The sequence below is a fragment of the Salipiger sp. PrR003 genome (genome assembly GCF_010500785.1).
Taxonomy (GTDB): Bacteria; Pseudomonadota; Alphaproteobacteria; order Rhodobacterales; family Rhodobacteraceae; genus Salipiger; species Salipiger pacificus_A.
In genome coordinates, this window is sequence record NZ_JAAGOV010000098.1 from 168134 (window position 1) to 223948 (window position 55815).

55 protein-coding genes (2 of these 55 only partly in view) are annotated in these 55815 nt (G+C 67.2%); 28 read left to right on the plus strand and 27 right to left on the minus strand.

Going from position 1 to position 55815, the window contains the following annotated elements; genetic code table 11:
* From G0D83_RS29000 to G0D83_RS29015, 4 genes are all read right to left on the minus strand, one after another.
* On the minus strand, nt 1-1152 hold the 5' portion of the coding sequence (locus G0D83_RS29000; RefSeq protein ID WP_164197956.1) for an SLC13 family permease. It extends 144 nt beyond the left edge of the window; the window shows 1152 of its 1296 coding nt (coding positions 1-1152); the start codon lies at nt 1150-1152; its stop codon lies off the left edge, out of view.
* A gap of 27 nt (nt 1153-1179) precedes the next feature.
* Complete coding sequence (locus G0D83_RS29005) at nt 1180-2001, minus strand: amidohydrolase (protein ID WP_164197958.1); 822 nt, start codon at nt 1999-2001, stop codon at nt 1180-1182.
* Between the two features lie 160 nt (nt 2002-2161).
* The gene (locus G0D83_RS29010; protein WP_164197959.1) at nt 2162-2893 is read right to left on the minus strand and encodes a GntR family transcriptional regulator; all 732 of its coding nucleotides are present in this window, start codon (nt 2891-2893) and stop codon (nt 2162-2164) included.
* Between the two features lie 267 nt (nt 2894-3160).
* Nucleotides 3161-4648 (minus strand): amidohydrolase family protein, encoded by a 1488-nt coding sequence (locus G0D83_RS29015; RefSeq protein ID WP_164197961.1) that lies wholly within the window; start codon nt 4646-4648, stop codon nt 3161-3163.
* An 83-nt stretch (nt 4649-4731) separates the two neighbouring features.
* Here G0D83_RS29015 and G0D83_RS29020 point away from each other — a divergent pair, with 83 nt between their 5' ends.
* Nucleotides 4732-5124, plus strand: a complete 393-nt coding sequence (locus G0D83_RS29020) for a helix-turn-helix domain-containing protein (RefSeq protein WP_164197963.1) — start codon at nt 4732-4734, stop codon at nt 5122-5124.
* Nucleotides 5125-5502: 378 nt separating this feature from the next.
* Here the strand turns inward: G0D83_RS29020 and G0D83_RS29025 are convergent, their stop codons facing one another.
* Nucleotides 5503-6141 carry a MarR family winged helix-turn-helix transcriptional regulator gene (locus tag G0D83_RS29025; protein ID WP_235940342.1) on the minus strand — a complete coding sequence of 213 codons (639 nt, stop codon included), beginning with the start codon at nt 6139-6141 and terminating at the stop codon, nt 5503-5505.
* A gap of 24 nt (nt 6142-6165) precedes the next feature.
* Between G0D83_RS29025 and G0D83_RS29030 the strand changes: the two genes are divergently transcribed.
* Both G0D83_RS29030 and G0D83_RS29035 read left to right on the plus strand, forming a co-directional pair.
* Complete coding sequence (locus G0D83_RS29030) at nt 6166-7356, plus strand: hypothetical protein (RefSeq protein WP_164197965.1); 1191 nt, start codon at nt 6166-6168, stop codon at nt 7354-7356.
* Nucleotides 7356-8591, plus strand: coding sequence for a Zn-dependent hydrolase (locus G0D83_RS29035; RefSeq protein ID WP_164197967.1), 1236 nt, complete (start codon nt 7356-7358; stop codon nt 8589-8591). The genes G0D83_RS29030 and G0D83_RS29035 overlap by 1 nt, the downstream gene beginning before the upstream one ends.
* A 109-nt stretch (nt 8592-8700) precedes the next feature.
* Here G0D83_RS29035 and G0D83_RS29040 read toward each other — a convergent pair whose 3' ends face one another.
* The 9 genes from G0D83_RS29040 to G0D83_RS29080 form a co-directional block, all read right to left on the minus strand.
* The gene (locus tag G0D83_RS29040; protein WP_164197969.1) at nt 8701-9708 is read right to left on the minus strand and encodes a zinc-binding dehydrogenase; all 1008 of its coding nucleotides are present in this window, start codon (nt 9706-9708) and stop codon (nt 8701-8703) included.
* A gap of 32 nt (nt 9709-9740) precedes the next feature.
* On the minus strand, nt 9741-10520 hold the full coding sequence (locus G0D83_RS29045; protein ID WP_164197971.1) for an SDR family NAD(P)-dependent oxidoreductase: 780 nt from the start codon (nt 10518-10520) through the stop codon (nt 9741-9743).
* 5 nt (nt 10521-10525) lie between these two features.
* On the minus strand, nt 10526-11023 hold the full coding sequence (locus tag G0D83_RS29050) for a 2,4'-dihydroxyacetophenone dioxygenase family protein (protein WP_235940341.1): 498 nt from the start codon (nt 11021-11023) through the stop codon (nt 10526-10528).
* Nucleotides 11023-12552 (minus strand): tripartite tricarboxylate transporter permease, encoded by a 1530-nt coding sequence (locus G0D83_RS29055; protein WP_164197973.1) that lies wholly within the window; start codon nt 12550-12552, stop codon nt 11023-11025. The genes G0D83_RS29050 and G0D83_RS29055 overlap by 1 nt, the downstream gene beginning before the upstream one ends.
* 10 nt (nt 12553-12562) lie before the next feature.
* A complete protein-coding gene (locus G0D83_RS29060) occupies nt 12563-13045 on the minus strand; it encodes a tripartite tricarboxylate transporter TctB family protein (RefSeq protein ID WP_164197975.1) in 483 nt (160 codons plus the stop codon).
* Nucleotides 13046-13056: 11 nt separating this feature from the next.
* Complete coding sequence (locus tag G0D83_RS29065) at nt 13057-14028, minus strand: tripartite tricarboxylate transporter substrate binding protein (RefSeq protein ID WP_164197977.1); 972 nt, start codon at nt 14026-14028, stop codon at nt 13057-13059.
* 14 nt (nt 14029-14042) lie between these two features.
* Entirely contained in the window at nt 14043-14798 is a 756-nt protein-coding gene (locus G0D83_RS29070; protein WP_159099691.1) for a FadR/GntR family transcriptional regulator, read from the minus strand.
* A gap of 290 nt (nt 14799-15088) precedes the next feature.
* On the minus strand, nt 15089-15247 hold the full coding sequence (locus G0D83_RS29075; RefSeq protein WP_164197979.1) for a hypothetical protein: 159 nt from the start codon (nt 15245-15247) through the stop codon (nt 15089-15091).
* A 13-nt stretch (nt 15248-15260) separates the two neighbouring features.
* Nucleotides 15261-16439: an MFS transporter gene (locus G0D83_RS29080; protein WP_164197981.1), complete on the minus strand. Its 1179-nt coding sequence runs from the start codon at nt 16437-16439 to the stop codon at nt 15261-15263.
* Nucleotides 16440-16528: 89 nt separating this feature from the next.
* Here G0D83_RS29080 and G0D83_RS29085 point away from each other — a divergent pair, with 89 nt between their 5' ends.
* The 4 genes from G0D83_RS29085 (at nt 16529) to G0D83_RS29100 (ending at nt 19828) form a co-directional block, all read left to right on the plus strand.
* Nucleotides 16529-17425 (plus strand): LysR family transcriptional regulator, encoded by an 897-nt coding sequence (locus G0D83_RS29085; protein ID WP_164197983.1) that lies wholly within the window; start codon nt 16529-16531, stop codon nt 17423-17425.
* Between the two features lie 234 nt (nt 17426-17659).
* Nucleotides 17660-18418 carry an amino acid ABC transporter substrate-binding protein gene (locus tag G0D83_RS29090; protein WP_164197985.1) on the plus strand — a complete coding sequence of 253 codons (759 nt, stop codon included), beginning with the start codon at nt 17660-17662 and terminating at the stop codon, nt 18416-18418.
* Nucleotides 18419-18422: 4 nt separating this feature from the next.
* A complete protein-coding gene (locus G0D83_RS29095) occupies nt 18423-19097 on the plus strand; it encodes an amino acid ABC transporter permease (RefSeq protein ID WP_108970183.1) in 675 nt (224 codons plus the stop codon).
* Entirely contained in the window at nt 19094-19828 is a 735-nt protein-coding gene (locus G0D83_RS29100; protein WP_164197987.1) for an amino acid ABC transporter ATP-binding protein, read from the plus strand. The genes G0D83_RS29095 and G0D83_RS29100 overlap by 4 nt, the downstream gene beginning before the upstream one ends.
* Before the next feature lie 132 nt (nt 19829-19960).
* Here the strand turns inward: G0D83_RS29100 and G0D83_RS29105 are convergent, their stop codons facing one another.
* The 3 genes from G0D83_RS29105 to G0D83_RS29115 are packed head-to-tail and all read right to left on the minus strand — an operon-like array spanning nt 19961 to nt 22772.
* Nucleotides 19961-20269 carry an antibiotic biosynthesis monooxygenase gene (locus tag G0D83_RS29105; protein WP_108970181.1) on the minus strand — a complete coding sequence of 103 codons (309 nt, stop codon included), beginning with the start codon at nt 20267-20269 and terminating at the stop codon, nt 19961-19963.
* A gap of 32 nt (nt 20270-20301) precedes the next feature.
* A complete protein-coding gene (gene lsrK / locus G0D83_RS29110; RefSeq protein ID WP_164197989.1) occupies nt 20302-21831 on the minus strand; it encodes an autoinducer-2 kinase in 1530 nt (509 codons plus the stop codon).
* A 2-nt stretch (nt 21832-21833) separates the two neighbouring features.
* Nucleotides 21834-22772, minus strand: coding sequence for a sugar-binding transcriptional regulator (locus G0D83_RS29115; protein WP_164197991.1), 939 nt, complete (start codon nt 22770-22772; stop codon nt 21834-21836).
* A gap of 215 nt (nt 22773-22987) precedes the next feature.
* Here G0D83_RS29115 and lsrA point away from each other — a divergent pair, with 215 nt between their 5' ends.
* From lsrA to G0D83_RS29195, 16 genes are all read left to right on the plus strand, one after another.
* Nucleotides 22988-24463 carry an autoinducer 2 ABC transporter ATP-binding protein LsrA gene (gene lsrA, locus G0D83_RS29120; protein WP_164197993.1) on the plus strand — a complete coding sequence of 492 codons (1476 nt, stop codon included), beginning with the start codon at nt 22988-22990 and terminating at the stop codon, nt 24461-24463.
* A complete protein-coding gene (locus G0D83_RS29125) occupies nt 24456-25466 on the plus strand; it encodes an autoinducer 2 ABC transporter permease LsrC (RefSeq protein WP_164197995.1) in 1011 nt (336 codons plus the stop codon). The genes lsrA and G0D83_RS29125 overlap by 8 nt, the downstream gene beginning before the upstream one ends.
* Complete coding sequence (locus G0D83_RS29130) at nt 25463-26446, plus strand: autoinducer 2 import system permease LsrD (protein ID WP_108970176.1); 984 nt, start codon at nt 25463-25465, stop codon at nt 26444-26446. The genes G0D83_RS29125 and G0D83_RS29130 overlap by 4 nt, the downstream gene beginning before the upstream one ends.
* 35 nt (nt 26447-26481) lie before the next feature.
* On the plus strand, nt 26482-27498 hold the full coding sequence (gene lsrB / locus G0D83_RS29135) for an autoinducer 2 ABC transporter substrate-binding protein LsrB (protein WP_164197996.1): 1017 nt from the start codon (nt 26482-26484) through the stop codon (nt 27496-27498).
* Nucleotides 27499-27566: 68 nt separating this feature from the next.
* On the plus strand, nt 27567-28808 hold the full coding sequence (locus tag G0D83_RS29140; RefSeq protein ID WP_164197998.1) for a class II aldolase/adducin family protein: 1242 nt from the start codon (nt 27567-27569) through the stop codon (nt 28806-28808).
* A gap of 703 nt (nt 28809-29511) precedes the next feature.
* On the plus strand, nt 29512-29940 hold the full coding sequence (locus tag G0D83_RS32905) for a hypothetical protein (RefSeq protein ID WP_370457343.1): 429 nt from the start codon (nt 29512-29514) through the stop codon (nt 29938-29940).
* A gap of 36 nt (nt 29941-29976) precedes the next feature.
* The gene (locus G0D83_RS29150) at nt 29977-30924 is read left to right on the plus strand and encodes a LysR substrate-binding domain-containing protein (protein ID WP_164198000.1); all 948 of its coding nucleotides are present in this window, start codon (nt 29977-29979) and stop codon (nt 30922-30924) included.
* A gap of 191 nt (nt 30925-31115) precedes the next feature.
* Nucleotides 31116-31721 carry an ABC transporter permease gene (locus G0D83_RS29155; RefSeq protein WP_235940335.1) on the plus strand — a complete coding sequence of 202 codons (606 nt, stop codon included), beginning with the start codon at nt 31116-31118 and terminating at the stop codon, nt 31719-31721.
* Nucleotides 31722-31801: 80 nt separating this feature from the next.
* On the plus strand, nt 31802-32962 hold the full coding sequence (locus G0D83_RS29160; protein WP_164198002.1) for an acyl-CoA dehydrogenase family protein: 1161 nt from the start codon (nt 31802-31804) through the stop codon (nt 32960-32962).
* A 3-nt stretch (nt 32963-32965) separates the two neighbouring features.
* Nucleotides 32966-35020, plus strand: coding sequence for an acetate--CoA ligase family protein (locus G0D83_RS29165; RefSeq protein ID WP_164198004.1), 2055 nt, complete (start codon nt 32966-32968; stop codon nt 35018-35020).
* Nucleotides 35017-35802, plus strand: coding sequence for a carnitinyl-CoA dehydratase (locus G0D83_RS29170; RefSeq protein ID WP_164198006.1), 786 nt, complete (start codon nt 35017-35019; stop codon nt 35800-35802). Before G0D83_RS29165 ends, G0D83_RS29170 begins: the two co-directional genes overlap by 4 nt.
* 19 nt (nt 35803-35821) lie before the next feature.
* The gene (locus G0D83_RS29175; protein WP_164198008.1) at nt 35822-36745 is read left to right on the plus strand and encodes a 3-keto-5-aminohexanoate cleavage protein; all 924 of its coding nucleotides are present in this window, start codon (nt 35822-35824) and stop codon (nt 36743-36745) included.
* The gene (locus G0D83_RS29180; RefSeq protein WP_164198010.1) at nt 36742-38163 is read left to right on the plus strand and encodes a carnitine 3-dehydrogenase; all 1422 of its coding nucleotides are present in this window, start codon (nt 36742-36744) and stop codon (nt 38161-38163) included. Before G0D83_RS29175 ends, G0D83_RS29180 begins: the two co-directional genes overlap by 4 nt.
* A 21-nt stretch (nt 38164-38184) precedes the next feature.
* Nucleotides 38185-38919: a class II aldolase/adducin family protein gene (locus G0D83_RS29185; protein ID WP_164198075.1), complete on the plus strand. Its 735-nt coding sequence runs from the start codon at nt 38185-38187 to the stop codon at nt 38917-38919.
* 119 nt (nt 38920-39038) lie between these two features.
* Nucleotides 39039-40046: an NAD(P)-dependent alcohol dehydrogenase gene (locus G0D83_RS29190; RefSeq protein WP_164198012.1), complete on the plus strand. Its 1008-nt coding sequence runs from the start codon at nt 39039-39041 to the stop codon at nt 40044-40046.
* Nucleotides 40047-40183: 137 nt separating this feature from the next.
* Nucleotides 40184-41140 (plus strand): NAD(P)-dependent oxidoreductase, encoded by a 957-nt coding sequence (locus G0D83_RS29195; protein WP_164198014.1) that lies wholly within the window; start codon nt 40184-40186, stop codon nt 41138-41140.
* Nucleotides 41141-41156: 16 nt separating this feature from the next.
* Here G0D83_RS29195 and G0D83_RS29200 read toward each other — a convergent pair whose 3' ends face one another.
* The 4 genes from G0D83_RS29200 to G0D83_RS29215 form a co-directional block, all read right to left on the minus strand.
* Nucleotides 41157-41987 (minus strand): ABC transporter permease, encoded by an 831-nt coding sequence (locus G0D83_RS29200; protein ID WP_164198016.1) that lies wholly within the window; start codon nt 41985-41987, stop codon nt 41157-41159.
* A 10-nt stretch (nt 41988-41997) separates the two neighbouring features.
* A complete protein-coding gene (locus G0D83_RS29205; RefSeq protein WP_164198018.1) occupies nt 41998-42717 on the minus strand; it encodes an ABC transporter permease in 720 nt (239 codons plus the stop codon).
* Nucleotides 42718-42787: 70 nt separating this feature from the next.
* On the minus strand, nt 42788-43564 hold the full coding sequence (locus G0D83_RS29210; RefSeq protein WP_164198020.1) for a transporter substrate-binding domain-containing protein: 777 nt from the start codon (nt 43562-43564) through the stop codon (nt 42788-42790).
* A gap of 38 nt (nt 43565-43602) precedes the next feature.
* Entirely contained in the window at nt 43603-44376 is a 774-nt protein-coding gene (locus G0D83_RS29215) for an ABC transporter ATP-binding protein (RefSeq protein WP_164198022.1), read from the minus strand.
* Between the two features lie 155 nt (nt 44377-44531).
* On the opposite strand from G0D83_RS29215, the gene G0D83_RS29220 reads away from it, so the two are divergent.
* Together G0D83_RS29220 and G0D83_RS29225 are read left to right on the plus strand one after the other, a co-directional pair.
* On the plus strand, nt 44532-45194 hold the full coding sequence (locus G0D83_RS29220; RefSeq protein WP_108970162.1) for a TetR family transcriptional regulator C-terminal domain-containing protein: 663 nt from the start codon (nt 44532-44534) through the stop codon (nt 45192-45194).
* A 1-nt stretch (nt 45195) separates the two neighbouring features.
* On the plus strand, nt 45196-46380 hold the full coding sequence (locus tag G0D83_RS29225) for a pyridoxal phosphate-dependent aminotransferase (protein WP_164198024.1): 1185 nt from the start codon (nt 45196-45198) through the stop codon (nt 46378-46380).
* Between the two features lie 266 nt (nt 46381-46646).
* On the opposite strand, the gene G0D83_RS29230 is transcribed toward G0D83_RS29225, so the two are convergent.
* The 6 genes from G0D83_RS29230 to G0D83_RS29255 form a co-directional block, all read right to left on the minus strand.
* Nucleotides 46647-48128, minus strand: coding sequence for a carboxypeptidase M32 (locus G0D83_RS29230; protein WP_164198025.1), 1482 nt, complete (start codon nt 48126-48128; stop codon nt 46647-46649).
* A complete protein-coding gene (locus G0D83_RS29235) occupies nt 48125-49147 on the minus strand; it encodes an ABC transporter ATP-binding protein (protein ID WP_164198027.1) in 1023 nt (340 codons plus the stop codon). The genes G0D83_RS29230 and G0D83_RS29235 overlap by 4 nt, the downstream gene beginning before the upstream one ends.
* Nucleotides 49144-50109, minus strand: coding sequence for an ABC transporter ATP-binding protein (locus G0D83_RS29240; RefSeq protein ID WP_164198029.1), 966 nt, complete (start codon nt 50107-50109; stop codon nt 49144-49146). The genes G0D83_RS29235 and G0D83_RS29240 overlap by 4 nt, the downstream gene beginning before the upstream one ends.
* On the minus strand, nt 50106-51044 hold the full coding sequence (locus G0D83_RS29245) for an ABC transporter permease (RefSeq protein WP_203595136.1): 939 nt from the start codon (nt 51042-51044) through the stop codon (nt 50106-50108). Before G0D83_RS29245 ends, G0D83_RS29240 begins: the two co-directional genes overlap by 4 nt.
* A complete protein-coding gene (locus tag G0D83_RS29250) occupies nt 51044-52018 on the minus strand; it encodes an ABC transporter permease (protein ID WP_108970156.1) in 975 nt (324 codons plus the stop codon). The genes G0D83_RS29245 and G0D83_RS29250 overlap by 1 nt, the downstream gene beginning before the upstream one ends.
* Before the next feature lie 102 nt (nt 52019-52120).
* Entirely contained in the window at nt 52121-53692 is a 1572-nt protein-coding gene (locus tag G0D83_RS29255; RefSeq protein ID WP_164198030.1) for an ABC transporter substrate-binding protein, read from the minus strand.
* 168 nt (nt 53693-53860) lie between these two features.
* Between G0D83_RS29255 and G0D83_RS29260 the strand changes: the two genes are divergently transcribed.
* The 3 genes in view from G0D83_RS29260 to G0D83_RS29270 are tightly spaced (at most 1 nt apart) and all read left to right on the plus strand, a layout consistent with a single transcriptional unit that may run on beyond the window.
* The gene (locus tag G0D83_RS29260; protein WP_164198032.1) at nt 53861-54856 is read left to right on the plus strand and encodes a GntR family transcriptional regulator; all 996 of its coding nucleotides are present in this window, start codon (nt 53861-53863) and stop codon (nt 54854-54856) included.
* Between the two features lies 1 nt (nt 54857).
* Nucleotides 54858-55559: a creatininase family protein gene (locus tag G0D83_RS29265; protein ID WP_164198034.1), complete on the plus strand. Its 702-nt coding sequence runs from the start codon at nt 54858-54860 to the stop codon at nt 55557-55559.
* Nucleotides 55556-55815, plus strand: the beginning of a protein-coding gene (locus G0D83_RS29270; protein WP_164198036.1) for a ketopantoate reductase family protein. 760 nt of this gene lie beyond the right edge of the window; the window shows 260 of its 1020 coding nt (coding positions 1-260); the start codon lies at nt 55556-55558; the stop codon falls past the right edge of the window. Before G0D83_RS29265 ends, G0D83_RS29270 begins: the two co-directional genes overlap by 4 nt.

Here is a 55815-nt window from a genome sequence, read left to right on the forward strand (position 1 = left end):
GAAGGGCGAAATCGATGTCGCCTGCGCGCCGACCACGATGGCGGTGAACATCAGCATCGGGCTCAGGCCCAGCTGCGCCGCGAGTGCCGGCACCATGGGAAAGAGCGCCGGCGTCACCACCCCCAGCGTCGAGGCGAAGAGCGACATGATCGCGGCCACCACGCCGAAGCTCAGCGGCACCAGCACGGGCGGGATCGTGCCGCCGATCCAGGCCGCGAGCTGGTCGATGGTGCCGGCCTTGATGGCCACGGCGATCAGCATGCCCATGCCGCAGATCATGATCAGCGTCGGCCAGGGAAGCGACGCGATGGCCTTGCGCTCGTCGCCGAGCTTCAGCATCAGCGCGATGACCGAGAACACGCTGGCGATAAGGCCGATGTCGATCTTCGAGTTGATGAAGGCGGCGGTCTCGTTTCCGGGCAGGGCCAGATGCGCGAGCGGCGCGGCCAGCACGATCGCCATCATCGCCAGCGTCAGCCAGAGCGTCTGGCGCTGCTTGGGTTCGAGCGGCGCGGGCTTGTCGATCTGCATCTCGCCCTGCAGCCCGCGGTGTTTGCCCGTCACGAGGAGCATCAGCGTGATCACCACCACCGGCAGCAGGAAGGTCGCGGCGAAGATCGCGACGCTGTTGACGAAGGCGGTGTTGGCATCGATCCCGGCGTTGGTCATCAGCCCGCGGAAGATGATGCCGGACTGGCTCGACATGAAGTTGGCGCCGCCGAGCGCGCCGTAGTTCACCGCCATGCCGCCGAGAATGAGGTCCATGCCGGTGCGCCGGCAGAGCAGCAGGGTGATCGGCGCCATGAAGGCCAACACGGTGTAATAGCCCGCGCCCATCGCCGCGATCACCGTCGCCGTCATGAAGACCGCGTAAGGCAGCAGCCAGGGGGCGCCGCGGCAGGCATAGAGGAGGTGGCCCGCCAGCTTCTCGAGCGTGCCGTTGACCATGGCGAAGCTGTAGAAGAGACACACCGAGAAGATCACGAAGAAGATCTTCAGCGGCCACATGGCGATGATCTCGGAGGGCTTCAGACCCATCAGGAAGGCACCGATGAGATAGGCGAAGGCAATGGCGAAAAGCCCGATGTTGATACGGGTCTTGTAGCCGAGGATGATGGCCAGAACGATGGCCAGCACGGTGATGAGACTCATGGTGTCCTCCCTTGTCTCGGGGCGGTGTCAGGTGAAGCGGAAGAGCGCCGCCGGATTTTCGACCAGCACGCGGCGCCGATCGTCCGGATCGGGGAGCAACTGCTCGAGGCGCGCGACCTGCTGGGCATAGCTGGCGGCCGTCTCATGCTGGGTGTGCGGCCAGTCGCTGCCCCAGACGAAGCGGCTCAAGCCGTCGCAGGCGGCGCGCAGATGTGCGAGCGAGGCAGAAGCCCGCGCCGCGTCCTGACCGCTGCGATAGGGGGCCGAGAGCTTGACCCAGGCATTGGGCGTCTGCCGCAGCATGTCGAGTGTGGCGGCATGGGCGGGGTTCGCGGCGTCGATTCCGCCCTGCGGCAGGCCGAAGTGGTCGATCATCACGGCGCAGCCGGCGCGTGAGATGGCGGGAAGAAGCTGCGCGAAGTCCTCGAAGGCGCGCTGGATCTCCACCTGCCAGCCGATTTCGGCAAGGCGGTGGAAAAAGCGCTGCCATTCTCGGCTGGTGTAGTCCTCGAGGTACTTGCCGACGAGGTTGAGCCGCGCCCCGACGAAGCCCTGCGCATTCATCTCGGCCAGCCTGCGTTCCGCGACCGCCGGGTCGAGCACGGCGATGCCGCGCAGCCGCTGCGGATACGCCGCGAGGGCCTCGGCGAGCAGATGGTTGTCGGTGCCGTAGAAGCTTGGCTGGACCAGCACTCCGTGACTGACACCCGCGCGCTCCATGTGCCCCAGCCAGGCCTCGACGGTCGCCGTGTAGCTCGGTGCATAGCGGCGTCCGGGCGCCATCAGCGCGCGCGGGTCAAAGATATGCGCATGGGTGTCGATGCCGGAGAGCGGGGGGCTGGAGGTCATGCCGGGTCCTTCTGTTCGTGGGGCAAGACGTCCCGGCCCCGCTCCTGCAAGGGAGGGGAGGGCTCCGTGGAGGGGGCCGGGAAATCGGGCGAGCGCGGAGTGGTCGCGCTCGAGCCCTATGGGGAGGTCCGGCGCGTGGCGTGCCGGGCCAGGATCGGGATCAGCCGATGCGACTTCGGTAGCGGAAGCTGCGCGCCGGCCCCATGGCGCGGCGCCACTCGATCGCGCTGCCGTCAAGGGCGAAGGCCGTGCGCTCGATCACCGCGACGAACTCGCCGGCGGCAAGGCGCAGGCGCTTGGAAATGGCGGCGGGGGGCTTGGCAAAGCTCACCTCGTCCTCGGCATGGGCGACAAAGACGCCGAAACGCTCAAGGTAATAGGGGTAGAGCAGCGGCCCGATCTCGGCCTCGGCAACCATCTCGATGCCGTCGAAGCGCGCGCGGGGCAGCCAGATCTCCTCGGTCAGGATCGGCGTGTCCTGCAGCAGGCGCAGGCGGTCGATGCGGATGCAGTCGCCCGAGCCCAGCACGGCGGCAATCTCGGCGGGCGCGTTCTGCACGCTGCGGGCAATCAGCCGACTCACCGGGATGCTCTGGGCGCGGTCTTCGCCCTGCAGCGCGAAGAAACGGAACAGCGTCGGCTCAAACGCGGGTTTGCGCAGGAAGGTGCCGGCGCCCTGGCGGCGCTCGAGCAGCCCCTCGGAGACCAGCTGCTGCAGCGCCTTGCGCACGGTGCCGACCGAAAAGCCAGAATCGCGGGCAAGCGCGTTTTCAGAGGGCAGGGCGTCTTCGGTCGACCATTCGCCGGCGGCGATGCGCGCGGCGATCCGGTCGCGCAGGCGCAGGTAGGCCGGCAGGCGGCTGTCTTCTTCCAGTCGGTCCAGTGATGACATTGCGGTCTCCTTCCCTCGGCACTGAGTAGTCGTGTGCAGAGGGTGAGTCAACCACTTCTATATAGAAGTGGAGGACGTGTCTGTCTTCAATTTGTCCGGGAGCCTGCACCCGCGCGCCAGACCCCGGGCCAAAGGTCTCGGGCGCATCCATGGTCCCCGGCTCAACTGCCCCATAGAACGCTTTCCGGAAGTCGGCCCAACCTTCCGATCCGCGGTGAACGGCGGCGATGATTCAATCGCCGCCGCCGTGCCTTGCGCGTCAGACGCTCAGTCGAAAAGCGCGTGTTCGACGCCAGCGGCCTCGAACAGGTAATCCCGGGAGCGGGTGATCTGATCGCGCAGGGCAGGAACGTCGAAACCGACCATCTCGCCCTTCCACTTCTTGATCTGCCCAGCGACAAGCACGGTCTCGACGTTCGATCGCTCCATCAGGGTCACCACCGCCCCCGGTGCATTGTTCAGCGGCGCGACGTTCAGGGCCTCGGCATCCAGCAAGAGGATGTCGGCTTCCTTGCCCGGGGTCAGACTGCCCACCTTGTGATCAAGCCAGAGGTCCTTGGCGCCATTGATCGTGGCGAATTCCAGCACGTCCCGCGCGGTCAGCAGAGTCGGGGCCGTCTCGTCTCCGTCCAGCGCGGCCTGATTTGCGAAGGCGCGCTGAAGCGTCATGGCGCTGCGCATCTGGGTGAAGAAGTCGGCGGTCATGGTGCATTCGACGTCCACCGACAGGGACGGCGCGATGCCCATGTCGAGCGCCTTCTGGATCGGCGGCATGCCGTGGCGCATCTGCATCTCGATCGGCACCGAAAGCGACACATGTGCGCCGACCTCGCGGGTGCGCTCCCAGGCGGCGTCGCTCATCCCGGTCATGTGGATGAACAGATGTCGGTCGGTGAAATGCGGGATGAGCCGGTCCATCGTCTCGCGCATGCCGAGGCTGCCGACCACATGCAGCGCGATAGGCAGATCGAGCTCCTGCCCCAGCGTCCACAGATCCAGCGGATCGACATGCGGCAGATAGGCCTCGCCCCCCATGACCATCGTCAGCAGCTGATCGTCCGAGCTGAAATACGCGTCGCGGATGCGCCGCGCGTCCTGCGGATACTGCGCATCGGCGCCCTGACCTTCGAAGTAGCCGAAGACGCCCCGGCGCCCCGCCTCGCGCAGCCCCCTGATCGCCGCGTCGGAATGGGCGGGAGAATGGTGGATTTGCGAGACATCGTGGACCGTGGTGACCCCGGCGTCGAGCTGACTGATGCCACCAAAAAGCTCGGAAATGTAGACATCTTCCGGGCGATAGGCCGGGGCAAACTTCCCGAGAATGTCGTCGAGGTAGTTCGGGGCGCCGTCGCGGTCCGGCGTGGCATACATAATCCCGTTCGGCAGGAAAGACCGCAGCGCCGTCTCGAACTGGTGGTGATGCGTGTCGATGAAGCCGGGCATGACGATCCTGCCTTCAGCCTCGATCACCGCGGCATCGGGCGCCTCGATGCGCGGCGCGATCTCGACGATCCGGCTGCCTTCGAGCAGTACGTCTCCCCGCTCGAAGTCCCCCACCTGCGGGTCCATGCTCATGACGTGGCCGCCGCGGATCAGCGTGCGGCGCCCTTGCGCGCCGACACCCTCGGGAAGCGTCTGTGCGGCGGCGGGGCTGGACAGGAAGGCCGGCAATACGGCGGCCGACGCTGCGCTGGCAGTGGCAAGCTTGAGGAAGGAGCGCCGGTTCGGGCGGGCAGAGCGGCAAAGGTCACACATCTATTATTCTCCTGGTGTGCGGTTACTCTTTGTACGTTAGAATGGATAGGGATGCGAAAATAACGGCACAAGGAGGCACGTTCGTGAAGCTAGGGCACATGTCTGTACCCGGGGATTGCAACCGGATCTCGCCGATCCTCTCGCAGGTTGGCAACAAGTGGGCGGCGCTGACGGTGCTGGTCCTGTCGGAGAAACCCAAGCGCTACAATCAGTTGCGCCGTGAAATCGAGACGATTTCGCAACGCATGCTGACCGTCACGCTGCGCGCATTGGAACGCGACGGGCTCGTCCAGCGAGAGGTCTTCGCCGACAAGACGCCCCCGCAGGTCGAGTACAGGCTGACACCCCTGGGCGAGACCCTGGTCGGGCCGCTCTTTGCGCTCTGCGAATGGTCGGCGCTGAACTGCGACGACATTGAACGGAACCAAGCCGCTTATAACATGGCGCAGACGCCCAAGGCCAAGGTGGCAGGATGAAACCTATGAGGGGGGGCGTCAGCGGAGGTCAGGCAAAAAGCCCTCCTGCAGGTCTCGCGCGCTGTGCCATTCGTATCGGTGCCGTCCGGCATGCCGCCGTTTTCACCCATCGCTGGCAAGCGCCGGAAGCGTCTCGACCCTATAGTCGATCCAGGTCCGGGCGCGCGCGATGCGGCGGCGCGCGGGATGGGGTACCGTGTGGCTGACGCCAAACCCGGTCGGGGGATGGTCGAGCGTCACCTCCACCACCTGTCCCGCCACGCGTGCGGATCGATCCCAACCGCGACCCGTCGGACCAGCAGCCGGACGCAGGGGATCAGCTCCTGTGCGTCGAGAGGGCCCGGCGCCATATCGGCCCAGCTTCGCGGGCCCCCACCTTCAGGCATCGTCGGGTGACAGCGCCTCGGAGATTGAAAGACCACCACCGAGGATCAGCTTGCGGCACAGTTCCAGGAACTGATCGCGCTCTTCCTGTGACAGCACGCTGAAGATCTCTTCCTGGCGCTTCAGGACCTGCGTCTCGATCCCTTCAAGCACGCGCCGCCCTTCATCGGTCGGGTAGAGCAGTCGGGCCCGCGTGTCCTCGTCGCTGGTCTCGACGGTGATCCAGCCACGTTCGCGCAACATCGAGACCGCGCGGCTGACCGAATTCTGCGGTCGCGGGAACAGCAGCGGGATGTCCTTCGCGAGCAGGCCGGGAAATCGCACCACCGCGTAAAGCGCCGACCAAGCATGCACCGGCATGCGGTAGGTCTTCTCGAAGAACCGGTTGGACACCTGGTTGTTCGCAAGGACGATGTGGCTCACCGCCATCAGATAGCGCAGATCGGACGTGAAGGTCTCGCGCAGGATGTCGTGGGTTTCGTATCGCAAGCTGTCCTCGCCGTGGCGGTGTCGAAAGGTCTCCGTGGTACCCAGCGCCCCACGAGGTTGCAATATTTCGCGGCGGCATACCGAAACATAGCACAGCTTGCAAATTACATCCACTTGGATGTAACGATCCGTCAACCGTTGCATTTCAAGATTCCAAGCGAGACCCGAATGCCCCAACTTGCCGCCTTTGCCGTGCTGACGTTGATCCTCTTCGTCGGCGACGTCGCTGCCACGAGAACCCGCTCGCGGCTGCCGTCGATCTTCGTCTGCGCCGTCCTGTTCCTTGTCGGCTACTGGACGTTCTTCCCCGCCGATATCGTGCAGGTCGCCGGGTTCGGAACGCCGGTCGTCTACCTGTCGATGTTCCTGCTGATCACCAATATGGGCACGCTGCTCTCGCTCAAGGAACTGAGGCGGCAGTGGCGCACGGTGGTCATCGCGCTCCTCGGGATCGCCGGGATCGCCGCCATGCTGTTCACCGTCGGGCGGCTCTTCCTCGATTTCGAAACCCTCGTCGTCGTGACACCGCCGCTGACCGGTGGGGTGGTCTCGTCGCTGATCATGTCCGAGGCCGCGTCCAAGGCGGGCTTCGAGAGCCTCGCGGTGCTCGCCATCCTGATCTATGTCATGCAGGGCTTCATCGGCTACCCGCTGACGTCGTGGATGCTCCAGCGTGAGGGACGCCGCGTGCTGGGCCTCTACCGCAGCGGCAAATGGGCCGGCGCGGCCAAGGTGACACAGGTCGAGAGCGCGCAGGGCGCCGCGGTGCCCGCGCTGTTCCGCAACCTGCCGGCAGAATACAACACCGTCTACTTCAAGCTGTTCCGGCTGGGCCTCGTCGCCTTCCTTGCTTGGGGCGTGTCCGAGCTGGTGAAGCCCTATTTCGAGATCAGCCCCTTCGTGCTGTGCCTCGTGGCGGGGGTCATCGCCGCCTCGGTCGGCTTCCTCGAGCGCCAGCCGCTGCAGCTCGCGAACTCCTTCGGCTTCGTGATCATGGTGCTGATGCTGTTCATCCTCGGCGGGCTGAACCGCGCGACGCCCGAGATGCTGCTCGATCTCGCGGGCCCGATGTTCGGCGCGATCCTCATCGGCATCGCCGGCATGTACGTTTTCTCCTTCATCGCCGGAAAGCTGCTGGGCAGCACGCCAGCGATGGCCTTCGCCTGCTCGCTGACCGCGCTTTACGGCTTCCCCGCCGACTACGTGATCACCAACGAGGTGGTGAACGCGCTGTCCGACCAGGAAGACGAACGCGAGGTGCTCTCCGCCCACATGCTGCCGCCGATGCTGGTCGCCGGTTTCGTCACGGTGACCATCGTCTCGGTGCTGTTGGCCGGTATCTTCGCGGGGCTGCTGTGATGGCGCTGCACGTCAGCGAGGGGCGCATCCGCGAGATGATCGAGGCGGTGGCCGCCTTCACCGCCACCCCGGGCCGCGGTACCACCCGGCTGACCTACAGCGCGCAGCACCGCGCGGCGCTGGATTACCTCGCGGGCCGGATGCAGGAGGCGGGACTGAGTACGCGGATTGACAGCGTCGGCAATCTCGTCGGGCGGCTCGAGGGGGGCGATCCGTCGCTTGCCCCGGTGCTGGTCGGCTCGCATATCGACAGCGTGCCCAACGGCGGCGCCTTCGACGGGCCCGCCGGGGTCGTCGCGGCGATCGAAACGGCGTTCTGCATGCAGCAGCTTGGCGTGACGCCGCGCCGCCCGCTCGAAGTGATCGCGATGATCGAGGAGGAGGGCGGCCGCTTCGGCGGCGGCCTGCTCGGCTCGCGCATCCTGACCGGCCAGCTCGGCCCGGAGGCGCTCGCGCCCATGTGCGACAGCGAAGGTGTCTCCCTTGGCGAGGCGATGTCGGGGTTCGGTCTCGCGCTGCAGGAGGCGGGGGCCGCTGCGATCCCCGAGGGAGGCATCCACGCCTTTCTCGAGCTGCACATCGAGCAGGGACCGGTGCTTGAACAGACCGGTGACGCCGTGGGCATCGTGACCTCGATCGTGGCGCTGTCGCAGCTCGAGGTGCGGATTGCCGGTGCCGCGGGACATGCCGGCACCACTCCGATGGCCGGCCGCCGCGACGCGCTCGTGGCCGCGGCCGGGGTCATCGCCGAGCTGCCGGGCCTCTGCGCGGCCATCGACCCCCGCGCGGTTGTCACGGTCGGCCAGATCGACGTGCATCCCGGCGGCGCCAACGTCATTCCCGAGACCGCCATCTTCAGCGTCGACGTGCGGGCCGACAGGGTCGGGACGGTCGACGAGATCAAGTCGGCGCTTCGCACAAGGCTCGCCTCGCTGGAGGCGGTCGGCTACGCGGTCGGGACCGAAGAGCTTCTCGCGGTGCCGGAAACCCCGATGTCGGAGGAGATCCGCGGCGCGCTGATCGCCGCAGCCGAGGACTGCGGTTTCGCCTGGCGCCCGATGCCGAGCGGCGCCGGGCATGACGCCATGGTCCTGTCGAAGATCGCTCCGGTCGGGCTGATTTTCGTGCCAAGCCGGGACGGCGTGTCACACACGCCCGAGGAATGGACCGACTACGACCAGCTGGCGCGCGGCGTCGAGGTGGTCTTCCGGGCCACGCGGGCGCTGACGGCCTGAGGCCGCGCCGGGCGTCGCGCTGGACAGGGTTGGCGAGGAACGCGGGACGTTGCCCGGAGGCATCTTCCCGCAGGCGCCTGTCTTGCAGGGGGATCTCGGACCCTCGGGGTCAGCCCCGGCAATCGACCAGCACCTTCACCATGCCGGCCTCTGGATCCGTGGCCAGCTCGAAGACATCGCCCGCGTCGCTGAGCGGCACGATCAGGGTGATCAGTTTCGCCAGCGGCGTCTCGAGCTGCGCAACAAGCGCCGTGGCGCGGCGGAATTCCTCACGCGTGTAGACCCGTGACCCGACGAGCCTCAGCTCCTTGAAGCTCATGTCGAGCAGCGCGACCGGGGTCGGGGCCTTGAACAGCGAAGCGAGGCAGATCGTGCCGCCGGTGCGCACGAGCCGCGTCATCTCGAGCGCCGCAGGCGCCGCGCCGGAGCATTCCACCAGCACGTCGGCGCCGTCGCCGTCGGTGGCCGCGGCCACCGCCGCGGCAAGTGTCTCCGCACGGGCATTCACGGGCTCGAACCCCAGTTCCTCGGCAAGTCGCAGCCGTCCCGGCGCGATGTCCGAGATGAGGATGCGCCCGGCGCCGGCGTGGCGCAACATCAACGCGGTGATGAGCCCGATCGGCCCCGCGCCGGTGACGACGCAGGTGTCGCCCATGGTGACCCCGGCTCGGTCCGCGACCCGCAGGCAGACCGCGACCGGCTCGATCAGCGCCGCGAGCTCGTCCGGGACATGGTCGGGAACCGGGACCAGTAGCTCGGGCGCGACGGTCATTTCCTCGGCCATGCCGCCGTCACAGTCGATGCCAAGAAGGCGCAGGTTGGCGCAGACATGCGGGCTGCCGGTCCGGCAGGGATGGCAGGCGCCGCAGGAGATCAGGGGGAAAGCGGTGACCCGCTGGCCCTTGGTGAATCCGGCGTGATCCTCGATCACCTCGCCGATGAACTCGTGACCAAGGATCAGCGGTGCCTGCGCACGCGGGTGGCTGCCCGCGTAGATGCCGATGTCCGTCCCGCAGACGCCGCAGTAGTGCAGCCGCAGACGGACCCCTTTGGTTTTGGGGCGAGGGACATCGCGCACGGCGACTGTCCGCGGCCCTTCATAGACCAGCGCCTTCATGTCTTCCTCCTGCTCAGCTTTCCAGGTCGCGATCAGGCGATCGCATAGCCGCCGTCGATGGGGATGACCGTGCCGGTCATGAACCCCGCCAGCGGGGTGGCGAGGAACATGGCGGGGCCCGCCAGATCGCCCGGCTCGCCCCAGCGGCCCATCGGCGTGCGTCCGAGAATGGTACGTGCGCGCGCCTCGTCGTCCTGAAGATCGGCGGTCAGCGGTGTGCGGATCCAGCCCGGAGCGATGGCATTCACCCGGACTCCGTCCTTGGCCCAGGCGATGGCGAGCGATTTGGTGAGCTGCGCAATGCCGCCCTTCGACGCCGAGTAGCCTGGCACCAGCCCGCCGCCGAAGAACGACAGCATCGAGGCGGTGTTGATCACACTGCCGCCCGTGCGCGCCAGCGCGTCATGCGCGGCATGGGCGCAACGCATCGAGCCGTTGAGGTTGACGTCGATGACCTGCTCGAAGACCGCGGGCTCGAGTTCAGCGCCGCGGCGGATCAGCCCGGCGCAGTTGACCAGCGTGTAAAGATCGGCCTGCGCGCCGATGACCTCGGTCACCGCTGCGCCGTCGCGCACGTCGAGCAGCTCAAAGCTCAGGGTCCCGCCGAGCCCGAGCTCTTTCGCCTTGGCGGTCGCCGCCGCGGCCTCTCTGTCGGTGAGCCCCGTCGCGGTGACCCGCGCCCCGGCCCGGGCGAATCCGAGCGCGATGCCGAAACCTATCCCCGAGGTGCCGCCGGTCACGAGGACCGAGCGGCCTTCGAGGAAAGGCGCCGCCCATTCGCCACCGAGGGTGGGGATGTCGCTTCTTTCCATCTTGGTCATCTGATGAACTGGTCGAGGTAGCTCGCGCCGAGCCCGACGTCTTCGTAGTGCTTGCGGCACATGTCGATCTTGGTGAACACGTCCTCGAAGCCGACGTGCTTGTTGTCCTCGTCGACGTAGTACATGCACCCTTGGATGTTGAAGAAGGTGATCATTTCTTCGCAATCCTCGGGCACGGTCAGGGTGTGGATCTCGCCCGGTGGTTCGAAGACGAAGGAGCCGGTCTCGGCCACCCAGTCATGCTCGAGGTAGTGCCAGCGGCCCTTGATCACGTAGCCGGTGACCGGGGCGGGGTGCAGGTGCTTGCTGAGCACGCCGGACTTGCGCACCCGCAGCAGGTTGCACCACTGCCCGGCCATCGTGTTGAGCAGGAGCGGGCGGAACCACACGTCCGGCGCCTGCGGCACCCAGACCCGTTCGTCCTCGGGGATTGCCATTTCGGCAATCTCGGGAACGGCGAGCGGATGGGTCGAGCCTTTCATTGAGGCATACATCAGGATTTCCCTTGTTTGGCGAGAGAGCTTCGGTCGGATCTGCCGCGCCCGGAGAGGCGGCGCAGCAGGGACACCGCCGGCGGTGCGAGCCAGACCAGCAGCGTGATCACGCCCAGTACCCCGGCGATGGGGCGTTCGAAGAAGGCGAGCAGGTTGCCATCCGCCTTGATCATGCTGGACATGAAATTCTCCTCCACGACCCGGCCGAGCACGAGGCCCAGCACCAGCGGCGCGGCGGGATAGTCATTCGCCTCCATGATCCAGACCAGCACGCCAACGGCGGCGAGCGTCCACAGATCGAAGAGCGAATTGTTCGTGGCAAAGGTGCCGAGGATGCAGAGCAGCAGGATCGAGGGATAGAGCTTGCCCATGCGCACGCCGAGCAGTTGCCGCCCGCCGATGATGGCCAAGAGGCCAAGCGGGATGATCAGTAGGTTCGCCAGCACGAAGACGATGTAGATCGCGTTGACGAGCTCGGGCGAGGTGATGAAGACCATCGGCCCCGGCTGGATGCCCTTGAGCACCAGCACGCCGACAACGATCGCGGTGATCGAGTCGCCGGGGATGCCGAAGACCAGCGCCGGCACGTAGCTTCCCGAGAGCGCCGCGTTGTTGGCCGAGGCGGCCCCGGCGATGGCCTCGGGCTCGCCCTTGCCGTAATTGTCGGCCTTCTTCGAGACCTTCTGGCTGATCGCGTAGGCGATCCAGGCGGCGATGTCGGCACCTGCACCGGGCAGCGCGCCGATCAGCGTGCCGATCAGGCTGCCGCGGGCCACCGCGCCCTTGTGGGTCCAGAGATTGCGGGGCTGTCCGCGCAAGATCGACAGCCCGGCCTTTGCGGGTTTCTGCGGGGTGACGAGCGGGTGCTGCGCCGAGCGCAGGATCTCGGCCACCGCGAAGGCGCCGATCATCACCGCGATCAGCGAAACCCCGGCCTGCAGGTCGATCAGCCCGAAGGTGTAGCGCGGCAGGCCGGTCGTCACGTCGAGGCCGATCATCGTCAGGAACAGGCCCAGCAGCAGCGACACCGTGCCCTTGAGACGGTCGCGCCCGGCGACCAGCGTGGCGCAGGACAGGCCGAGCAGCGCCAGCCAGAAATATTCGTAGGTCGAGAAAAGCAGCGCCACCTCGGCCAGTTGCGGTGCGGCGAGCACGAGAACCGCTGTGCCGATTAGCCCGCCGATCACCGCCACCATCATCGACGTGCCGAGCGCGAGATCCAGCCGACCCATGCGGTTCAGCGCATCGAGTTCGCGCATGTAGGCGGCCGAGGCCGGGGTGCCGGGGATGCGCAGCAGCGCCCCGGGAATGTCGCCGGCGAAGATCGACATGGCCGAACAGGAGACGATGGCGCCGATCGCCGCCACCGGCGAGAGGAAAAAGGTCACCGGCACCAGCAGCGCCACCGCCATGGTCGCGCTGAGGCCCGGGGTCGCGCCGACGAAAAGGCCGAAGGCCGAGCCGAGCACGATCACTCCCAGCACGTCGAGGCTAAAGACCATGTGAAAGGCGGAAATCAGGACATCCATGCGGGTCGCTTCAGAACAGGGAGCCGGGGAAGGGCCCGGTGGGCAGGGGCACACGCATCACCTCGATGAAGAAGAGCGTGACCACGAGACAGACGGCGATAGAAACGACGGCGGCCGCAATCGGTCGCTCGTCCCAGAGCAGGGCGCTGACAAGGACCAGCACCACCGAGACCGGCAGCGAGCCGAGCACGGGCGCAAGCAGGCCATAGAGCACGATTGCCAGCGGGATGAAGAGGATCCGCGCCAGCCGCTTGGGGCTGCGCATCCAATCCTCGACCTCGGGGAGGAGCCGCACCTCGGCGCCCTGCATCCGTGCCGCGAGACTGCGCCCCGCGATCAGCAGGCCGAAGAGCACGAAGCCCGAGCCGACGATGCGCGGGAAGAGCCGCGGGGATGCGGCCCCCGCAGGTTCGGGAAAGCCCTGCGCCTGCAGGACCACGAAGATCCCGAGTATCGCGAAGCCAAGCCCGGTCCAGATATCCGGAAGCCGCATCCCTACTCTCCTCAGCTGCCGCGTTGCGCGAGGCCGATGGCGTTCATGACCTCGCCGACGCTCTGCTGCGTCTCGTCGAGGAAGTCAGTGAACTCCGCGGCGTCGAGGTAGCGAGCGCCAAAGCCCTGCTGCGCCATGAAGGACTGGAACTCTTCGCTGTCGAAGATGGTCTTCACGGCGGCTTCGAGCTTGGCCGCGGCCTCGGGATCCATGTCCTTGGGGCCGACGACGCCGCGCCAGGTGCCGCCCGAGTAGGGGGTGCCGGTCTGTTCGGCGGCGGTGGGCACGTCCGGGAAGGCCGTGTTGCGCTCGTCGGCGAAGACGGCCAGTGCCTTGGAGCGTCCCGCATCCATCATGGTCTTGCCCTCGGGCAGCGACGACGGGATGATCTGCACGCCTCCGGCAGCCAGTTCCTGAAAGCCGGGGGCAGCGCCCTGCGAGGGCACCATCGTGACCTTCAGCGGGTCGACGCCCTGCTGTTGCAGGAAGCCGGCGAAGGCAAGGTGATAGGCCGCGCCGACGGCGGTGCCGGACATCTTGAAGGTGCCGGCGGGCGCATTCTTGATTGCCTCGACGGCGTCGCCGACGGTTTCCCAGTCGCTGCCTGCGGCCACGTGGAAGGCACCACTGTCGAAATTCACCAAGCTGATCGGCGTGAAGTCCTCGTCGGTGAACTCGGCGTTGCCGGTCCAGTAGTAGGTCACCATCTCGGCGGTCGCGAAGCCGATGGTGTAGCCGTCGGTCGGCGCGGTCACCATGGCGTTGTGGCCGACGACACCGGCGCCGCCCGAGCGGTTCACGACCGCGACATTGGTTCCAAGCTCGGCTTCCAGCCCCTTGGCCAGCATCCGCGCGACGGCATCGGTGCCTCCGCCGGCGTTCCACGGCACGATCATGGTAATCGGCTTTTCGGGGTATTCGGCCATGGCGGTGCCGGCCGCCGCGAGCAGGGCAATGCTCGCGAACGTCATTTTCTTCAGCATGAGGTCTCCTCCGTTTAGCTGAATGTCTTGGTAAGCTTGTGCCTTTCCAAGTGGCGACGCGTGAACCAGATGGTGTCGAGCATCGCCTGTCGGGCGGTCGCCGCGTCCTTGCGCTCGATGGCGTCAAGAACGTTGCGGTGATTGACCAGGTTGTTGCGGAAATTCTCCATATGCATCTCGATGGCGACCCGGAACAGTTGCCCGAGCACGGCGTCGATGGCGGTGTCGAAGGCCTCGATGATCGGGTTGCCGGTCGAGGCGAGGATCGCCAGATGGAACTCGCGGTCGGCGCGGATCGCGGCCACGGCATCACCGCTGTCGGCGGCGGCCTCCATCTTGTCGTAGGCGACGCGGATCGCGGTGATCGCGCTGCGGCTGGCGCGCTCGGCGGCCATCGCCGCGGCGGCGGGTTCGAACACCTCGCGCGCCTCGTCGATCGAGCCCATCAGCTCGACGTTGAAGCCTTCGCTCGGCATCATCCAGCGCAGCACATCGCGATTGAGCAGGTTCCAGTGCTTGCGCGGCAGCACCCGGGTGCCGATCCGCGGCCGCACCTCGACCAGCCCGAGCGCGACCAACGTGCGGATTGCCTCGCGCAGGGTGGTGCGGCTGATCCCCAGATCGTCCATCAGACTGGCCTCGACCGGCAGCGTGCCCTCGACCTCGTACGTGCCGGCGACGATGCGCCGGCCCAGCGTGTCAAGAGCCTCGGACGCCTTCAGAGGGCGCGCATCGGCTCCCAGGGTCTCAGGCAGTGCGAATTCGCTCACGGCTGTCTCCTCCATGTCAACCTCGGCGGCTGACCGACCGTAGCGCCTCCACCCCACGGTCCAAGATGAATCAGTCATAGACAATTTGGTACGATGAATCAAATTCAATAATCGTATCAAACTACATATCAATTATATGTATATAAATGAACGCTCTAGATGGAACATGCTCGCGTCCCGCGAGCGGGAGCACCTGCAGAGGTCGCTTGTCGCGCTCCACGTCCCGGACCCAGATGACATCGCGCGCACGCCCGCCCCGAACGCGCCGGGGCGGGTCGGACCTTGCAGATTTAGCGCGTCAGTCCCAATCGGGTGCCAGCCCCTCGGGCGAGACGATGCGGCCCTGCGGCTCCGCCGCCAAGGAAGTCGCGCGCTTCGCCGGGCGCCATGCGGACGGTGCCGAGGCCAAGCGCGGGGAATCCGGCGCGCCCAATGTGTCCAATGGTCATGGGACAAGTCCTCCTATTCTGCTGGAAGAGGGGAGGCCGTCCGGTCGAGACGCCCGGAGAGCCGGGTCAGAAGCACGCCGACGAAGACGACCGCAGCGCCGAGCAGGGGTGCCGCGGCAAGGCCGCTGCCCGCGACGACGAGCCCGCCCGTCCATGCGCCAAGCGCGATGCCAAGGTTGAAGGCGCCGATATTGAGACCCGAGGCCACGTCGACCGCATCGGGCGCAACCTCGCGGGCGATCTGCACGGTATAGACCTGCAGCGGAGGCACGTTGGCGAAGGCGAAGCCGCCCCAGACTGCGATCACCGCGATGGCCGCCGCAGGCGACGAGAGCGTCAGGCCGAGCGCCAGCAAGACCGCCGACAGCCCGATGAAGATCAGCGTCAGCGCGCGCACCGCGCCCATGCGGTCCGCCAACTTGCCGCCGATGATGTTGCCGACCGCGACCGAAGCGCCGTAGAGCAGGATGACGAGGCTCACCGCGCCCGCGCCGAGCCCGGTCACCTCGCTCAGCATCGGGGCAAGGTAGGTGAAGGCGATGAAATTTCCGCCGTAGCCGACCGCGGTGATCAGGTAGACGAGCAGCAGCCGTGGCGAGGTCAGCACCTTTGCCTGAGCGCTCAGGCGCGGCACCGGGCGCCGGCGCAGCGTGCCGGGCACAAGCAGCGCCGAGGCGATCAGCCCGATCACGCCCAGAACGACCACGCCGAGGAAGCTCGCCTGCCACCCGAAGTTCTGACCAATCCAGGTGCCGAGCGGCACACCGGTGACCAGCGCGACGGTCAGGCCCAGAAAGACCAGCGCGATCGCGGAGCTTTCCTTCTCGCGATCAACGAGGTCCGTAGCGATGGTCGAGGCGATGGCGAAGAAGACACCATGCGCGAGACCCGTCAGAAAGCGCGCGGCGATCAGGCTGTCGTACCCGGGCGCAAAGGCGGCGAAGGCATTGCCGGCGATGAACAGAACCAGCAGCGACAGCAGCAGCGTCTTGCGCGGCAGGCGCCCGGCAAGCGCGGTCAGCACCGGCGCGCCGATGGTCACGCCAAGCGCATAGAGGCTGACCAGAAGGCCGGCCGAGGGCAGGGATACGCCGAGGTCCGCCGCGATGGTCGGGATGAGGCCAACGATCACGAACTCGGTCGTGCCGACGGCGAAGGCGCTGATCGTCAGCGCCCAGAGAGCTAAGGGCATGGGAGGCTCCTGTTACCACTTTCGCCGCGAAGATGGCCGCGCTAGGCTTTTGCGTGAACAGACAGGTTGGCAAAGGCCCGTTGCGCTTGATGCACGAATTACCGCAGACCCGAGACCTTGCGACCTTTGTTAAGGTGATCGAGGCCGGGGGCTTCGCCGAGGCCGGCAGGCATCTTGGCGTGGCTCCCTCGACGCTGAGCCGGGCGGTGACCCGCCTCGAGCTGCAACTCGGCGCCACCTTGCTGCGCCGGAGTACCCGCGCGATCGAACTGACCGCTGAGGGGCGCGACCTGCTCGTGGCGGCACAGGACATCGTCACCCGGACCGAGTCGCTGGCCGATCTCGCGGCGCAGGGGCGTGCACCGCGAGGTCCGCTGCGGGTGAATGCCCCGGCGGGCTTCGTTCTGCACGTGATCGCGCCGCAGCTGGCCGAGTTCCACGCGCGGTTTCCCGAGGTGGAGGTCACTCTCGACATGACCGATCGCCTCGTCGACCTGATCGACAGTCATGCGGATGTGGCGATCCGCTTCGGGCGATTGGCTGACAGCGAGGTGCTGCAGCGGCCGCTCGGACGCACGCCATGGCGTCTGGTCGCGGCTCCGTCCTATCTTGACCGCGCAGGCTGGCCCGACAGGCCCGAGGCGCTTGGGCAGCTCCGGCAGGTGCGCTTCACCGCGCCGTCGCACATCAACGGCCTGCACTTCGAGGGGCTTTCCGGGCCAGTTGACGTCCCCGCCTCGGTTTACGCCGAGAATGGCGAGGCGGTGCGCAGCCTCATCCTTGGCGGCATGGGGATTGCGCGCCTTTCGGAGTTCATGGTGGCCGAGGATATCGCGGCGGGGCGGCTGGTGTCGCTCTTTCCCGATCGCCTGCTGGCAGACCCGCTGGAGATCACCGCGCTTTATCTTACCCGCACGTCGGGGTTGCGACGGCTCGCGGTCTTTCTCGAATGGCTGTCGGAGAAACTCTCCCGGACCGGCGCCTGACCGTCATCGCGTCTCCCCCCGGAAATCTCTTGCCGCAGGGGCGGGAAAGCGACAGCTGCACCAACCCCATCGACGGACCCGGGGCAAACGGGCATTCTTTCCGGGGCGGATAAGACGGAACGACGTTCCGCAAGACGAGCGTCACCTCGAGACAGGGACCTTTTCTTTGTGGACCCATTGATCCTCGCGACCCGGGAAGACACCTAGTGCCCCTAATTCAAAGGAGTTGCCAAGATGCTCAAGTCTATCGCCACCGCCACAATTCTCGCCGCCGGGCTCGCAGGCAGCGCCATGGCGCAAGAGGCCCAGACCCTGCGGGTGGGCATGTCGGGCGGCTATTTCCCCTTCACCTTCGTCAAGCAGGACGTGCTGCAGGGCTTCGAGGTTGATGTCATGAACGCCGTCGGCGCGCAGACCGGCCTCGACGTGGAATTCGAGACCATGTCCTTCTCGGGTCTCGTCGGCGCGCTCGACGCGGGCCGCATCGACACGATTGCCAACCAGATCACCATCACCCCCGAGCGCGAGGCCAAGTTCGCCTTCACCCAGCCCTATGTCTACGACGGGGCGCAGGTGGTGGTGCGCGAGGGCAATGACGAGATCACCAGCGTCGAAGACCTGCGCGGGCGTACCGTCGCTGTGAACCTCGGCTCGAACTTCGAGCAGCTGCTGCGCGAGTTGCCCTTCGCCGACGAAGTGGAGATCAAGACCTACGAATCCAACATCGCGCAGGACACCGCGCTGGGTCGGGTCGATGCCTTCGTGATGGACCGCGTCTCCTCGGCGCAGCTGATCCAGGAAAGCCCGCTGCCGCTGGCGCTGGCCGGCAAGCCCTTTTCGGAGATCCACAACGCATTGCCCTTCCGCAACGACGCGGCCGGCACCGCGTTGCGCGACGAGGTGGACGCGGCGCTGTCCACCCTGCGCGAGAACGGCACGCTGACCGAGATCTCGCAGAAGTGGTTCGGCACCGACATCACCAGCCCGGAGTGAACCCATGCGGGGACTGGACCTCGACTACATGCTGGGGCTGGTCCCCGTTATCCTGGGCTACGTGCCGCTGACGCTGGGTATGGCGGCGGCGGGGATGGTCCTGGCGCTCATCCTCGCCTCGCTGCTGGCGGTGGAGCGGGTGTTCCGCCTGCCTTGGATCGACTGGGCGGTTGTGCTGTTCATCAGCTTCTTCCGCGGCACGCCGCTCTTGGTGCAGCTCTTCCTCTTCTACTACGGGCTGCCGCAGGTGATGAGCTTCCTGACCAGCATCAACGGGGTCACCGCCGCGATCATGGGGCTGACGCTGCACTTCTCCGCCTACATGGCCGAGACGATCCGCGCGGCGATCCTCGGCGTCGACCGCAGCCAATGGGAGGCGGCACAGTCCATCGGCATGACCCAGCTGCAGATGATGCGGCGGATCATCCTGCCGCAGGCCGCCCGGGTGGCGGCGCCGACGCTGGTCAACTACTTCATCGACATGATCAAGGGCACCTCGCTGGCCTTCACCCTTGGCGTCACCGAGATGATGGGCGCGGCGCAGAAAGAGGCGGCGGGCAGCTTCCTCTATTTCGAGGCCTTCCTCGTCGTGGCGTTGATGTACTGGGCCATGGTCGAGTTGCTGAGCCAGGGGCAGAAGCGGCTCGAGGTCTATCTGAACAAGGCGTATGCACGATGATTTCCATCCGCGGTCTCAGCAAGACTTTCAACGGCACTGCGGTGCTTGATGCAATCGATCTTGACATCGCGCCGGGCGAGCGGGTGGTGATCATCGGCCCCTCGGGGACCGGCAAGTCGACGCTGCTGCGCTGCCTCAACTTCCTCGACCATCCCGATGCGGGGCGGATCACCATCGGCGAGGTGACGCTCGACGCCGCCCGTGCGACCAGGGCCGAAATCCTCGCCCTGCGCCGCCGCTCGGCTTTCGTCTTCCAGAACTACGCGCTCTTTGCCAACAAGACCGCGAAGGAAAATATCATGGAGGCGCTGGTCACCGTGCAGGGCCGCCCGCCGGCCGAGGCCGAGCGGCGTGCGCTCGAGGTGCTGGCCGAGACCGGCCTTGCCGAGAAGGCGGACAGCTACCCCGCGAGCCTCTCGGGCGGACAGCAGCAGCGCGTCGGCATCGGCCGGGCGATGGCGATCGGCGCCGAGCTCATGCTCTTCGACGAGCCGACCTCGGCGCTTGACCCGGAATGGGTGGGTGAGGTGCTCGACCTCATGCGCCGCGTCGCCGCGCGTCGCCAGACAATGCTGATCGTCACGCACGAGATGCAGTTCGCCCGCGAGATTGCCAACCGGGTGATCTTCATGCACGGCGGCAAGATTGTCGAGGAAGGCACGCCGGAACAGATTTTCGGCGCACCCAAGGACGAGCGGCTGCAGCGGTTCCTCAGGCGGCTGTCGCATTAGGCACATGTGATGGGTGCGCGTGCCAAGTCTCGCGACCTTCTTGCGCAGATAGTGGGTGCCCTTCCCATGCGGGACAAGCCGGCGCCGTCGCAAGGACGGCGGCACGGCTCGACGATCGGCGCGGCTGCGGGCTCAGGCGGGCGCCTGGTCCTGGATCAGCACCGGCGAGAAGTAGGTCTTGCTGCGTCCGCCGAGGGTGATCGGATCGATCATTGACACGCAGGTCTGGTAGTGCGGGGTCTTGCGGTGCTCGTCCAGAGCGGCCTCGCTCTCGAATATCTCGTAGACGTAGAAGTTGTTCTCGTCTGCGGGGTCGTGCAGCAGGTCGAAGCGCAGGTTGCCCGGCTCCTTGCGCGTGCCTTCGCAGTTCAGAGTGAAAGCCTTGAGGAAGGTGTCGCGCGTGCCTTCCTGAACCTTGATGTTGACGAGTTGGATCAGCATGACCTTGTCCTTTGTGAGTGGAATGGGAAGCCTCAGATGCCGGGCGCCTGCCACATCGAGGTGGTGGTACCGTCAAGTACGAGCTGGCGCTGCGCGGCATAGGCCTTGGCCCATCGCTCGCCGGCCTCGTCGTAGAGCGGCCGCAGCGCCGTATCGGGGGTGAAGGTCCGTTCGATCCGCGTCCAGGCACCGCCCGCCTCGGCGAGCGAGGCAAAATGGCCAGCACCGGTCGCCGCCGCCGAGGCGCAGCCCTGCGCGGTGGCCTCGGTCACCTGCGGCGTGACCACCGTCAGCCCGGTGACATCGGCAAGGATCTGCGACCAATGGGCGGATTTCGCGGCGCCGCCGGCGAAGACCAAGCGTTCGGGCCGGTGGCCGGTGAGGGCAAAGACGGCCTCGAGGTTCCGCCGCGCGACGATGGCCGCGTTCTCCTGCAGCGCGCGGAAGATCGCGGCGGGACCCGAGGCGGCCGCGTCGAGCGAGAGGTTGAGCAGTGAAGGCGCGGCGTGGAACCAGTCGCCGTAGCGCATGACGTCGGAAAAAATCGGGATGATCCCATAAGCGCCGGGCGGCACGGCCATCGAGTCGGCCTCGAGCGCCGCGTAGCCTTTGCCATTGCCGAAGGCGTCGCGGAACCAGCGCATGACCGCGCCGGTGAAGAAGCTGATCGCCTCGGCCTGGTTGAGCCCGGCAACCATGTGCGGGTTGATGCGTAGCGTCATGCTCGGATCGGTGAGCGACAGGGGCACGTTCACCACCTGCTGCCAGAAGGTCCCGCCCAGCACCGCGCAGTCTCCCTCGTGCACGATGCCGAGTCCAAGCGCGCCGGTCTGGCAGTCGCCGCCGCCGGCGACGACCAGCGTGCCGGGGGCCAGACCGGTTTCGGCCGCGGCAGCGGCATGGACCTTGCCAATGACCTCGCCGGTGGTGACGCCGCGGGGAAAGAGATCGGTGGGCAGGCCAACGGTTTCCAGTGCCCCGGTCAGCGGCGCGCGGGTCCGCAGATCAAGCAGGCCCGTGGTGCCGCCGTTCGAGGGCTCGAGCGTCAGCTCGCCCGAGAGCCGGTAGAGGATCCAATCCGAGAGCATGGTGAGGCTGCGCGCGCGGTCGAGCGTTTCCGGCGCGTGGCGGCGCAGCCAGGCGAGACGGGGCAGGGCGCCAAGCGCGTAGGTCTGGCCGGAGCGCGCGTAGATCTCTGCCTCGAGCCCGGGGTGGGCCCGCTTAAGCTCGCGCACCTCGTCACCCGCGCGGGCATCAACGTTGGCGCAGGCCCAGATTTCGGCGCCGCTGGCGTCATGCAGCACGAAGGCTTCGCGCATGGCGGTGGCGCTAACCGCGCGGATCTCGGTGGGGTCGATCCCGCTTGCCGCGATCACCTCGCGGCAGCAGCGCGCCAGCGCGGCCCAGTTGCCGGCGGTGTCGAAATCCATCGAGCCGGGGAAGCGGGGGTCGGTGGCGTGCCACCATTCCTGTCCGGAGGCCGCGATCTCGGCGCCGGTGTCGTCGAAGAGCACGGCGCGGCCGCTGCCGGTGCCGGCATCGAAAGCAAGGAAGTAGGGCATGCTCAGGCCTCCGCCGCGTCGAGAAGGGCGAGCGCGGTCGGCTCGTCGGTGATCAGGATGTCGAGGATTTCGCCGCGCAGGGCCGAGAGGATCGGACCGGTCTTGCTCGGCCCTCCCGCCGCGCCGATCACCCGGTCCGAGGCGCGCAGTTGTTCGAGGTCGACGCCGACCACCCGGTCGTGCAGCGGCACGCCGATGTCCTGCCCGCGACGGTCGTAGAAACGGCAGAGGATGTCGCCGCGCGCGCCGCCCCGGCGCAGCGGATCGATCTCGCCCGCCGGGATGTAGCCCTGCGTCACCACCGTCGCGCTCTCGCTCAGCCCGCCGATGCCAACCAGCTTGTAGTCCGCCTCGAGCGCCTGCGCCATGAGCGCGGCGATGGACGGCTCCTGCATGAGCGCGCGCGCGAGTTCGGGCGTCGAGACCACCAGCGGCGCCGGGATGATGTTGATGTTGCGATGCCAGTTCGCCTCGCGCATCCCCTCGACGTAGGTCTGCACGCCGCCAGTGAGCGAATAGAGGCCAATGCCGCGCTCCTGCGCTGTGTGGCCCAGCATGCGGATCGAATGGGTGATGGTCTCGCCCCACCCGACCGACAGCGTCTCGCCCGGGGCCAGCTTCTGCATCAGGTACTGGGCGGCGGCCTGCCCCACGCGCAGGTTCACATCTGCGACCGAGCTTTCGGGAATCACCCGGCAGTCGCTCAGGTCGAACTGTTGCCGCATCCGGGTCTCGAGCTCTAGGCAACCCTGCTGGCGCGAGTTGATCCGCACTTGGATGAGTCCAGAGCTGCGCCCGGCGTCGAGCAGGCGCGAGACCTTTATGCGAGAGATGTTGAGGATGTCGCCGACTTCGCTCTGGGTCAGCCCATCGTTGTAATAGAGCCAGGCCACGCGCGCCATGAGGGCATCGTCGGTGGCGCTCTGAGGCTGTTCCATCATCGGGCGGGTCCTTTCCTGCGGGCTGCAAGCGAGATCATAATAGTTCTTCATCAAATATTTGATCAAGTCAACTGCCCAAATATGTGGCGATTAGGTCCAATAAATGCGCAGATTCAGATTGACACGACATGGCATGATTGCACAAATGATGTAGGCGAGTGCAAATGAACATCAGCTGATGGTCGTCTCGCGCTCGGCATCGGTGAGGAGGCGTCATGGAAACTGTTCTCGCGGAATTGAAGTCCGTGTCGAAAAGCTACGCGGGCGTCCCCGTGCTGAAGGCGGTCGATTTCACGATCCGCTCCGGCGAGGTTCATGCGCTGCTGGGGGGCAACGGTGCGGGCAAGTCGACGCTGATGAAGATTCTCGCGGGGCTCGTGTCCGCATCGGGCGGCGAAGTCCGGCTCGGCGGCGCGCCGCTCTCGCCCGCGACTCCCGCGCAGGCCCAGGCAATGGGTCTCTACCTCGTTCCGCAGGAAGCGCATATCTTCCCCAACCAGTCGGTGCTCCAGAATATCTGCGTCGGCATGCCGAAGCCCGCCGGTGCCTACCGCGCGCGGGTCGAGGAGCTGATTGCCCAGCTCGGCGTTTCGCTGTCGCCGGATTCCAAGGCCGCGACGCTGGAAATCGCCGACCGGCAGATCGTCGAGATCCTGCGCGGGCTGCTGCGCGAGGCCAAGGTGCTGATCCTCGACGAGCCGACCTCGGCGCTGACGCCGCACGAGGTAGAGACGCTGTTCGGCCACATGCGTGCGCTGCGCGCCGAAGGGCACGGGCTTGTCTTCATTTCCCACAAGCTGCACGAGCTGCGCGCGGTCTCCGACAGGATCACAGTGCTGCGTGACGGCTACGTTGTGCTGAGCGAGCGGATGAGCGCGAGCCCCGACGCCGATATACTTGCTGCCATGAGCCCGGGCGTCACCGCGCTCGATGCGCGCGAACGGCAGCGCGAGATCACCGGCGCGCCGGTGCTGTCCCTCGAGGGGCTGAGCGGCGAGGGCTTCGTCGACATCTCGCTGTCGTTGCGCGCGGGAGAGATCCTCGGGCTGACCGGCGTCGTCGGTGCGGGGCGCACGGAACTGGCCGAGACGCTGGTTGGGCTGCGCCCGCGCAGCGGCGGGCGGGTCACGCTCGAAGGCCGAGACTTCAAAGCCAAGGGGCCGGGGGCGGCGGTGAAGGCGGGGGTGGTGCACCTCTCCGAGGACCGGCAGCAATACGGGCTCTTCCTCGAGGCGCCGCTCTACTGGAACACTTCGTCGCTGGTGCACGACCGGCTGCCCTTCCTGCTGCGGCCCGGGCAGGAACGCCGCCGTTTCGCAGCGTACCGTAAGTCGCTGGGCATCCGCTGCGCCGGACCCGACCAGCCGGTCGGCAGCCTGTCGGGCGGCAACCAGCAAAAGGTCCTGCTGTCGAAATGCCTGGCCGCGGCGCCGCGGGTGCTGATCCTCGACGAGCCGACACGGGGCGTCGACGTTGGCGCGCGCAACGACATCTACCGCATCATCGAGGAGCTCGCCGAGACCGGCACCGCGGTGCTGCTGATCTCGTCCGACTTCGATGAGGTGCTGCGCCTTTCGGACCGGATCGCGGTGATGGCGGGGGGCCATTTCGCGGGAGAATTGCCCGCCGGCTCCAGCACCGACGACATCGCACAGCTTGCCTTCGAGGCCGGGGAGGCCGCACATGCTTGAACGCATCGCCCGCGACCGTGTCGCGACGCTCTTCTTCGTCACGCTGGCCGTGCTGCTGGCGGTCGGCGCCGCCGCGCCGGGCTTCCTGTCGGCGCGCACCGCGAGCATCATCTGGTCCAACGGTCTGGTGCTGATGCTGGTGGCGCTGGGGATCTTCCCGATCATCCTGACCCGCAACATCGACGTGTCTGGCGGTTCGGTGCTCGGGCTCTCGGCGGTGACCCTGGGTCTGACGCTCAACGCCGGCGTCGCGTTGCCGCTCGCCTGCGGCGCGGCGCTTGGTGTCGGGGTGATGGCCGGGGCGCTCAGCGGCGCGCTGGTGGCGCTGCTCGGCGTGCCCTCGATCGTGGCGACGCTCGGCACGCTCGGGCTTTTCCGCGGGGTGATGCTGATCGCCACCGGCGGGGAGTGGATCGAGGAGCTTCCCGAGGCGCTGAAGGCGCTCGGCGCCAAGTCGGTCGCGGGCCTGTCGGTCATGGGGCTGGTCGCCGCGGGTGTTATCGTGCTGCTCTGGTTGTTCCTGCGCTCGCGCCGCGGCGGCTGGGTCAAGGTCGTCGGCGACAACCGCGCCGCGGCGCGCCACCTCGGGCTGCCGGTGAAGCGCATCGAGTTCCTTTGCTTCGCCTGGGGCGGCGCGATGTACGCGCTGGCCGGGATCACGTTCGCCGCGCAGATCGGTTTTGTGCCAAACCAGGCCGGCAGCGGCATCGAACTGCGCGCCATCGCCGCGCTGGTGCTCGGCGGGATCAGCCTGCTTGGCGGCGTGGGGACCGTGGCGGGCGTGGTCATCGGGGTGATCTTCTTCACCTCCATCGACACCTCGCTCGTGTTCCTCAAGATCCCCGCCTACTGGAACGACCTCATCGGCGGCGGCATGCTGCTGACCGTCTTGCTGATCGACGGCCGGCTGCGCATCGCGCTCGAGGCCCGTGACCGGGCCGCGCGCTACCGCCGCTCGAGCCACAAGATCGCCCCGCTCAGCGACCTGGAGGATGCCGCATGAAACGCCACTTGATGCGCTGGGAAGTGCTGCTCTTCGCGGTGCTGCTGGCCGAGCTCGCCATTTTCGGGATGATCAACCCGCGCTTCCTGCGGCCCGCGTCGCTGCTGTTCGGGACCTCGGACTTCGTGCAGGTGGGCATCGTCGCCGTGCCGCTGACCCTGGTGATCATCGCCGGAGGGATCGACGTGAGCTTCGCCTCGACCGTGGGGCTTGCTGCGATCACGTTTGGCATCGCCAACTTCTTCGGGCTGCCGCTGCCGCTCTCGCTGCTGGTGGGTTTTGCCACCGGTGCAGCCGCAGGACTGCTGAACGCGGTGGTGATCCGGCTCACGCGGCTGCAGCCGCTGGTGGTGACGCTGGGCTCGCTCTACATGTTCTCGGGCGCGGCAACCGTGCTCTCGGGGCTGGTCGGCGCCAGTGGCTACGAAGGCATCGGCGGCTTTCCCGCCGGGTTCACCGCACTTGGATACGCACAGGTGCTGGGCCTGCCGATGCCGCTCTTCGTGTTTCTCTGCTTTGCCGCGCTGCTGCTGGTCCTGCTGCACCTGACGCGGTTCGGACGGCTGGTGTTCCAGGTCGGTCAGAACGAGCACGCTGCGCGCCATTCGGGCATGCCTGTCTTCCGTGTGCAGCTGGTGACCTACGTGCTGACCGGCCTTGCCGCGGCGCTCGCGGGGCTCATGCTATCGGCCTATTTCGGCTCGGCCCGGGTCGATCTCGGCAGCGCAACGCTGCTGCCGGCGATCACTGCGGCCGTGCTCGGAGGCGCCTCGATCTACGGCGGCCAGGGCTCGGTGCTGGGCACGATCATCGCCACGTTCATCATCGGCTACCTGCAGCAGGGCCTGCAGATGAGCGGTGTGCCCAGTCAGATTTCCAGCGCGCTGTCCGGGGCGCTGCTGGTCCTCGTAGTCGCCCTGCGCCACGGCGCTGAGCTGCTTCGGGATTTCTTACCGGTCCGCTCGCGGCAGACGCACTGACCCCGGGCACTTGTTTCAATGGAGGAGGAAACACCATGCGTAAATCCCTGACGCTGCTTGGTACGGTTGCGGCTGGCCTGATGGCCGCCAACGTCGCGAGCGCCCAAGACATCGCCTTTATCCCGAAACTGGTCGGGGTGGGCTTCTTCACCTCGGGTGGGAACGGGGCGATGGCCATGGGCGACGAGCTTGGAGTCAACGTGACCTATGACGGCCCGACCGAGCCCAGCGTCTCGGGGCAGGTGCAGTTCGTGAACAACTTCGTCAACCAGGGCTACGGCGCGATCGTGCTCTCGTCGGTCTCGCCCGACGGCCTCTGCCCGGCGCTCAAGCAGGCGATGGCCCGCGACGTGCTGGTGATGACCTGGGACAGCGACGTGAACCCCGAGTGCCGCTCCTACTACATCAACCAGGGCACGCCGGACCAGCTTGGCGGGCTGCTCGTGGACATGGCGAATGACGGGCTCGCCGGCAAGGAAAAGGCCAAGGTCGCCTTCTTCTACTCTTCGCCGACCGTGACCGACCAGAACGCCTGGGCCGAGGCCGCAAAGGCAAAGATCGCCGCGGAGCACCCGGGCTGGGAGATCGTGACCACGCAATATGGCTACAACGACGCGCAGAAATCGTTGCAGACCGCCGAGAGCATCCTTGGCGCCTATCCCGATCTTGACGCGATCATCGCGCCCGACGCCAACGCGCTCCCGGCATCGGCGCAGGCGGCCGAGAATCTGGACCGCGCCGGCGAGGTGACCATCGTGGGCTTCTCGACACCGAACGTGATGCGCCCCTACGTCAAGCGCGGCACGGTCGAGCGGTTCGGCCTCTGGGACGTGACACAGCAAGGGGCGATCTCGGTCGCGGTGGCGGCGCATGTGCTGAAGGACGGCCCGCTCAACGTGGGTGACAGCATCGACGTGCCGGGCATCGGCCCGGTCGAGGTCTCGCCGAACGCGGTGCAGGGCTACGACTACGAGGCCGAGGGCAATGGCATCATCCTGCTGCCCGAACGCACCGTTTTCAACGCCGAGAACATCGACAACTACGACTTCTGAGGCCGCTCCGGCCACAGACCATCCGGGGGCGCTTGCGGCGCCCCCGGTCCATGAGAAGGAGAACCGAGATGCTAAGCCGCTGGAACGACAAGCAAGCAGAGGCCTTCGGGGCCGAGTCCGAGGCCCGGGGGGAGCCCGCCGCGCTGGGTCTGCGGGTCTACACCTCGCGGCTTATCGGGCAGGATCCGGACCTTGTGCTGCACGGGGGCGGCAATACGTCGGTGAAGATCCCGGCGGCAGAGGGCACGGTGATCCACGTCAAGGGATCCGGCTGGGATCTTGGAGACATCGAGGCGCCGGGCCTGCCGGCCATGCGCCTCGCGCCGCTGCTCGAGACGCGCGACGTGCCGCGCATGTCGGACGAGGACATGGTCGCCTTCCTGCGCAGCCACCTGCTCGATCCCTCCGCGCCCAATCCCTCGGTCGAGGCCCTGCTGCATGCCTACATGCCGCATGCCTTTGTCGATCACACCCATGCGACGGCGATCTTGGTGCTGGCCGACCAGGCCGACATGGAGCCGGTGGTGCAGGAGATCTTCGGCGGACGGGTCGGCTGGGTGCCCTACGTGATGCCAGGCTACGATCTGAGCCACGCCTGCAAGGACGCGCTGGCGCGAGATCCTTCGGTTGACGGGCTCTGGCTGGCGCAGCACGGGCTCTTCACCTTCGCCGAGACTGCGCGGGAGAGTTACGAGCTGATGATCGAGTTCGTCACCATGGCCGAGGAGTATCTCGCCGCCCGCGGCATCACCGTTCCGGCCCCGGAAGACACCGACCGCACGGCACCCGAAGCGCTGGTTCGCGACCTTGCCGACGCGCTCGTCGCGCGCGACGCGCTTGGCGATGAGCCGGCCCTCGACTTCCGCTCGACCCCCGCGATCCGCGCCTATCTCGGGCGTGACGACCTGCCGGAGCTCGCGCGACGCGGTACGGTGACCCCCGACCACGTGATCCGGCTGAAACCCTTCGGCATGTTGCTCCAGGCGGGCGCCACGCGCGAGGAGATCGACGCCGCGCTCGACGGGTTCGCCGCGGAATACCGCGCTTACTTTGAGCGCAATGCGCCCCACGCAGCCGAAGAAAAGGTCATGCTCGACCCCTTGCCGCGCGTCATCCTTGTGCCGGGCGCAGGCATCTTCGGGGTCGGCGCGAACATGAAGGCCGCACGCATCGCGGGGGATCTCTTCGAGCAGACCTGCCGTGTGGTGAACGCCGCCGAGGCCTACCGGCGCTTCACTCCCATTTCCGAGCGCGATCTCTTCGACATGGAGTACTGGTCGCTGGAACAGGCCAAGCTCAAGAAGCAGTGAGCGACGTGTTCCGCGGTCCGCGCCGACGCGCGGCCGCGGACGCTTTCGCAGCGGCGTCTGATCGCAATTGTCGAAGGTCTGGCCTTAGAGCCGGCTCCCTTCGATGCCGTGCGCCGGGACGTAGTTTTCCCAGCTCGTTCAACGCCGGCACGCGCGAGCGCGGCTTTGACATCTTGCGCTTCGACACCGCACCGCGAGGGCAGACCGCCGAGGTGAACCGCGATGAGCCGGAAATCACCTGGGCGGGCGAGGATCGCGTCACCCGCTTCCCGCTGGGCTGGCTCAAAGCCTACAAGTCTCCGCGCCGCTGCCCCGACCCGGCAGACCTGAGCGCACGGCATGGTACGGCGACCACGACTCCGACGTGCCGCGTTTCCGCCAGCCTGCGCTTCTGGCCGACCCCACTCCGAGGGCCAAATGGATCGAGGGGCTTTTGGTCGAAGGCTTCGTGATCCTCACCGACATGCCGGACAGCGACGCGGGCCTTACCGAGGCCGCCGTTGGTGATCGGTCAGCTCCGCCCGATTTTCTTCGGCGATTACTTTGACGCAAAGACCCACATCAACCCGACCAACACGGCCTATACCGCGTCGGGGCACGAGTTGCATACCGACACGCCAGCCGAGGCGCTCGCGCCGGGCGTGCAGTTCCTGCACTGCCGGGCCAACACCGTCGAGGGCGATAGAGTCTCTCCGCGAATGGCGTGGCCGTTGCCAAGGATTCCCGGCTCCGCGATCCGGCGGGGGTCAAGGTGCTCTTGGAGGTGCCAGCCCCGATCGACACCACCCCCTCGCGCTTTTACGGCCGTACTGCCAAAGATCTGGATTTCGGCGCCATCGCCAGCGCCGGGGAGGAGGGTGAACGGCTGTCGGACTCTCTGGGCGAAAAGGAGATGTCGGTCATGGGCGACCATGGGGGCACTATCGTCGGGCAGACCGTCGTGCAGGCTGTCGAGAACCTCTATTTCTTCGACAAGGCAATGCAGACGCTGATCCTCGCGCGCTCGACCGGCGCGCCACTTGCGGTGCTTTCGGATGCGGTGGCGCAGAACACCGGGGACGGCTGGCTGGCCTACCGCGGCATGGCTGACCGGCACTTTGAGTTCCTGAAGTCGCAGGTGACCCTGCCATAAGCGCGGGAGGTCTCGATCACGCGCCTGCGCCGCGCTATGCAGCGGGGGCCGTTTTTCAACCGCGCGAGGCCCGCCATCAAACGTTTCCCCTCGATCCAGGCGCTGCGCGCCATCGAAAGCGTCGCGCGCAATGGCGCGCTCTGGCGAGCCGCCGCCGAGCTTAACGTCACCCGCAGCGCGATCAGCCATCAGCTGCGCCTGCTGGAAACCGACCTCGGCTTCAAGATCCTCGAGCGCCACGGCAACCGGACCGAGATCACCCCGCAGGCTCGCGCCTATGCCGAAGACGTGCGCCGCGCGCTCAGCATGATCGCCAGCTCGACGGCGCGCGTCTCGCAGCAGGGGCTGACCGGGCGGCTGACGGTGAGCGCCCCTCCGGGCTTCGCGTCCTCCTGGCTGTGCCTGCATGTCGGTGATTTCCTGGCGGAGAACCCCGAGGTGGTGCTGAACGTGATCAGCACCCAGAATCTTGCCGACACCAACAACCCCGAGGTCGATACCTTCATCACCTTCGGGCAGGAGCCGCGCGCGCACCTCGTGATCGAGCCGTTGATGGCGGTCGACTTCACGCCGCTCTGCAGCCCCGCCTACCTGAGCCGGTTCAAGAACTTCAACGACCTCGGGATTCTCAAGGCCGCGACGTTGATACACATGAACGATTTCACCGACTGGGAGAACTGGATGCAGCTCTCCGGCCTGCCGACAGAGAACGCCCATCGCGGCATCTGCTACTCGGACATGAACATCGTGCACACGGCGGTTCTGGCCGGACAGGGGATCGCGATCGGTGACACGGTCCTGTGGCGAAATGAGTTGCGAGACGGCAAGCTGATGCGTCCCTTCGCGGCGTCCCTGCATGCCGAAACCGGTTATTTTCTTTGTACCCCGGAGGAAAAGCTCGAAACCGAGATCGTGGCTGAGTTTCGTAACTGGTTGAAAAGACGAATTGAATTGAGCAGGTTTCGCCAACGCCGCGACGGGTGACAAATTCCATTTGTCACGCAGGTCAACAAGTTTCATTTGCGGTCCATGTGCTCGTCTCCCTACCCTTGTCCCATAACGGGCAAGAATGAAGAGCGAGGCGATTGTGGTGAACACAACGCAGATCGAAGCACGTTCGGTCGGAGAAAGAATAAGGGAAGTTCCACGCCTTAGGCGCCACATCCTAAACGTGGTTGCGACAATTCCGCTGTGCCATCAACCTCCCGCTGGTCATCGCCTTCTGCATCGGCATCTGGATGCTGCGCGCGCGCGCCTCGGGGCGGATGACCGGCTTGGTGCTGCTGCCTATGGTGGCGCCGCCCGTGGTCTCGTCGCTGACGCTCGACGTCTTCCTCAAGAAGCTCACCAAGTGGAACAGAGTGATCGCCTACGGCGGCCACGGTGGCGTGATCCTCGCCCATATGGGGATGATCGTGCCTTGTGCCGTGGTCGTGGCCATGATGTCGCTGAGCCAGATCGACCGGCGTATGGACCTGGCCGCGCAATCCATGGGTGCCAGCGTGCCGACCCGCATCTTTGGGGTGATCCTGCCCAACATCCGCTTCGGCCTCTTGGGCGCGTTCTTCCTGTGCTTCCTGCTCAGCTGGGACGAGATCGGCGTGACGCTCTTCGTCACCTCGGTCGAGACCATCACCCTGCCACGCCGCATGTGGAAGGGGCTGCGTGACAACGTCGACCCCTCGATCGCCGCGCTCTCGGTGCTGCTGATCCTCGTGGTGAGCCTCTTGGTGATCGCCCGTGCCCTGCTGCTGATGCGCAAGGAACGCGCCGCCCGATGATCCTGCCTCCCGCGCCCCGGCGGCGCGGGAGACCCCGCAAAACCCCAGATCAACCCAACGACAGAACAAGAGGGTCCGACATGCATTTTGGACTGACCGAAGAACAGGAGATGATCGTCTCCACCGTCCGGAGCTTCGTCGAGAACGAAATCTACCCGCATGAGGCCGCTGTAGAGCGCAGCGGCGAGGTGCCCGCCGAGGTGGCACAGGAGATCAAGCAGAAGTGCATCGATCTCGGCTTCTACGCCTCCAACTTCCCCGAGAGTGTCGGCGGGCCGGGCCTGTCGCACCTGGAGTTCGCCCTCGTCGAGCGCGAGCTGGGGCGCGGCTCGATGGCGCTGACCCACTTCTTCGGCCGCCCGCAGAACATCCTGATGGCCTGTGAGGGCGCACAGGTCGACCGCTACCTGATGCCCGCCGTGCGCGGCGAGCGCATGGACGCGCTGGCGATGACCGAGCCCGACGCCGGCTCGGACGTGCGCGGTATGAAATGCACCGCCACCCGTGACGGCGGCGACTGGGTGATCAACGGCTCCAAGCATTTCATCTCCGGCGCCGATCACGCGGACTTCTTCATCGTCTTCGTCGCCACCGGCGTCGACGAGACCCCGCGCGGCCCCAAGAAGCGCATCACCTGCTTCCTTGTCGACCGCGACACCCCGGGGTTCGAGGTGGCGAAGGGCTACAACTCGGTCTCGCACCGCGGCTACAAGAACTGCATCCTCTACTTCGACAACTGCCGCCTGCCCGACGCGCAGGTGCTGGGGGAGGTCGATGGCGGCTTCGAGGTGATGAACGAATGGCTCTACGCCACGCGCATCACTGTGGCGACCATGTCGGTGGGCCGCGCCCGCCGGGTGTTCGACCACGCCGTGCAATACGCCGCCGAGCGCAAGCAGTTCGGCCAGCCGATCGGCAAGTTCCAGGGTGTCAGCTTCCAGATCGCCGACATGATCACCGAGATCGATGCCGCAGACATGCTGACGCTCTCCTCCGCCTGGCGCCTCGACCAGGGCCTGCCCGCCAACCGCGAGATCGCCTCGGCCAAGGTCTATGCCTCGGAAATGCTGGCGCGTGTTACCGACGCCGCGCTGCAGATCCACGGCGGCATGGGGTTGATGGACGAGCTGCCGATAGAGCGCTTCTGGCGTGACGCCCGCGTTGAGCGCATCTGGGACGGCACGTCCGAGATCCAGCGTCACATCATCAGCCGGGAAATTTTCCGGCCGCTGGGAGCCTAATCGATGGAGCCGCTCAGCCGCTTCCTTTCGCCAAAGGCCATCGCCGTCATCGGCGGTGGTACCTGGTGCGAAAGCGTGGTGCGCCAGTGCCGCGAGACCGGCTTCTCGGGGCCGATCTGGCCGGTGCACCCCAAGAAATCCGAGGTCGGCGGGCTGCCGGCCTACGCGGACCTCTCGTCGCTGCCAGGCGTTCCGGATGCCGCCTTCATCGGGGTCAACCGCGAGCTTTCGGTACAGATCGCCGGAGAGCTCTCGGCCATGGGCTGCGGCGGCGCGGTCTGCTTTGCCGCCGGCTTCAGCGAGGCGGTCTCGGAATTGGCCGACGGAGATGACCTGCAGGAGCAGTTGGTCGCCGCCGCGGGCAATATGCGGATCCTGGGACCGAACTGCTATGGCATGGTGAACGCGCTCGACGGCGTGGCGCTCTGGCCCGACCGGCACGGCATGTCGCCGGTGGAGAGCGGCGTCGCCGTCATTGGCCAGTCGTCCAACGTGCTGATCAACCTCACAATGCAGCGCCGCGGTCTGCCGCTGGCCGCGGTCGTGGCGGCGGGCAATCAGGCGCAGACATCCATGGCCGATCTCGGCATCGCGCTGCTGGAAGACCCGCGCATCACCGCGCTCGGGCTGCACATCGAGGGGATCAGCCACCTGCCCGCCTTCGAGGGGCTGGCCCGCCGCGCGCAGGAACTGGCCAAACCCATCGTCGCGCTGAAGGTCGGAGCGTCGCAGCAGGCGCAGGAGGCGGCGGTCTCGCACACCGCCTCGCTCACCGGCAGCGATGCCGGGGCGCGGGCGCTGCTGCGCCGGCTCGGGATGGCGCAGGTCGCCACGCCGTCGGAGTTGGTCGAGACGCTGAAGCTGCTGCATGTCATCGGCGGGCTGTCCTCTGCGCGGATCGCCTCGGCATCCTGCTCGGGCGGCGAGGCCTCGCTGATGGCCGACATGGGCGAAGTGGTGGGCGTCGAATTCCCTGCGCTGGACGATACCCAGAAATCCGCTCTGCGGGCGGCGCTCGGCCCGAAGGTCGCGCTGGCAAACCCCTTGGACTACAACACATATATCTGGGGCGACGAGGCGGCGCTGGAAGCCACTTTCACCGGCCTTTGCGACGCCGATCTGGCGCTCGGCTGCGTGGTGATCGACTACCCGCGCGACGACCGCTTTGCCGCGCCCGACTACGACCAGGTGCTGCGCGCGGTGGCCCGAACGAGACACACCACCGGCACGCCGATGGCCTTGGTTTCGCTGCTCGCCGAGGGGTTGCCCGAGCCGGTCGCTGCACGGGCGCTGGAGCTCGGCATCACCCCGCTCTGCGGCATGGGCGAGGCGCTGCGCGCGATTGGCGCCGCGGCACAGGTCGGCATGCGGTCCGCGGGCGGCAACCAACCAACCGAGCCGGTGCTGATGCCGATTAACGGCCATGGTGCCACCCGCATCTATCCCGAGGCGGAGGCCAAGGCGCTGCTCGCGGCAGCAGGCATCCGAGTGCCGAAATCCGACCGCGCCGACTGTGCCGAGACCGCCGGAGCCTGCGCCTCTGCCATCGGCTTCCCGGTCGTTCTGAAGGGCGAGGGCATCGCCCATAAGACCGAGGCCGGGGCCGTGGTGCTGAACCTCGACTGCCGCGAGGCGGTGATGCAAGCGGCGGCGGTGATGCCCGCGCAGAGCTTTCTCGTCGAAGAGATGATCACGGGCAGCGTGGCCGAGCTGCTGATCGGCGTGACGCGAGACCCGGCGCATGGCTTCGTGCTGACGCTGGGGCTGGGCGGTATCCTCACCGAACTCATTCGCGACACCTCCTCGCTGCTGGTCCCCGCCAGCCGCGAGGAGGTGCATCGTGCGCTCACGGGCCTGCGCAGCGGCGCGCTGCTCACCGGCTACCGCGGCCGCCCGGCGGCGGACATGGAGGCCGTGCTCGACACGATCATGGCGCTGCAGGAGCTGGTCAGCTGCCATGCGGACAACCTCCACGAAATCGAAATTAACCCGCTGATCTGTCGTGCCTCGGGCGCCGTTGCAGCGGATGCACTCATCAGGATGGGAGAGAGACAATGACCTCTTCGAACGTGCTCACCGAGCGCCGCGGCGCGGTGCTCGAGGTGACGTTGAACCGGCCCAAGGCCAACGCGATCGACATGGCCACCAGCCGCGAGCTGGGGGAAATCTTCACCAACTTCCGGGACGACCCCGAGCTGCGCGTGGCGATCCTCACCGGCGCGGGCGAGAAGTTCTTCTGCCCGGGCTGGGACCTCAAGGCCGCAGCCAGCGGCGAGGATGCCGACGGCGACTATGGCAAGGGCGGCTTCGGCGGCCTGCAGGAGCTGCGCGGCCTGAACAAGCCGGTGATCGCTGCGGTCAACGGCATCGCTTGCGGTGGTGGGTTGGAACTGGCGATCAGCGCCGACATCATCTTCGCCGCCGACCACGCCTCCTTTGCCCTCCCGGAGATCAAATCCGGCACCGTGGCCGACGCGGCGACCCTCAAGCTACCCAAGCGCATCCCCTATCACATCGCCATGGAGCTGCTCTACACCGGCCGCTGGTTCGACGTGGAGGAGGCGCATCGCTGGGGCCTGGTCAACCGCGTCGTGCCGGGGGCCGAACTGATGGCCGAGGCGCGCAAGATGGCGGACGAGCTGGCCGCCGGTCCGCCGCTGGTCTTCGCCGCGATCAAGGAGATCGCCCGCGAAGCCGAGGACATGAAGTTCCAGGACGCGATGAACCGCATCACCCGCAGCCAGCTCGAAACCGTCGAGCGGCTGTACCGCTCCGAAGACCAGAAGGAAGGCGCCCGCGCCTTCGCCGAGAAACGCGACCCGGTCTGGAAAGGCCGGTAACGAGACGACAGGAGACACCATGCCTCTTCAGATGAACCGAAAACCCTTCATCACCGCTGCGATCACCGGCGCGGGCGCAACGCAGGACAAGAGCCACCTCGTGCCGCGCTCGCCCAAGGAAATCGCCGATGCCGCCATAGACGCCGCCAAGGCCGGGGCCGCCATCGTCCACTGCCACGTACGCGACCCCGAGACCGGCGCGCCCTGCCGCGATCTGGACTACTACCGAGAAGTGACCGACCGCATCCGCGCGTCAGAGGTGGACGTGGTGCTGAACCTCACCGCAGGCGTCGGCGGCGATCTGACCTTCGGCGATCCCGAGAGGCCGATGCAGCTCGATACGCCGAACACAGACATGGCGGGCGCGACCGAGCGCATGGCCCACATCCGCGCCTGCCTTCCGGAGATCTGCACGCTCGACTGCGGGTCGATGAACTTCGGCGACGGCAATTACGTGATGACCAACACCACGGGCATGCTGCGCGCCATGGGCCAGCAGATGACCGAGCTCGGCGTGAAACCCGAGATCGAGGCCTTCGACACCGGCCATCTATGGTTCGCCAAGCAGCTGGTGAAGGAAGGCGTGCTGGAAAACCCGGCGCTGGTGCAGCTCTGCATGGGCGTCCCGTGGGGTGCGCCGAACGACCTCAATACCTTCCTGGCGATGGTCAACAACGTGCCCGAGAGCTGGAATTGGTCGGCCTTCAGCCTTGGCCGCGATCAGATGCCCTATGTGGCGGCGGCGGCACTGGCAGGCGGCAACGTCCGGGTCGGGCTGGAGGACAACATCTACCTCGAGCGCGGCGTGCTGGCGACCAACGCGCAACTTGTCGAGAAGGCAGCAAGCCTGCTGAGCAACATGGGCGCCTCGCTGATCGGGCCGGAAGAGGTGCGCGCGCAGCTTGGCCTCGTGAAGCGCGCCGCCCCCGCGGCTCCGGCATGAGCCGCGCCGCGATCATCGGCGGGGGCGTCGTCGGCGGTGGCTGGGCCGCGCGCTTCCTGCTCAACGGCTGGGACGTCGCAGTCTTCGACCCCGACCCCGAGGCGGACCGCAAGATCGGCGAGGTGCTGGACAATGCCAGCGCCGCGCTGCCCGCGCTCTATGCCCGCCCGTTGCCGCCCGAGGGCAGCCTCACCTTTGCCGCCTCGATCTCCGAAGCGGTGGCGGGCGCGGACTGGGTGCAGGAGAGCGTCTCGGAGCGGCTAGAGCTGAAGCACAGGGTGTATGACGAGATCACCGCGGCGCTGCGCGTGGGTGATTTCATCGCGTCCTCGACCTCGGGCTTCAAGGCCAGCGACCTCGCCTCCGGCGGTGCGCCGGTGGTGGTGGTGCACCCGTTCAACCCGGTCTACCTGCTGCCTCTGGCGGAAATTTCGGGCGATCCGACACTTTGCGACAAGGCCGCCGAGGTGGTTACCTCGATCGGCATGCACCCGCTGGTTCTGCGTAAGGAGATCGACGCCTTCATCGGCAACCGCTTCCAGGAGGCGGTCTGGCGCGAGGCACTGTGGATGCTGAAGGACGGCATCGCAACCACCGCCGAGATCGATGACGCGATCCGCATGAGTTTCGGCCTCCGCTGGGCGCAGATGGGGCTCTTCGAGACCTACCGGATTGCCGGCGGCGAGGCAGGAATGCAGAGCTACATCGCGCAGTTCGGCCCGACCCTCGACTGGCCCTGGACAAAGCTGACCGATGTGCCCGAGCTGAATGCGGCGCTTGTCGAAACCATCAGCAGCCAGTCCGACGCCCAGTCGGGCCATCTTGGCATCCGGGAACTGGAGCGGCTGCGCGACGACAATCTTGTCGCCATCCTGCGCGGCCTCCGCCGTACCGGCAGTGGCGCGGGCGGAGTGCTTCTGCGGCACGAGACATTGCTGGACAGGGGTGGCGAGCAAGACGGTCTGCCGATCACCCTGCGCCAGTCGGTACCGGTCACCTGGACGGACTACAACGGTCACATGAACGAGGCCGCCTATCTCGAGCTGGGCACCTGGGCCACCGACGGGCTGATGAAACTCGTGGGCGCGGATGACGCCTATGTCGCCTCGGGCAAGAGTTTCTTCACTGTCGACACCCGCATCCGCTACCTGAGTGAGGCGCATCGCGGGGACCTCCTGACGGTGATCACACAGGTGCTGGAGGGCGCGGGCAAGAAGATGAAACTCTTCCACCGGGTGACAAAACCCGATGGAACCCTTGCGGCCACGCTCGAAACCTTGCTTGTTCACACCGACCTCACCACCCGCCGCGCATGCCCGCCGGAGCCGCAGGTGGCGCAGGCGCTCGAAACCCTGGCCGCGGCCCACGCCGGGCGCCCCGCCGAGGGCGCCGGTGGCGCCGTCGGCCAACGCAACTGAAGACCGGAGACACCGATGACCATGTCCCCTGAAGAGAAACAGACCCGCGAAGAGCTCGCCGCCTGCTACCGGCTCGCGGCGCTGCACAGGTTCACAGACCTGATTTACACCCACATCACCGCGCGCGTGCCGGGCGAGGACGGGCATTTCCTGATCAACCCCTATGGCTGGCGCTGGGAAGAGATCACGGCCTCCTCGCTGGTGAAGATCGATGTCGACGGCAACAAGGTCGACGGCAGCCCGCAGCGGGTGAACCCGGCGGGCTTCACCATCCATTCGGCGGTGCACATGACCCGGCATGACGCGGCCTGGATCATGCACACCCATACCCGCGCGGGCGTGGCGGTCTCCTGCATGGAAGAAGGGCTGCTGCCGCTCAACCAGATTTCGCTGCAGTTCCACAATCGCATCGGCTACCACGACTTCGAAGGCATCGCGCTGGATCTGGAAGAGCGCGAGCGCATCGTCGAGGACCTCGGCGATCACCCGGTGCTGATGCTGCGCAACCACGGGCTCATCGCCACCGGCCGAAGCGCCGCCGAGATGTTCAACAACATGTTCTACCTCGAGCGCGCCTGCGAGATTCAGATCGCCGCCACCTCCAGCGGTCGGCCGCTGCGCATGGTCAATGACGAGATCGCCACCCGGGTGCACCAGCAGTACGTGCAGATGAACGAGGAAGATGGCGATCTCGAACTCGAATGGCAGGCGCATCTGCGCTCGATCGAAGGCGTCGGCCCCGACTTCCGCGGCTGAGCGAGCGACGGGCCTCTTACGCAAGCGCCTCGGGAATGGACTCTCGGCGAGGCGCGCTAGATCCGCCGAAAAGGTGGGCGTGGCCTGCCAGCGGGCCAAGACAGAAGGAAGGCAATCCAATGAAACAGGTGACAATCAAAGCGCCGGGCGGTCTCGACAATCTCGTCACGAGCGACACCGCGGAGCCTTCGGCTCCGGCGGCCGGTGAAATTACCGTGCGCCTGCGCGCCAGTTCGCTGAACTACCACGACTACCGGGTCTGCGCCGTCGAGGGCGCGCTGCCCGACGGTCGGATCCCGATGGCCGATGGCGCGGGCGAGATAGAGGCGGTCGGCGCAGGTGTCGAGGGCTTCGCAGTCGGCGATGCTGTGGTGTCCTGTTTCTTCCCCGACTGGCAGACCGGCGACGATCGCCCTAGCGATTTCTCGACCACGCCGGGTGACGGGCGCGACGGCTACGCCCGTGAGCGGGTCACGCTGCCCGCCTCCTGGTTCACCCCTGCGCCCGCGGGCTGGAGCCACGAGGAGGCATCGACGATCACCACCGCCGGGCTGACCGCCTGGCGCGCGCTGGTGGTCGATGCGGGGATCAAGGCAGGCGATACGGTCGCGGTGCTGGGAACCGGCGGCGTGTCGATCTACGCGCTTCAGCTTGCCAAGGCGATGGGTGCAACGGTGATTGCGACCTCGTCGTCCGACGCCAAGCTCGAGCGCCTGCGCGCGCTCGGGGCGGACCACGTGATCAACTACCGCACCACGCCCGAATGGGGCGAGGAGATGCGCCACCTCACCGGCGGGCGCGGCGTTGACATCGTGGTCGAGGTCGGCGGTCCGGCGACGCTGGCACAATCCATCGTTGCGGGGCGCCCGGGGGCACATATCGCACTGATCGGCGTGCTCACCGGGCGCTCCGGCGAAATCCCCACGGCATTGTTGATGGCGCGCCAGCAGCGGCTTCAGGGACTGATCGTCGGCTCGCGCCAGCACCAGCTCGACTTCGTCAAGGCGCTCGAGGCGCTGAAACTCCACCCAGTGATCGACCGCAGCTTCGCGCTGGCCGATCTCGCCGAGGCCTTCCGCTACCAGGAAAGCGGCGCGCATTTCGGCAAGATCTGTGTGACCATGTGATCTCGCGCCGGTCGCGGCATGGGCGCGACCGGTTGCCGCGCGCGGGCGCCGATCCGGCGGATGGCAGAGCCGGCGGCATGGCGTCTATTGTACATTTGTGCAATAAGAATCCCGATCAATGAAAGGGAGACAGCCCCATGCCCGCGCAGTCACCAATCCTCGGTGTATACCTCAGTGCAACGGCGGACCTGGATGCGCTTTACGGCGCAGCGCTGCGACAGTGTGCGACGGATGTCTTGCTGCGCCGCCCCGACCAGATCGACCGACCCGAGGACGTGCGCTTCGCGATTTGCTGGGAGCCGGGAGAGGGGGCTTTCGCGCCTTATCCGAACCTTGGGCTCGCCATGTCGGTCGCGGCGGGCGTCGACGCTTTGCTGGCGCATCCCGGACTGCCCGACGCTGCCGTCGTCGCGCGGGTGCGTGATCCGCATCAGGCCGAACTGATGGCGGGCTATGCGGTGCATGAGGTGTTGCATTACGAGCGCGGCTTCGCCGAGATGGCGCGCAATGCCGCCAAAGCCCGGTGGCTTCCGCTTCGGATGAGGGCCCCGGGTTCGGTGCAGGTTGCGGTGCTGGGACACGGGACCATGGGCCGGGCGGTGGTGACCGGGCTGCGGGCCTTGGGATTTTCGGTACGCGTGGCCTGTCGCGGCGAACCGGCAGAGCGGCTGCCGGGTGTGAGCTATCTTTCCGGGCCGGGCGCCGTGGCGCGTGCGGCCGAGGGTGCACAGTACCTCGTCAATGTCCTGCCGCTGACGGCCGAGACCGAGAACGTGTTGGATGCGGCGCTCTTCGCGCGGCTCGCTCCGGCGGCGAGTCTGGTGCAAATCGGTCGTGGCGAGCACCTTGTGGAGACCGATCTCGAGGCGGCACTGGACAGCGGCCAACTGGCGGCGGCGACGCTGGATGTCTTCCGCGAGGAGCCGCTGCCGCCTGAGCACCGCTTCTGGCAAGATGCGCGGCTGCGGATCACCCCTCATGTGGCCAGCGACTCTCTGCCCGAGGTGGTGGCCGAGCAGGTGGTCGAGACGGCGCGGGCGCTGCGCGACGGGCGCCCGATGGGCTGTGCGGTGGACCGGGCGCGCGGCTACTGACCTTCTCGGGGCGGGCTCAGCGCCCGCTCGGCACCCGCCCCTCCATCCAGCGCAGCAGCAGGGTCAGAGTGCCGCTCAGGCACAGGTAGATCGCGATCAGCAGCAGCAGCGGCTCGTAGGTGAGGTAGGTGTCCTGCCGCACGCGGGTGATCACTGCATAGAGGTCGGTGACGGTGATTGTCGCGACCAGTGGCGTCGCCTTGAGTTGCAGGATGATCTCGCCCGCCAGCGTGGGCAGCGCGCGGTGCATGGCGCGGGGCAACCAGACCCGGCGGAACACTTTTAGCGGAGACATGCCAAAGGCCCGGGCAGCCTCGAGTTCGCCCCGCGGCACCCCAGCGAAGGCGCCGCGCATCACCTCGCCCTCGTAGGCGGCGAAGGAGAGGGCCAGTGTCAGGAAACCGTAGGGCCAGGCCTGCCGCAGGTAGGGCCAGAGCCAAGAACCGCGAATCTCGGGGAATTGCGCGAAGAGTGCGCCGAGGCCGTAGTAGATCAGCCAGAGTTGCAGCAGCAGCGGCGTTCCGCGGATCACCGTGCAGAAGCCGGCCGCCAGCCAGCGCAGGGGCGCCGGACCGGCGACCTGCACCGCGCCGAGCGGCAGCGCGAGCGCGAGGCCGGCGGCGATGCTCGAACCCAGAAGCGCCAGGGTCACCAGCAGTCCGTGGCCGATCTTGGGCAGGTAGGCGGGCAGCCAGCTCCAGTCCATCTGGGTGAGAATCGCCGCGAGCGCCGCCAGCGCCAGCGCCGCCAGGGCCAGGCGGTGCGGCATCAGCAGCGGCGCGAGTCGGGCGCGCAGGGGCAGCGCAGGGGCGGGGAGGATCGGAGAGGCGATGTTGATATCGGGCATGGGGCGCTCCTCAGGCGGCGGCCGGCAAGCCGCGGCGGGCGCGCCGTTCGAGCCAGCGCAGGCCGAGGTTCGAGATCAGGGTGAGCGCGAGGTAGAGCAGCCCCGCGGCGACGAAGAAAAGGAAATACTCGCGCGTCGCGGCGGCGGCCTGCTTGGTCACCAGCGTCAGCTCGGAGAAGCCGATCACGGCGAGCAGCGCGGTGTCCTTGGTGGCGATCATCCACAGATTCGCCATGCCGGGCAGCGCATGCGGTGTCATGGCAGGCAGGGTCACCCGGCGCAGCACCTTGAGCGGTGACATGCCGAAGGCCTGCGCGGCCTCGATCTGCCCGGGCGGCACGGCGCGGATGGCGCCGCGGATCACCTCGGTGGCGTAGCCGCCCTGCACCAAGCCGATCACCAGGATACCGGCGCTGAGGCCGTCGATGTCGACACCCTCGCGGCCCAGGGTGGCCATCAGCTTGTTCAGCAGATCGGTGCCCACGTAGTAAAAGAGCAGCATCAAGACCAGCTCTGGCACCGCGCGGATGAGCAGCGTGTAGAGTTCGGCGATATCGCGCAGCACGCGCCCGCCGTAGAGCTTGGCGGTGGCACCGAGCAGGCCGATGACGATGCCGAGCAGATAGCCGCCTGCCGCCAGTTCGACCGAGCGCAGGAACCCGGCGAGGAGCGCGCCGCCCCATCCCGGTGACGTGAGGGCGAGCAGGCTGAAATCGAAAGCATCGAACATCGTGCGGCGGCGTCCTTGATTATTGCAGTGCCCGGGCCGCGACGGTCGTGTCGCGGCCCGGGAAGGCGGCTTAGCTGCCGTAGATGTCGAGACCTTCGAAGTAGGGCTCCGAGATCTTGTCGTAGGTGCCGTTCTCGCGGATCGCCGCAATGCCGGAGTTCACCCGTTCGAGCAGCTCGCTGTCCTCCTTGCGAAGGCCGACGCCGACCCCTTGACCGAGGATCGCCGGGTCGCTGTTGACCGCGCCGCGGTACTCACAGCAGGCCGCGCCGGCTTTGGTGTCGAGGAAGGGCATCATCGCCAGCATGTCGCCGATCACCGCGTCGATCCGGCCCGCGGCGAGATCCTGCAGCTCTTCGTCCACCGTGGGGTAGCTGCGGATGTCGGCGGCGGTCTCGGAGAAATGCGTGCGGGCGTAGGTCTCGTGGATGGTGCCCACCGAGACGCCGAGATAGGCACCCTTGACGCCCTCGGGGGTGGGCTCGACCTTGCTGTCCTTGAGGGCGATCACGCCGGTCGGCGTGTCATAGTACTTGTCCGAAAAGGCGATCTGTTTGGCGCGTTCCTCGGTGATGCTCATCGAGGCGACGATCATGTCGATCTTGCCGGTGTTGAGCGCCGGGATGATGCCGTCCCAGGCCACCGGGGTGATCTCGCAGTCGGCCTCGATCTCGGCGCAGAGCGCGTCGGCAAAATCGATCTCCCAGCCGCTCCAGCTGCCGTCCGAGGCAGGGCTGTAGAAGGGCGCATAGGGCTCGGCGGCGATGCCGACCTTGTAAGGCTCTGCGAGGGCCGGGGCGGCGAGCGTGGCGGCGGCAGTGGCGGCAAGCGCGAGTGTTCTGAACATGGTCTCTCCTCTGTTGGTCTTGTCGTGCACCCGCGCGGTCAGGCGATCGAGCGGATGAATTGCTGCAGGTGCGGCGAGCGTGGGTCGCCGAAGATCTGTTCTGGCGAGCCCTCCTCCTCGATCCTGCCGTCCTTCAGGTAGACGACGTGGCTCGCCACATCGCGGGCGAAGCCCATCTCGTGGGTGACGAGGATCATCGTGCGCTTCTCGGCGGCGAGGTCGCGGATCACACTCAACACCTCGCCGACCAGTTCGGGGTCGAGCGCCGAGGTCGGCTCGTCGAAGAGCATCGCCAGCGGCTCGACCGCCAACACGCGGGCGATGGCGCAGCGCTGCTGCTGGCCTCCGGACATGTGGGCGGGGTAGGCGTCTTCCTTGTCCGCCAGCCCGACGCGGTCGAGGACCTGACGGGCGCGGGCGACGGCTTCCTCCTTGGGAATGCCGAGCACCTGCATTGGAACCTCGATCACATTGCCGAGCACTGTGCGATGCGGCCAGAGGTTGAAGTTCTGGAACACCATGCCGAGCTGGGCGCGGATGCGCTGCAACTGCGCGCGGTCCGAGGGCTCGAGCCCGCCGTCGCGGGTGGGGCGCATGGCATAGGGCTCGCCATGGATGGCGATCCGGCCGGCGCTGGGGGTCTCGAGCATGTTGATGCAGCGCAGCATGGTGGACTTTCCCGAACCCGAACCGCCGATCACCGCCACGACGTCGCCGGGGCGGGCGGTGAGCGAGATGCCCTTGAGCACCTCGAGACGTCCGAAGTGCTTGTGCAGGTCGCGGATCTCTACCGCCGGCGTGGCGTCTTTCATGGCTGTCCCTCTGCCGAATCCGGACGATCCCGGGTGGCTGCATCCCTTGCAATTTCTTCGCTGTTGTACGACTGTAAAACAAATCTCGACGAGGAAGTCAAAGTGACCATACGGAATGCGCGTGACAGGATGCTCTTGGCGGCGGGAGGCCGGGCGTGACCCGGCGTGTCTATAGCCGCCTGTCGCAGGACCGTCGCCGCACCGACCTGCTCGAGGCGACGCTCTCCTGCGTCGCCGATCTCGGGCTCGACAAGGCCGGGGCGCGGCAGATCGCCGAGCGCGCCGGGGTCTCGGCGGGGCTGATCCGTCACTATTTTCCCTCGAAGGAGGAGATGGTGCGCGCCGCCTACGCCTACCTCATGGGACAGATGACCGCCGCCGCCGAAGATTCCGGGGCCGGCGGCGCGCAACCGCCCGACGCGGCGCTGGCGGAATTCATCGCCGCCAACTTCGCGCCGCCCAGCCTTTCCGGGGTGAAGGTCTCGCTCTGGGCTACTTTCGTGGGCCGCGTGCGCGTCGATCCAGCCTATGCCGACATCCACCGCGAGGGCTACCGCGAGTTCCTCGACCTGCTTGAAGCCCGCATCCACCCGGTGCTCTTGGCGCATGGCTGCCCGGCGGACCCGGCCCGGTGCAAGCACCTGGCCATCGCGCTCAACGGGTTGATCGATGGCCTTTGGATCGAGGGGTCGCTCGGCCACGGGCTTTACGATGCGCGGCGGCTCTCTGGCATCGCGCTCCAGGCCGCCGAAGGCATCATGAGGCTGCCCGACACCACGCTGACGCGCCACCTGGCGCTCGAAGACGAAAGGACCTGACATGCGGTATGCCGCGATCACCGAACGCCTGCGCACCCTCGGCGGAGACAAATGGGCGGTGCACAACGCGGCCCGCGCGCGGCGCGACGCGGGAGAGGACATCCTCGAGCTGACCATCGGCGAGCCCGACATCGCCCCGGACCCCGCGCTGATCGAGCGCTGCGTCACCGCGCTGCGCGCAGGCCGCACGCAATATTCCAACGGGCGGGGCGAGCCAGGGCTGATCGATGCGCTGGTCGAGGCCTACCGGCCCCGGCAGCCGGATATCGGACCCGAGAACGTGCTGTGCTTTCCCGGCACCCAGACCGCGCTTTTCACCGTCATGCTGGGGCTGGTGGGGCCGGGCGAGGGGGTGCTGATCGGCGATCCCTACTATGCCACCTACGAGGGCGTGGTGGCCGCCGCCGGTGGCCACGTGCAGCCGGTGCCGCTGCGCATGGACCGGGGTTTCGTGCTGCAGCCGGACGACCTGCGCGCGGCCATAACGAAAGACAGCCGGGTGCTGCTGCTCAACACGCCGCACAACCCGACCGGCGCGGTGATCAACCGCGCGACGCTGGAGGCTCTGGGGGAAATCTGCGCCGAGCACGACCTCTGGATCGTCTGCGACGAGGTCTACGCGGAGTTGATCTTCGAGGGCAGCTTCGCCTCGCCGCTCGAGATCGCGGCGCTACGCGAGCGGGTGGTCGTGGTTTCTTCGATCTCGAAGAGCCACGCGGCCACGGGCTTTCGCAGCGGCTGGGCCATCGGCCCGGCGGACTTCTGCGCGGCTGTGCTGCCGGTCTCGGAAACGATGCTGTTCGGCAACCAGCCTTTCATCGCGGACATGACCGAGGCCGCCCTGCGCGGGGCCTTTGATACCTCGGAGCGGATGCGCGAAGCCTTTGGCCGGCGGGCCCGCATGCTCTGCGACCGGTTGAACGATGTGCCGGGTCTTTCGTCCCAGATGCCGCGCGGCGGCATGTTCCTGATGCTCGACGTTTCGGGAACGGGGCTCGATGGCGAGGGCTTCGCCTGGCGGTTGCTGGAGGAGCAGGGCGTGGCGGTGATGCCGGGCAGCGCCTTCGGCAGCAACGGCACGGGGCTGGTGCGTGTGGCGCTGACGGTTCCGGACGCAGAGCTCGCGCTGGCCACGCAGCGGATCGAGGCGCTGTGTCGGACGCTGATCGGGCGCGCCGTCGCCTGATCGATGGTGCCGGGTCGGCAGCTCGATGCCCCTGCCTATTGGGCGGTGGCAAGGCTGCGCGTGACGGGTGCGCGTCTACTCATCCATGGGTCGACCTTGTCCGAGAGATTGACCGCCCCACAGCCTGCGGCAGCGAGACGGGGATGCACTCTTTCGGGCCATGCGCCCGACGCGGTGAGTGACGGCGCCCTCATTTGCATGGAACTGACCGCCAGCACGGGGCACCGCCTGGGCCTCAGATATGGACGCGTGTCGCTGGCCCGCGGTCAGGTGAACTTTCGTCGAAGGTATCCGATATACGCCGTGGGGTCCGAAGCCGTCTTCCCCAGTCCGTCCAGGATTTCCGCCCGGCTGCGGCTCCGCCCGTGCCGCCAGACATCTGCCTTCAGAGCCTCGCGCAGCGGACCCGTCTCGCCGCGCCCGAGTCCGGCCGCGATCTCGGGCCGATGGTTGCGGTAATGCTCCATGATCTGCGCGGCGGTGATATTGCCAATGGTGTAGGTCGGGAAGGAGCCGATGTAGCCCGAGGACCAATGCACGTCCTGCAGGCAGCCGAGGCCATCGTGCGGCACCTCCACCCCGAGATCCTCGCGCATGGCGGCGTTCCAGACGTCGGGCAGGTCGGCGGGGTCGAGGCTGCCTTCCATCAGCGCCATCTCGAGGCGGACGCGCAGCATGATGTGGAAATCATAACTCAGTTCGTCGGCCTCGACCCGGATCAGTCCGGGCTCGACACGGTTGACCGCCGCGACGAACTCCTCTGCGCTGACATCCGAAAGCTGCTCGGGGAAATGATCGCGCAGGGTGCCGAAGTGGTGCTGCCAGAACTCCGGCGCGCGGCCGACGTGGTTTTCCAGCAGGCGCGATTGGCTTTCGTGCATCCCGAAGCTGGTGCCGCCGACGGCGTAGAGGCCGATCATGTCGGTGGTCATGGCGCTGCGGGTGAAGCTCGGGTCGACGCCCATCTCGTAGAGCGCGTGGCCGGTCTCGTGGATCGAGCCGAAGATCGACATCGGCAGGTAATCGGGCCGCCAGCGCGAGGTGATGCGCACGTCGCCGCGGGTCATGCTGATCTCGAAGGGGTGCACCGCCGTGTCCAGTCGCCCGTGGGCGAAGTCATAGCCCAGCTCGGCAACCAGCGCGCGGCAGAAGGCCTGCTGCTGCGCAACGGGATAGTCGCGGTAGAGGAACTCGGTCCGGGGCTTGGGTTTGCCGAGCGCGCTGTCGAGGATCGGCTTCTGCGCGGCGCGCAGCCGGTCGAAGAGCGCGGCAAGGCTGGCGGCCGTCTCGCCCGGTTCGAAGGCGTGGACCATCGCGTCATAGGGGTGCGCGCCAAAGCCGCTCGCCTGCGCGACCTGCCGCGCGAGGTCCAGCATGGTCTGAAGGTAGGGTTTGAAGAGGGCGAAATCTCCGCTGGCGCGCGCCTCGGCCCAGACCGCGCCGGCGAGGGCGGATTGCTCGGCCTGGCGGCGCAGCAACTCGGCGGGCAAGGCGGCGTGCCAGCGGCGCGCGGCCTGAACCGCCTGCGCCGCGGCATCCTCGCCGGTGCCGAGCGCGGCCTCTGCCGCGGCTTCCATTGCCGGGTCGAGGATCATCTCGCGGGCGATGCCCTTGAGCGTGGCAAGCTGGTGGCCGCGGGTTTCAGCCCCGCCGCGCGGCATCATCACCCGCGCGTCCCATTGCAGCGCGTTGACGCTGCAGAGCACGTCGTTGAGCTGGGCGACACGGGTCGAGAGATCGCTGGTCATGCCGCCACCTCCGTCGCGCCGGTGCCGCCGTCGTGCAGGTGGCAGGCGACGGAATGGCCGGTCTCGGGGGCCGCGAGCCGGGGGACCTCGGTGCGGCAGCGCGGCCCGGCGAAGGGGCAGCGCGGGTGGAAGGCGCAGCCCTTGGGCGGGTTCAGCGGCGAGGGGATCTCGCCCTTGATCGGGTGAAAGGCGGCGCGGCCGGTACCGAGCGTGGGCACTGAGGCGAAAAGCGCCTCGGTATAGGGGTGCATCGGGCGGGCGTAGAGCCGTGCGGCGCTGGTCAGCTCGACCACCCGGCCAAGGTACATGATCGCCACCCGGTCGCAGACGTGGCGCACCACGGAAAGGTCGTGGCTGATGAAGAGCGCGGTGAGGTCGAGCTCGCGGCGCAGGTCGATGAAGAGGTTGAGCACCTGCGCCTGGATCGACACGTCGAGCGAGGCGACCGCCTCGTCGAGCACCAGGAGTTCGGGCTCCATGGCGAGCGCGCGGGCGATGGCGATGCGCTGGCGCTGGCCGCCCGAGAATTGGTGCGGCAGGCGGTCGGCGTAGGCGCCTTCAAGCCCGACCTGTTCCAGCAGCTCGGCGACGCGGGCGCGCAGGCGTCCGGCCTCCACGATGCGGTGGACGCGCGGGCCCTCGGCGATGGTCTCGCCGACCTTCATGCGCGGGTTGAGGCTGGCAAAGGGATCCTGATGGATCATCTGCACGCGGGTGGTCAGCTTTTCTATGCCGTGATCCGCGCCCCGGGCGACCGGCTTGCCGCCCAGCAGGACCGCGCCCTCGGTCGGGGCGTAGATGCCCGACACGATCCGCCCGAGCGTGGACTTGCCGCAGCCGGATTCCCCGACGATCCCCAGCACCTCGCCGCGCGTCACCTCGAGCGAGACATCGGTCAGCGCGTGCACGGTGCTTTCCGAGCTGCGCCCGGTGATCCGGTCGATGCCGCGGCCCAGCAGGCCCGGCTTGCGGCTGAACCGCTTCGAGACAGTGTCGATCTTCAGCAAGGGGTCGGTCATGTCGCCTCCAGCGGGTGATGGCACAGGACGTGGCGGCCGTGCGCCTCGTGCAGGGGAGGGGCGGCGGCGCAGGCCTCGGTGGCGAAGGCGCAGCGCGGGCGGAACGGGCAGCCGGAGGGCAGGTTCGCGAGCTGCGGTGTCGCGCCGGGGATCTGCGGCAGCTTTGCGCCGGGCTCGTGCAGGCTTGGCACGCTGTCGATGAGCCCGCGGGTGTAGGGGTGGCGCGGGTTGCCGATCACCTGCGCGGCGGTGCCGCTCTCGACGATGCGGCCCGCGTACATCACCGAGATGTCGTCGGCGAGCGAGCTGACCACGGCGAGGTCATGGGTGACCCAGACGACGGCGGTGCCGGTCTCGTCGGCAAGGCGGCGCACCTCGGCGAGGATCTGCCCTTGGATCGACACGTCGAGCGCGGTGGTCGGCTCGTCGGCGATGATCACCGCGGGTCGGTGCAGCAGCGCCATGGCGATGGCGACGCGCTGGCGCATCCCGCCCGAGAGCTGGTGCGGATAGGCCTGCAGCCGTTCGGCGGGGGCGGGAATGCCCACGGTCTCGAGCGCCTGCCGGGCGCGGTCCCAGGCGGCGCGCTTGCTCATCTTCTCGTGCACCCGCACCGCCATGGCCATCTGGTCGCCGATGCGCAGGACCGGGTTCAGGGTCATCATCGGATCCTGGAAGACCATCGACACCTTGCTGCCGCGCATCCGGCGCAGCGCGTCGGGCGAGAGCGTTCGCAGGTCGGTGCCCTGCACCAGCACCTGACCGCCGGTGACGCGCCCCGGCGCGTCGATCAGCCCGAGCACGGAAAAGCCGGTGACGCTCTTGCCCGACCCACTTTCGCCGACCAGCCCCATGATGCGCCCCGGTTGCACCGAGAAGCTGACGTCGTTGACGGCGGTGACCGGGCCCTTACGGGTTTCGAAGCGGGTGGTGAGGCCGCGAACCTCGAGCGCGGCGGTCATCGCTGGCCTCGCGGATCGAGCACGCTGCGCACCTGGTCCCCGACGAGGTTGATGGCAACCACGGTGATCATCAGGAATATCCCCGGATAGATGGACAGCCAGTAGCGGTCCGAGTGGATGTACTTGAAGCCGTTGGAGATCAGCGAGCCGAGCGAAGGCTCGGTCAGCGGCAGGCCGACCCCGAGGAACGAGAGCGTGGCCTCTAGCGCGATGGCGCTGGCGACCTGCACGGTGGCGACCACGATCAGCGGCGGCATGACGTTGGGCAGCAGGTGCCGAAAGAGCACGCGGCGGGTCGGCAGCGGCGTCGAGCGCGCGGCCTCGATGTAATCCTTGCTGCGCTCGACCGTGGCGGCGCCATGGGTGGTGCGGGCGAAATAGGCGTATTGCGCGACAACCAGCGCGAGGATGATCTGCCCGACGCCCTGTCCCAGCATGGCCACCAGCACCAGCGCCAGCAGGATCGCGGGCATCGAGAGCTGAAGATCGACGATGCGCATCAGCAGGCTTTCGACCCGGCCGCCGAAATAGGCCGCGGTGAGCCCGACGCAGATGCCGGTGAAGAGCGCCAGCGCCCCCGCCGAGAGGCCGATGACGAAGCTTGTGCGCAGCCCGTAGAAGATCGCCGAGAGCATGTCACGCCCGGCGTTGTCGGTGCCGAGCAGATGGGTGTAGCCGCCCGAGCCGGTCTCGCCCGGATGCAGGAAGGCATCCATCCAGTCGAGCGCGGCCATGTCATAGGGATCCTGCGGCGAGACCAGCGGCGCGCCGAAGGAGACGAAAGCCAAGACCAGGATCACCACCAGCGAGGCCACCGCCACCGACGAGCGGCGGTAGTCGGCCCAGAAATTGCGCAAGCGCTGCGCGCGGGTTTCGACCTCGGGTGCGGGTGGCAGGGGCAGGCTGGCCTGCGGCATGGGAGCGGTGTCGGACATCAGGCTTTCCCCTTGAGGCGCACGCGCGGGTCGAGCCGGGCGTAGACGAGATCGACCACCAGGTTGATCAGCACGAAGAGGATCACCACCAGCACCAGGTAGGTGACCATTACCGGCCGGTCGAGCTGCAGGATCGAGTCGATGATCAGCTTGCCGACGCCGGGCCAGGTAAACACGCTCTCGGTGACCACGGCGAAGGCGAGGGTCGAGCCGAGCTCGAGGCCGAAGACCGTGACGATCGGGATGGAAATGTTGCGCAGTACGTGGCTGAAGACGATCTGCCGGTCGGGCAGCCCCTGCGCGCGGGCGAATTTCACGTAGTCGGTCTGCATGGCCTCGACCATGCCGGCGCGGGTGAGGCGGATCAGCAGGCCCATCTTGAAGAGCGACAGGTTCAGCGCCGGCATGATGACATGGCTCCAGCCGTCGGCGGTGGCCAGCGAGGTGGGGATGCCGAAGAGGCTGCCGACATCGCCGCGTCCACCAGAGGGCAGCCAGCCGAGATTTACCGCGAAGGCCATGATCAGCAGCATGCCGATCCAGAAGGTCGGCACGGAAAAGCCCAGAACCGACAGCGCCATGATCGCGCGGGCTCCGAGGCTCCCGGGCTTGTAACCCGCGTAGAGCCCCGCCGGGATGCCGATGAAGGTCGCGATGCAGACCGAGACGAAGACCAGCTCCAGCGTCGCGGGCAGGCGCGAGAAGACCAGATCGACCACCGGGATGTTGTAGACCATCGAGGTGCCGAGATCGCCCTGGGCGACGTTCGAAAGGAAGGTGAAATACTGCCGCCAGAGCGGCTGGTCGAGCCCGTACTGGGCGATCAGCTTGGCGCGGATCTCCTGCGTCGCGCCGGGGTCGATCAGCACGTCGATCGGGTTGCCGATGGCGTAGACGCCGACGAACACGATGATCGACATGGCGAAGACCACGACCACGGCCTGGGCTAGACGCCTGGCGAGATATCCTAGCATTGGGGCCTCTTGTCGGTGACGGCGCGCAGCGGAAGCGGCCCGCCGCGCGGTTGCAGGCAGGGGCGCCCGGGCGGGCGCCCCTCTATCAGCGGAGCGTCCGGATCACTTGGCCGGCCAGATTTCGTAGGCGCGGGTCTCCTGATCGACGCGCGGCGTGAACTCCAGAGAGGAAGCATCCGCCGCCCAGACCGTCTGCAGGATGACCGTCGGGATCAGCGCCCGGTCTTCCATCGCGATGTAGGATGCCTGCTCGTAGAGCTTGCGGCGTGCCTCCGGGTCGAGCGTCTGCGCTCCCTCGTCGAAGACCTTGTCGAACTCGGGGTTCGAATAGCCGGTGCGGTTGAAGTTGCCGAAGCCCTTCTCCTCGTCCGGGGTGTGGGTCAGCGCGCCGTAGGTGTAGGCGGCCTCGCCGGTCAGCGTGCCCCAGGCGGACATGGCCATGGTGTATTCCTTGCGCGCCGCGGCAGGGAAGAAGACGGTGCCGTTGAGCGCCTGCGCCTTTACCTTCAGCCCGAGCCGCGACCACATCTGGGCCAGCGCCTCGCAGACCACCGCGTCACCCGGGACACGGTTGTTGGTGCAGGTGAAGTCGATCTCGAACCCGTCGGGATAGCCGGCTTCCGCCAGCAGCGCCTTGGCCTGCTCGATGTCGTATTCACGCGCGCCGATCTCGTCGGAATAGCCGAAGAAGCCCTCGGGCATCAGCTGGTTGGCGGGGGTGCCGAGGCCTTCGAGGACGACATTGACCAGCACGTCGCGGTTGATAGCGAGGTCCAGCGCCTTGCGCACGCGCACATCCTGCAGCGGGTTGCCGTCGACCGGCTCGCCGTTGAGCGTGATCGGCTGCGGCTCTTCGTCAACGACCGAGGGCTGCACGTTGAGGATGTAGACCGAGTCCGAGATGAAGGTCTCGAGGCCGGAATCATTCTTCATCGCCAGGTAGTCGGAGGCGGGCACGTAGTTGATCATGTCGACCTCGCCCGAGCGCAGCGCGGCGACGCGGGCGGCATCGTCGGGGATCTCCTTGCGGATGACCTTGTCCCAGGCCGGGGTGTCGGCCCAGTATCCGTCGAACTTCTCGAGCACGAGATCACCCTTGGGCTGCCAGGAGACAAAGGTGTAAGGGCCGGTGCCGATGGCCTTGGCGCCCGAGTTGAACTCTTCGTTGCGCGCCTCCATGCCGGTCTCGGAGGGAACGACGAAGAGGCGGGTGAAGTCGTTCGGCAGGGCCGGGGCGATGCCCTTGGTGTGGACGCGCAGCGTGTAGTCGTCGACCACTTCGACGCTGTCCACGTACTTGGTGTAGAGCGTCATCGACATCGGGCCGGTGACCTCGGGGATTCGCTCGATCGAGAATTTCGCGTCCTCGGCGGTGAAGTCGCTGCCGTCGTGGAATTTCACGCCTTCGCGCAGCTTGAAGTCCCATGTGGTGTCATCGACGGCTTCCCAGGACAGGGCGAGGCCGGGCTTGAGCTGCAGGTTGTCGTCCACATCGACGAGCGTGTCATAGATGTGGCGCAGGGCCTCGGCCTGGCTGCCGAGGGTGGACCAATGTGGGTCGATGGAATCGGGACCGGCGCGCAGGCCGATCACCAGATCATCGGCCATGGCCATCGGGGCCGTGCCCAGCAGGGCCAAAGCCGCGACGGCGGACTTGAGTGTCGCTCGTGTCATCTTGAAACTCCCTTGTTGTGTTATTTGATGTTGATACACTGAGGTGAGTTGTTGATACGGTCAAGAAAATGTTGATACGGGTAGCTGCGAAGAGAGTGGCTGCATCAATAATGGGCACGGAAAAACATAACACTTGGCAGTTAAAGTGTTTAAATGCATTGTGACGAAATGAGCAAGAAACAGGCCCAACTTGATCAATCCCTGAACCGCATCGCCGAGGCGATCGACCGCGAGTCGTCGGTACAGGTCTCTGTCCAGCTGCGTGGGGCGCTGGAATTCGGAATCGCCTCGGGCGAGCTTCCCGCCGGGGCGCGGCTTCCCTCGGTGCGGGTGATGGCGGCGCGGCTCGGTATCTCGCCGGTCACCGTCAGCACGGTCTACGCGACGCTGCAGGAGGCGGGGCACTTGGAAGGACGGGTGGGCTCGGGCACCTTCGTGTCTGCCGGGGCGGCGGTCACCTGCGCCACGCAGCTGCGCAAGCTCGACGAACTTGTCGCCGAGCTGATCCGGGTGGGCAAGCAATGCGGCTTCAGTGCCGACGACCTGGCCACGCGGGTCTCGACCGCGCAGTCCCGCAAGCGCCGGGCGCTGCGCATGATGATGCTCGGCAACTTCCACGACGCGACCGAGGCCTATGCCGCCGCGCTGCGCCCGCGCCTTGCGGAAGGCGACGAGATCGTGCCGGGCGTGCTTTCCGAACTTCGCGGCGCGCCGCCGCAGGATGTCGATCTGGTGGTGGCCCCGCGCACCCTTCTCGGCGCGGCGCGCGAGCTGTTTCCCGGCGTCGCGGTCTACGGGCTGACGCTGATCCCGGACGAGGCGACGCGGGTGTCTCTGGCCTCGCTGCCCACGGAAGCGCGGGTGGTCGGCTATTCCTACTTCCCCGAGTTCGTCACCATCATGAAGGCGGGCATCCGGCGCTTTGCGCCGCATGTGTCGGATGTCTCGATGGCAGTGCGCGGCGAGCCGGGCGCCGAGGCGCTGATCGCCGAGGCCGATGTGCTCGTCTACGCCACCGGCACCGATTACCTGCGCGACAATCTGCGGCCGGGCCAAACCGGCTTTGAATATCGCCACACCCCCGACAACCAGTCGGTCCGGACCGAGCTTCTGCCGGCCATCGAGGACCATCGCCTGCGACTGACCAGCAAGAAGGAAGACTGACGTGAGGATTTCGGAAAGCAACTGGTTCGAGATCGAGAAATACCTCGAGACCGACGACCGCTGTGTGCTGCCGCTCGGCAGCACCGAGCAGCACGCCTACCTGAGCCTCTCGGTCGACTCGATCCTGTCGGAGAAAGTCGCCGCCGATGCCGCCGAGCCGCTCGGCGTGCCGGTCTTCCCGGCGCTGGCCTACGGGCTTACCCCCTACTTCATGGGCTTTCCCGGCAGCGTGACGCTGAAGCTCGCGACTTATGCCGCCGTGGTTCGGGACATCCTCGACAGTCTCTACGCCACCGGCTTCCGCCGCATCCTCATCGTCAACGGTCACGGCGGCAACTGCCCGGTACAGCCAGTCACCATGGAGTGGATGCAGGCCAACCCGGGCGCCCGCTGCCGGTTTCACGACTGGTGGCGCGCGCCGAAGACCTGGGCCTGCGTGCAGGAGATCGACCCGGTGGCCAGCCACGCGAGCTGGATGGAGAACTTCCCCTGGACGCGGCTGCCGGGCCGCGCGCTGCCGGATGAGCAGAAGCCCTTCGTGCCCTTCGAGCGGCTGCGCGATCGCGACGCTGCCGGGGTGCGCGCGCTGATCGGCGATGGCAACTACGGCGGCGTCTACCAGAAGCCCGACGCCGAGACCGACCGGCTCTGGGCCGTGGCCGTGGAAGAAACCCGCGCGCTGCTCGACGGGGACTGGGCATGAGCGCGCGTCCGATCCTGATCTGGGGCGCGGGGGCGATCGGAGGCATCCTCGGTGCCTATCTCGCCCGCGCCGGTCGGGCGGTGCACATGGTCGACATCGTGCCCGAGCACGTCGAGGCGATGCGCACGACCGGGCTGCGCATCGAAGGGCCAGTCGAAGAGTTTACCCAGGTGCTGCCCGCCAGCACCCCGGAGGAGCTGACCGGCAGCTATGACGTCATCATCCTCGCGGTGAAGGCGCATGTCACCGAGGCGGC

Coding starts and splice junctions, on each gene's coding strand:
- G0D83_RS29125 (WP_164197995.1), top strand. CDS start 24,456: ATGCTTGAACGCATCGCCCGCGACCGTGTCGCGACGCTCTTCTTCGTC.
- G0D83_RS29005 (WP_164197958.1), bottom strand. CDS start 2,001: ATGACCTCCAGCCCCCCGCTCTCCGGCATCGACACCCATGCGCATATC.
- G0D83_RS29055 (WP_164197973.1), bottom strand. CDS start 12,552: ATGGATGTCCTGATTTCCGCCTTTCACATGGTCTTTAGCCTCGACGTG.
- G0D83_RS29185 (WP_164198075.1), top strand. CDS start 38,185: ATGTCCCCTGAAGAGAAACAGACCCGCGAAGAGCTCGCCGCCTGCTAC.
- G0D83_RS29170 (WP_164198006.1), top strand. CDS start 35,017: ATGACCTCTTCGAACGTGCTCACCGAGCGCCGCGGCGCGGTGCTCGAG.
- G0D83_RS29030 (WP_164197965.1), top strand. CDS start 6,166: ATGCCCCAACTTGCCGCCTTTGCCGTGCTGACGTTGATCCTCTTCGTC.
- G0D83_RS29205 (WP_164198018.1), bottom strand. CDS start 42,717: ATGTTCGATGCTTTCGATTTCAGCCTGCTCGCCCTCACGTCACCGGGA.
- G0D83_RS29235 (WP_164198027.1), bottom strand. CDS start 49,147: ATGACCGACCCCTTGCTGAAGATCGACACTGTCTCGAAGCGGTTCAGC.
- G0D83_RS29090 (WP_164197985.1), top strand. CDS start 17,660: ATGCTCAAGTCTATCGCCACCGCCACAATTCTCGCCGCCGGGCTCGCA.
- G0D83_RS29215 (WP_164198022.1), bottom strand. CDS start 44,376: ATGAAAGACGCCACGCCGGCGGTAGAGATCCGCGACCTGCACAAGCAC.
- lsrK (WP_164197989.1), bottom strand. CDS start 21,831: ATGCCCTACTTCCTTGCTTTCGATGCCGGCACCGGCAGCGGCCGCGCC.
- G0D83_RS29050 (WP_235940341.1), bottom strand. CDS start 11,023: ATGTATGCCTCAATGAAAGGCTCGACCCATCCGCTCGCCGTTCCCGAG.
- G0D83_RS29245 (WP_203595136.1), bottom strand. CDS start 51,044: ATGTCCGACACCGCTCCCATGCCGCAGGCCAGCCTGCCCCTGCCACCC.
- G0D83_RS29255 (WP_164198030.1), bottom strand. CDS start 53,692: ATGACACGAGCGACACTCAAGTCCGCCGTCGCGGCTTTGGCCCTGCTG.
- G0D83_RS29140 (WP_164197998.1), top strand. CDS start 27,567: ATGCTAAGCCGCTGGAACGACAAGCAAGCAGAGGCCTTCGGGGCCGAG.
- lsrA (WP_164197993.1), top strand. CDS start 22,988: ATGGAAACTGTTCTCGCGGAATTGAAGTCCGTGTCGAAAAGCTACGCG.
- G0D83_RS29130 (WP_108970176.1), top strand. CDS start 25,463: ATGAAACGCCACTTGATGCGCTGGGAAGTGCTGCTCTTCGCGGTGCTG.
- G0D83_RS29240 (WP_164198029.1), bottom strand. CDS start 50,109: ATGACCGCCGCGCTCGAGGTTCGCGGCCTCACCACCCGCTTCGAAACC.
- G0D83_RS29080 (WP_164197981.1), bottom strand. CDS start 16,439: ATGCCCTTAGCTCTCTGGGCGCTGACGATCAGCGCCTTCGCCGTCGGC.
- G0D83_RS29150 (WP_164198000.1), top strand. CDS start 29,977: ATGCAGCGGGGGCCGTTTTTCAACCGCGCGAGGCCCGCCATCAAACGT.
- G0D83_RS29250 (WP_108970156.1), bottom strand. CDS start 52,018: ATGCTAGGATATCTCGCCAGGCGTCTAGCCCAGGCCGTGGTCGTGGTC.
- G0D83_RS29105 (WP_108970181.1), bottom strand. CDS start 20,269: ATGCTGATCCAACTCGTCAACATCAAGGTTCAGGAAGGCACGCGCGAC.
- G0D83_RS29100 (WP_164197987.1), top strand. CDS start 19,094: ATGATTTCCATCCGCGGTCTCAGCAAGACTTTCAACGGCACTGCGGTG.
- G0D83_RS29180 (WP_164198010.1), top strand. CDS start 36,742: ATGAGCCGCGCCGCGATCATCGGCGGGGGCGTCGTCGGCGGTGGCTGG.
- lsrB (WP_164197996.1), top strand. CDS start 26,482: ATGCGTAAATCCCTGACGCTGCTTGGTACGGTTGCGGCTGGCCTGATG.
- G0D83_RS29025 (WP_235940342.1), bottom strand. CDS start 6,141: ATGCAACGGTTGACGGATCGTTACATCCAAGTGGATGTAATTTGCAAG.
- G0D83_RS29045 (WP_164197971.1), bottom strand. CDS start 10,520: ATGGAAAGAAGCGACATCCCCACCCTCGGTGGCGAATGGGCGGCGCCT.
- G0D83_RS29075 (WP_164197979.1), bottom strand. CDS start 15,247: ATGACCATTGGACACATTGGGCGCGCCGGATTCCCCGCGCTTGGCCTC.
- G0D83_RS29015 (WP_164197961.1), bottom strand. CDS start 4,648: ATGTGTGACCTTTGCCGCTCTGCCCGCCCGAACCGGCGCTCCTTCCTC.
- G0D83_RS29040 (WP_164197969.1), bottom strand. CDS start 9,708: ATGAAGGCGCTGGTCTATGAAGGGCCGCGGACAGTCGCCGTGCGCGAT.
- G0D83_RS29190 (WP_164198012.1), top strand. CDS start 39,039: ATGAAACAGGTGACAATCAAAGCGCCGGGCGGTCTCGACAATCTCGTC.
- G0D83_RS29260 (WP_164198032.1), top strand. CDS start 53,861: ATGAGCAAGAAACAGGCCCAACTTGATCAATCCCTGAACCGCATCGCC.
- G0D83_RS29095 (WP_108970183.1), top strand. CDS start 18,423: ATGCGGGGACTGGACCTCGACTACATGCTGGGGCTGGTCCCCGTTATC.
- G0D83_RS29010 (WP_164197959.1), bottom strand. CDS start 2,893: ATGTCATCACTGGACCGACTGGAAGAAGACAGCCGCCTGCCGGCCTAC.
- G0D83_RS29200 (WP_164198016.1), bottom strand. CDS start 41,987: ATGCCCGATATCAACATCGCCTCTCCGATCCTCCCCGCCCCTGCGCTG.
- G0D83_RS29195 (WP_164198014.1), top strand. CDS start 40,184: ATGCCCGCGCAGTCACCAATCCTCGGTGTATACCTCAGTGCAACGGCG.
- G0D83_RS29060 (WP_164197975.1), bottom strand. CDS start 13,045: ATGCGGCTTCCGGATATCTGGACCGGGCTTGGCTTCGCGATACTCGGG.
- G0D83_RS29165 (WP_164198004.1), top strand. CDS start 32,966: ATGGAGCCGCTCAGCCGCTTCCTTTCGCCAAAGGCCATCGCCGTCATC.
- G0D83_RS29115 (WP_164197991.1), bottom strand. CDS start 22,772: ATGATGGAACAGCCTCAGAGCGCCACCGACGATGCCCTCATGGCGCGC.
- G0D83_RS29160 (WP_164198002.1), top strand. CDS start 31,802: ATGCATTTTGGACTGACCGAAGAACAGGAGATGATCGTCTCCACCGTC.
- G0D83_RS29230 (WP_164198025.1), bottom strand. CDS start 48,128: ATGACCAGCGATCTCTCGACCCGTGTCGCCCAGCTCAACGACGTGCTC.
- G0D83_RS29035 (WP_164197967.1), top strand. CDS start 7,356: ATGGCGCTGCACGTCAGCGAGGGGCGCATCCGCGAGATGATCGAGGCG.
- G0D83_RS29085 (WP_164197983.1), top strand. CDS start 16,529: ATGCACGAATTACCGCAGACCCGAGACCTTGCGACCTTTGTTAAGGTG.
- G0D83_RS29065 (WP_164197977.1), bottom strand. CDS start 14,028: ATGCTGAAGAAAATGACGTTCGCGAGCATTGCCCTGCTCGCGGCGGCC.
- G0D83_RS29210 (WP_164198020.1), bottom strand. CDS start 43,564: ATGTTCAGAACACTCGCGCTTGCCGCCACTGCCGCCGCCACGCTCGCC.
- G0D83_RS29225 (WP_164198024.1), top strand. CDS start 45,196: ATGCGGTATGCCGCGATCACCGAACGCCTGCGCACCCTCGGCGGAGAC.
- G0D83_RS29175 (WP_164198008.1), top strand. CDS start 35,822: ATGCCTCTTCAGATGAACCGAAAACCCTTCATCACCGCTGCGATCACC.